Here is a 56,104-nt window from a genome sequence, read left to right on the forward strand (position 1 = left end):
TAGAGTGCAGTCGCGAGGGTGTCTATCTCGGTCGTCACACACTGAGAGTGGACACCCTCGCCTTATCTCGTGGCCGAACCCTTGGAATCGATCATCTAGCCGGCGCCGCCGCCCCCGCCCGCGTACTTCGCCAGGAAGTCCGTGACGGTGGCCCAGTTGGCGTCGTCGGTGAGCATGCCCACCCCGTGCATGGGACCGTTGACGATCTCCAGCCGGTTCTCGGGGGCCTTCTTCGTCGCCTTGTGCAGGGCCTTGCCCGCCTCCGCGAACCGGGTGTCGCCGGCCGCGGCCATGTAGAGCACCGGCGCCGTCAGGCGGGGCACCGCCGAACCGGCGTCCGTCACCCCGTAGTACTCGGGGGCGGACAGCGAGACCACGGCGTCCACCGGCGGGCTCACCTCCACGGCCCCCGCCAGGACTCCCGTGCCGCCCTTGGACGCGCCCATGAGCAGCACGTGCCGGGCGCCCTTGGCGCGCAGCAGCTTCACCCCGGCGACGACCTCCGGCACCTCGCTCCCGTTGGAGTCGACGACCAGGACGCGGTAGCCGTCCTCGACCAGCAGGTCCGCCTGCGGCATCCACTGGCACAGGTCGCCGTCCGACTGGTGCATCAGCAGCACGGCGGCGGCGCCCTTGCCCCCGAGCCAGGCGTCCACCGGGTTGCCCTCGGTGTCGTCGTAGGACGTGCTCCCCGCCTTCGCCTGGGCCTCGGTGAGGCACCCGAAGTCCTCCGGTGGCGTGGCCTCGGCAGCGGCCTTCCCGTCGCCTCCGCCCCCGCACCCCGCGAGCAGCAGGACGGCGGCCAACGGGGCGCACACACGGACTCGGACCATGAATGACATGGCCCCGAGCGTGGAGGTTGGACTAGACCAACGTCAAGATATCCGCAGCCCGTCGAACGCCAACCGCACCACGGCGTCCACGACCGCCGCGTCCTCCTGCTCGGGCGCTTCCGCCGGAGCCCCGGCGTCCGCCGCGCCCCCGGTGCCGGGCACATGGGGCCGGTACCACTCGACCAGGGAGTTGATCATTCCGAAGAGCAGCCTGGTGGCGAGCCTCGGCGCCACGTCCGCCCGCAGGTCGCCCTCCGCCACCGCGGCCTTCAGCAGGGCGGCGACCCGGTGGTCGAACTCCCTGCGGCGCTCCATGGCCCAGCGCTCGGTCTTGGTGTTGCCGCGCACCCGCAGCAGCAGGGTGACGTAGGGCAGTTCCGCCATCAGCACCTCGGTGGTGCGCCGCGTGACGTACTCCAGCCGCTCGACAGCGCGCCCGCGCCGCGCCTCCGGCTCCTCCAGGATGCCGAACAGCCCGTCCAGGGCACGCCCGACGGCCCGCTGCAAGAGCTCCTCCTTGCCCCGCACATGGTGGTAGATGGAGGACTTGGAGATGCCGGCGGCCTGCGACAGATGCTCCATGGACGTGCCGTCGTAGCCGCGCTCATTGAAGACCCGCACGGCGACGGCCAGCAGCGAGTCCGGAGTGTAGGTGTCCCGCTTGGGGGCGGGGGTGTCGCGCTGTGCCATGGTCATGATTAGAGCAGTCTCCCCTCGGCGGCCGCTCGGCGGATCAGCAGGCGGGACGGCGCGTAACGGCCGGTGGGGCAGGCCTCGTCCAGACTGCGCAGCACATCGACGACCCACGCCGGACCCAGTTCGTCCCCCCACGCCAGCGGACCGCGCGGGTAGTTCACACCCATCCGCATCGCGGCGTCGATGTCCTGCGGCGACGCCACGCCGCGGGCCACCGCGTCCGCGGCGAAGTCCACGAGCATCGCCACGGTGCGCGCGACGATCATGCCCGGTGCGTCGTCGATGACGCTGACCTTCTTGCCCAGCGCCTGGAAGAGCCCGATCGCGGCCCGGACCGTCTCCGGGCGGCCGGTGTCGGCCGGGGCGAGGGCGACGCGGGTGGCGGCACGGTAGTCCAGCGCCAGGTCGAACTGCACCCAGTCGCCCGGCCGGTCCCTCTCGGTGGGGTCCGGCGTGGCCGCGACCCCGTTGGCCAGGTACAGCTGCCCGCCCCCGGGCAGTTCCACCCAGGCGTCGAAGGGGTCGGAGAAGTCGCCGGCCACCACCTCGATGCCCGCCTCGGCGATCAGCTCGGGCAGCACTGCGGCCGGCCCGAAAGCGCTCATGCGCACGGTCACCTTGGAAGGCGGCTTCTCAGGCCCGGCCGTGTGCGGCTCGGGCAGGGGCGCGCCCGGCGTGTGGTCGTACCACCCGTGCCCCGCCTTGCGGCCCAGCCGCCCGGACTCCACCAGGCGGCGCTGCGCGAGGGAGGGGGTGAACTTCGGGTCCTGGAAGTAGGAATCCCACACCGACCGCGTGACGGCCTCGTTCACGTCCTGGCCGATCAGGTCCGTCAGCTCGAAGGGCCCCATACGGAAGCCGCCGCTCTCCCGCAGCACGGCGTCGATGGTGGCCGGGTCCGCGACCCGCTCCTCGTACAGCCGGAACGCCTCGGCGTAGAAGGGGCGCGCGACGCGGTTGACGATGAAGCCGGGGGTGTCGGTGCAGCGCACCGGCGTCTTGCCCCAGGCGGCGGCGGTGTCGTACGCGACCTGGGCGGCCGCCTCGTCGGTGGCGGCGCCGGAGACCACCTCCACCAGAGGGAGCAGCGGCGCGGGGTTGAAGAAGTGCAGGCCCACGAAACGGCCCGGAAGGCGCAGGGCGCCGCCCACGGCGGTGACCGACAGGGACGAGGTGTTGGTGGCCAGCAGGCAGTCCTCGGGAACCACGCTCTCCAGCGCGGTGAAGAGCTGCTGCTTGGCGCCGAGCTCCTCCAGGATCGCCTCGACGACCAGCGACACGCCCGCCAGGTCCTCGATCGCCTGCGCGGCCGCCAGCCGGCCGCGTGCCGCGTCGCGCTCCGCGGCGGTCATGCGGCCCTTCTCCACCAGCCGGTCCAGCCGCTCCGCTATGGCCCGCTCGGCCTGCTCGGCGCGGCCCGGCCCGGCGTCGTAGAGCCGTACCGAGTGGCCCGCGACCAGTGCGACCTGGGCGATTCCCTGGCCCATGATGCCCGTGCCGACAACCGCGATCGTGCTGGATCGGTCAAGAGCACTCATCGTCGCCTCTGCTCCTCGCCACTTGTCCACAGCTTCGGCAGGCCCCCTTGTCCCGACCGAACATTCGGTTAATCTAGCCGTGTTGCCAGCACCCTGCCCACCCGTAGCACCAGCTCGACGAGGAGTTGGCCCCCATGGCTGCCGTTCTCACCGCTGTCCCGCTGATCGAAAAGCATCGCGAGACACTCGACAAGGCCCTCGAGGCAATCCGTACTCGCGAGTACTGGTCTCCGTACCCCGAGCACCCCAAGGCATACGCCGACGCCGAGACCGGCAGGACCGCGTTCGACGCCCTCCACGGCACCCGCTTCGACCTGGACCAGCCCGGCACCGACGGCTGGACCGGCGGCGAGGTCTCCCCGTACGGCATCGAGCTCGGCGTGGAGTACCCGCATCCCGACGTGGACGTGCTGCTCCCCGCGATGCGGGCGGCGATGCCGGCCTGGCGCGAGGCCGGGCCCGAGACGCGCGCCCTGGTCTGCCTGGAGATCCTGGCGCGGATCAACGCGCGCACCACGGAGCTGGCCCACGCGGTCATGCACACCTCCGGCCAGGCCTTCATGATGGCCTTCCAGGCCGGTGGCCCCCACGCCCAGGACCGCGGCCTGGAAGCCGTCGCGTACGCCTACGCGGAGCAGGTGCGCACCCCGGGCGCGGCCGAGTGGACCAAGCCGCAGGGCAAGCGGGACCCGCTGGTCCTGCGCAAGGAGTTCACCGCGGTGCCGCGCGGCGTCGCCCTGGTGATCGGCTGCAACACCTTCCCGACGTGGAACGGCTACCCGGGCCTGTTCGCCTCGCTGGCCACCGGCAATCCGGTGCTGGTCAAGCCGCACCCGCGGGCCGTGCTGCCGCTGGCGCTGACCGTGCGCATCGCGCGCGAGGTGCTCGCCGAGGCCGGCTTCGACCCGAACCTGGTGTGCCTGGCCGCCGAGCGCCCGGGCGAGGGCCTGGCCAAGACGCTGGCCCTGCGGCCGGAGATCCGCATCATCGACTACACCGGTTCCACCGCCTTCGGCGACTGGCTGGAGGCCAACGCCCGCCAGGCGCAGGTCTACACCGAGAAGGCCGGCGTCAACACCGTCCTGATCGACTCCACGGACGACTACAAGGGCCTGCTCTCCAACCTGGCCTTCTCGCTGTCGCTCTACAGCGGTCAGATGTGCACCACCCCGCAGAACTTCCTCATCCCCCGTGACGGCGTGGCGACCGACGCCGGGCACAAGAGCTTCGACGAGGTGACGGCCGACCTCGCGGCGGCCGTGAGCGGCCTGCTCGGCGACGACGCCCGCGCCAACGCCCTGCTCGGCGCCCTGGTCAACCCCGACGTCAAGGCCCGGCTGGAGGCCGCCGCCTCCCTCGGCGAGGTCTCCCTCGCCTCGCGCGAGGTCGCGCACCCCGAGTTCCCCGGCGCCGTGGTCCGCACCCCGCTGATGGTCAAGCTGGACGGCGCCAAGCCGGACGACGAGGCGGCCTACATGTCGGAGTGCTTCGGCCCGGTGTCCTTCGCCGTGGCCGTGGACTCCACGGACGACGCGCTGGAGCTCCTGCGCCGCACGGTGCGCGAGAAGGGCGCGATGACGGTCGGCGCGTACACGACCTCCCCCGAGGTGGAGCGGAAGGCCGAGGAGGTCTGCCTGGAGGAGGCCGCCCAGCTCTCCCTCAACCTGACCGGCGGGGTGTACGTGAACCAGACGGCCGCGTTCTCCGACTTCCACGGCTCCGGCGGCAACCCGGCCGCCAACGCCGCGCTGTGCGACGGCGCCTTCGTCGCGAACCGCTTCCGGGTCATCGAGGTCCGCCGCCCGGCCTGATCCGCGAGCCCACACCAGCGCCCCGTCCGGAGTAGCCCTGTCACTCCGGACGGGGCTCCTTTGTGCGCGCGTGATGGCGCGACGCCTTGGCGCGGTTGCCGCACACCGCCATGGAGCACCAGCGGCGCCTGCGGTTCTGCGACGTGTCGAAGAAGTGCAGGATGCACCGGTCGTGGGCGCAGGCCCGGATCCGCGCCGGATCGGCGGCCAGCAGCCCCAGGTAGTCGTCGACGGCGATCCACGCTGCCCGCCAGGCCGGGAGGTCGGTCTCGACCTCCTCCGCCGGACGTCCGTCCGGGCCGACGAAGCGCTGTACCCGCCCATGGGCGAGTACGGCGTTGAGCCCGTCCAGGGCCTCCCGCGACGGCGCCCCGGGGTCGCGCACCGCCACCGCGAGCGCCTCGCGAGCGGCCAGCACGGCCTCCAGCGCCGCCGCGTCGTCCGGGCAGCGTCCCGCCAGCCCGTTCGCCTCCAGCCAGACCGTCAGGCCGTCGGGCCCGGTCAGCAGGTCCCGTACCTCGTCACCCGCCATCCACCGGGTGTTGAGGAGGTCGAGCGAGACGGGTTCCCCGAGCAGCGGACGCGGGTCGATCACGGGCGGCATGGACCTCACCCTAACCCTTTCGACGACTGACACTGGTTGACTCCACCCAGACTAACCCTTACGTTCGTAAAGAACGGTTAGCCTGGACGGGCCGGGCGACCACGACCGAGGGAGCCACCGCCTCATGTCCACCGCCGCCGCACCCGCCTCCCTGCACACGGGCCACGTCGGACTCAACGTCACCGACCTCGACCGCTCCGTCGCCTTCTACCAGCGGGTCTTCGGATTCGAGGCCGCCGAGGGCGCCGACGGGGAGCGCCGCTGGGCGTTCCTGTCCCTGGGCGGGACCCTCGTTCTGACCCTGTGGCAGCAGAGCGAGGGCGACTTCGCCGTCTCCCGGCCGGGCCTGCACCACCTGTCCTTCCGGGTCGACTCGGTCGAGGAGGTCCGCGCCGCCGAGGACGTACTGCGCGGGCTCGGCGCCTCCTTCGCCCACGACGGTGTGGTCCCCCACCGGGAGGGCGGCTCGTCCGGCGGCATCTTCTTCGCCGACCCGGACGGCATCCGGCTGGAGATCTTCACCGACTCCGGCGCCGGCACCGCCCCCGCGCCACACGAGGCCGCCCCCACCTGCGGATTCTTCTGAGCACGCGACCGCACCGCCGCACCACCGCGCGAAGGACCCACGCGCACGTCCCGATCCGACCCGCCCCACCCAGGAAGGACCCGGCATGACGACAGCCCCGTCGAGCACGTACCACCCCGGCGAACGGGCCGTACAGGCCCGCGCCGGCGTCCTCGTCCGCGCCGACCACGTCGGGCGCGGCATCCGTGACGACGTGCCGGCCGTCGCCGCGGCTTTCCTGGAACAGCGCCGGATGATCGTCGTCGGCGCCGCCGACGAGCGGGGACGGCTGTGGGCCTCGCTGCTGACCGGGCCGCCCGGCTTCGTGCGCTCCCCCGACGTGCGCACGCTCACCGTCGCCGCCCGGCCGCACCCCGACGACCCGCTGGCCGCGACCCTCGACGGCCCGGCCCGCGTCGGGCTCATCGCCGTCGAGCCGGAGGCCCGGCGGCGCATGCGGGTCAACGGCAGCGCGCGCCCGGACGGCGACGGCCTGCTGATCCGCGCCGAGCAGGTGTACGCCAACTGCCCCAAGTACATCCAGCGACGGGAGCTGACGGCCGCGGGGCTGCCCCCGGCGACCGGCGGCAGGGTCACGCGCGGCACCGGGCTGACCGCGGACCAGCAGGACCGGATCCGCGCCGCGGACACCTTCTTCGTCGCGACGGCCGGCCCCGACGGCGCCGCCGACGCCTCGCATCGCGGCGGCAACCCCGGCTTCGTGACGGTGACGGACGCCCACCGGCTGCGCTGGCCGGACTACAGCGGCAACTCCATGTTCATGACGCTCGGCAACATCACCACCAGGCCCGCCGCCGGGCTGCTCTTCCCCGACTGGCGGACCGGCGGCGTCCTCATGCTGACCGGCACGGCGCGTGTCGCATGGGACCGCGACCCGGACGGCGAGGACGGGCGCGGCGTGGACTTCACGGTCACCGAGGCCGTCGAGCTGCCCGGCATCAGCACCCTGCGCTGGGGCGCCCCCGAGTTCTCCCCCGCCAATCCGCCCGTCCGGGAGGCCTGAGCACTACCCCTAGGCTGAGGCCATGAGCACGGACGACACCCGGCGGATCACCCGGGAATGGCGGGAGGCCGCCCCCGGGGCCGTCCTGCTGGACGGCTTCCACGCGCTGAAGCACGCGCTGCGCTTCGGGGCCCGGATCCACTCCGTGCTCACGTCCGACAAGGCCGCGGTCCTGGCCCTGGCGGCCGATCTGGCCGAGGACGTCGCCGCGGCCGTCGATGCCCTGGCCGTCGAGGTCCCGGCCGCCACCCTGCGCGAACTGGTGCCCCGGATCCACCCGACCGGCATCGCCGCGCTCGCCTCCCGCCCGGACCGGGAGGCGAATCTGCGCGTCCTGTCCGAGCGGCCCCGCCGGGCTCCTGTTGTCGTCCTCGACGGCCCGCGCAACCTCGGCAACGTCGGCGCCGTCATCCGTCTCGCGGCCGGTTTCGGCGCCACCGGCGTCGTCACGGTCGGCGGCCCCGACGACCTGGACCCCTGGCACCCGAACGTCGTCCGGGCCGGGGCCGGCCTGCACTACGCGACCGCCGTGGAGCGCCTGCCGCTCGACGCGCTGCCCCCGGGCCCGCTCTACGCGCTGGACCCCGAGGGTGAGGACATCCGCCGCGTCGCCCTCCCCGACGACGCGCTGCTCGTCTTCGGCTCGGAGCGGCACGGGATCTCTCCCCGCCTGCGGGATCGCGCCACCCGGCTGCTGGCCGTGCCCATGCGCCCCCAGGTCTCCAGCTTCAACCTCGCGACCACGGTCGGCATGGCCCTGTTCCACTGGCTGCCGGACCCGGCCTCCGGGGCCGCGGGCGTCACACCGGCAGGTCCGTAGGCGCGGGCTCCGTACCCGGCTCCGCCCGCCCGCGTCCGGGACCCGGCACCACGGCACGCTCGCCGGTGCCGGCGCGGCCTGCCGGGCCGCGGCGCGTTGGCCGGCCCAGGCGGTCGCCCGCCCAGCGCAGGAAGCCCGTGGGCAGGAAGACCGCGTCGGCCGCGATCATCGCCATCGAGAAGAACGGCAGGCCGAGGAGGAAGGCGATCGAGGCGTGCTCGACGATCATGAGCGCGAGCAGCGCGTTCTTCACCCGGCGGTTGAAGAGGGTGAAGGGGAAGGCGACCTGGACGATCACCGTCCCGTACGTGATCGCCATGACCACCAGACCGCTGCTCGCCATGGCGTGCGACAGCTCCGGCCACGGGCTGAAGTCGTCCAGGTGGAGCGGGTAGTACAGGGCGGTGCCGTCCTGCCAGCGCGACCCCTGGATCTTGTACCAGCCCGCGGTCGCGTAGATCAGGCACACCTCGACGACGACGACCAGCATCGCCGCGTTGTGCGTGATGTTGGCGAACACGTCAAGGAGAGTGCGGGGCTCGCCGGGCGCGTAGCGGCGCACGGCCCACCACACCGCCTGCAGCAACAGGACGCCCCACAGGAGCGGCGTCCAGCCGAGCCACGGCAGCAGGCCGTCGGTCCAGCTCAGACCGGTACGGCCGAGCAGTTGGGCGATCAGGAGGAACATCCCCAGGACGGCCCACAGGGCGATTCCGGCGGCGTCGCCGTCCCGCTCGTCCCCGCTCCGCGCGCGACGGCGGGCGTCGAGCGACCACACCTGGCCGCAGCGGGTGAAGACCAGGTAGATCGCCATCAGGTGGATGACGTTGTCGCCGCCGTCACCCATGAACACGCTGCGGTTCTGCAGCGACAGCACGCCGGCCATGAACAGCAGCGACGCGGTCCTGGTGCGCCAGCCCAGCAGCAGCATGGCGCTCGCGGCGATGGAGGCGGCGTAGACGAACTCGAACCAGACCCTGCCGTCGCCCCACAGCAGGACGGTGAAGGCGTGGTTGTCCGCGATCAGCCGGCTCGCCTGGGCGTAGCCCCACACGCCGTCGGGTCCGTAGAGCTCGTGGCGGTGCGGGAACTCGCGGAGCAGGAACAGCAGCCAGGTCAGCGCCATACCGATCCGGACGACGGCGCTCTGGTACGGGCCGATGGCGGTGCCGGTGACGCGGACGAGGGCGCGGGTCAGACCGCGGTCGGCCGCGGTGGCCAGGCCCGTGAAGGGCGAGGGCACCGCGGACGGGTCCTGAGCGGGTGCCGGGGCCGGGACGGGCGCGGGGGAGACGGCGGCGGAGTGGTCCGGGGAGTGCACGGGCTCGCTCACGACGCGTCCCCCTGCCCCGCGGCAGCGGCCTGGTCCCGCGGAGTGACGTTCCACCACGGGAGCACCTGGAAGCTGGTGCGCGTGTCGGTGTTCTCGGGGCTCCAGACCGGTGCCGCGACCGCCGTCGTACCGGTGCGCACCTGGACCCGTTCCAGGTCGTCGCTGCCCAGCCGGTGGCCGAGCCGTCGCTCGACGATCCGCTGCAGGTACTCCTTGCTGAGGTCGCCGCGCAGACCGATCGGCTTGTTCTGGTCACCGTGCGTGGTGCTGTAGAAGGTCCAGGCCCGCCGGAGCTCGTTCTGCTCGGTGTGGCTCGGGGCGATGCTGTGGCGGATCGCGACGATGTCCATGGCCGTGAGGTCGATCCAGCCGGTGGTCCGCACGGTGACGTGGGGCCCGCGGACGTCGGCGCGGGCCCAGACGTGGACGTTCTGCTGGAGCGGGTTGGGCGCGAAGAGCTTCCAGTTCTGCTCGAACTCGGGGTAGACGTAGTCGCCGACCAGGTCGCCGTGCTGCTTGGAGAGCGTGTTCTGCGGGGCGACGTGCAGGAACACCATGAGGAGGTGCACGGCCACCCCGACCACCGCCGCGGCCAGCGCCAGCGCGACCGCGACCCGGGAGGCCCGCGACAGCGCGAATATCCCGGTCGCTCCCCCGGGCCCTTCGGGTGGCTCCATGGTGGCTCCCGCTCCTGTTCCGCGTGTTCCCGGCGTATTCGATGTCTCCGGCGCATCCGGTGCATCCAGTGCATCCGGCGCGTCCGGCGTACCGCTGGGTCCACTCAGCACGGAACGGTACTCATGCCACGCGTCGGCGGTACAGCCATCCCGGTCTTCGCCGGCCGATCGACGCCTCCCGCCGGCGCCTGGGGAGGGCTGCGCGCGCACCGCGACGGAGGCCGGGGGAACCTGCCGCGCGGTTTTCCACAGGCCCCGCCCGGCCTTGACACTCTCACGGGCACCCCCGACCATTGAACCGAACGATCGGTCGGTCGGGAGGGAAGGGGCCTCGCATGACGACAGCGGCCACGGCCGGGGAGAGCACGGAGACCGCGGAAACGGAATCCGGACTTCTCTCCGCCTTCGACGCGGCGGTCGCCGCCGAAGCGAGGATCGAGCCTCGCGACTGGATGCCGGACGCCTACCGGGCCACGCTGGTCCGGCAGATGGCACAGCACGCCCACTCCGAGATCATCGGCATGCAGCCGGAGGCCAACTGGATCACCCGCGCGCCCTCCCTGCGGCGCAAGGCCATCCTCATGGCCAAGGTCCAGGACGAGGCCGGCCACGGGCTCTACCTCTACAGCGCCACCGAGACCCTCGGCGTCAGCCGCGACGAGCTGCTGGACAAGCTCCACGCCGGCCGCCAGCGCTACTCCTCGATCTTCAACTACCCCACGCTGACCTGGGCCGACGTCGGCGCCATCGGCTGGCTCGTGGACGGCGCCGCGATCACCAACCAGGTGCCGCTGTGCCGCTGCTCCTACGGCCCGTACGCGCGCGCCATGATCCGCATCTGCAAGGAGGAGTCCTTCCACCAGCGCCAGGGGTACGAGCTGCTGCTCGCCCTCAGCAAGGGCACCGCCGAGCAGCACGCCATGGCGCAGGACGCCGTCGACCGCTGGTGGTGGCCCTCGCTGATGATGTTCGGCCCTCCGGACGGCGAGTCCGCCCACTCCGCCCAGTCCACGACCTGGAAGATCAAGCGGCACTCCAACGACGAGCTGCGCCAGCGCTTCGTGGACATCTGCGTCCCCCAGGCCGAGATCCTCGGCCTCACCCTCCCCGACCCCGACCTGCGGTGGAACGAGGAGCGCGGCGCCCATGACTACGGAGCCATCGACTGGACCGAGTTCCAGGAAGTCCTGCGCGGCAACGGTCCGTGCAACGAACAGCGCCTGACCCAGCGGCGCACCGCCCACGAAGAGGGCGCCTGGGTGCGTGAGGCGGCGACCGCCCACGCGGCCAAGCAGCGAGCGGCCGGTCGCACGGCCGGGCACGAAGGGGGAGAGCGATGACGACCAGCGCCCAGGAGTGGCCGCTGTGGGAGGTCTTCGTCCGCAGCCGACGCGGACTGAGCCACACCCACGCCGGCAGCCTGCACGCCCCGGACGCCGCCATGGCGCTGCGGCAGGCCCGGGACCTGTACACCCGGCGCAGCGAGGGCGTGTCCATCTGGGTGGTCCCGTCCACCGAGATCACCGCCTCGTCGCCCGACGAGAAGGACCCCTTCTTCGCCCCGTCCGCCGACAAGCCCTACCGGCACCCGACCTTCTACGAGATCCCCGAGGGGGTGCAGCACCTGTGAAGGCCGCGATCGCACTGGGGGACGACGCGCTGGTGCTCGCCCAGCGCCTGGGGGAGTGGGCGGGGCACGCCCCCGTCCTGGAGGAAGAGGTCGCCCTCGCCAACATCGCCCTCGACCTGCTGGGCCAGGCCCGCGTCCTGCTCTCCCTCGCCGGTGACGAGGACGAGCTCGCCTACCTGCGCGAGGAGCGGGAGTTCCGCAACCTCCAGCTCGTCGAGCAGCCCAACGGCGACTTCGCCCACACCATCGCCCGCCAGCTCTACTTCTCCGTCCACCAGGAGCTGATGTACGGCGAACTGGCCCGCGCCAAGGGCGGCCCCGAGGTGGCCGACCTGGCCGCGCTCGCCGGCAAGGCCGTCAAGGAGGTCGCCTACCACCGCGACCACGCCGTCCAGTGGACGCTGCGTCTCGGCGACGGCACCGACGAGAGCCACACGCGGATGCAGCGCGCCCTGGACACCCTGTGGCGCTACACCGGCGAGATGTTCCAGCCCGTCGAGGGCCTGCCGGTCTCCCTCCCGGAGCTGCGCGAACCCTGGCTCGCCGCCCTCTCCGACGTCCTCGGGCGGGCCACGCTGACCCTCCCCGAGGGCCCCAGCGTGACCCCCTGGTCCGCCGGGGCCGGCCGGCAGGGCATCCACACCGAGCCGTTCGGCCGGATGCTCGCGGAGATGCAGCATCTCCACCGCGCACACCCGGGGGCGACATGGTGACCACCGGCCTCAGCGCGCTGGAGGCGGAGCTGCGCGCCGCCGTCGGCGCAGTGCCCGACCCCGAGCTGCCCGTCCTCACCCTGGAGGACCTCGGCATCCTGCGGGACGTGCACCTCACCGGCCCCGTCAGCGTCGAGGTCGAGCTCACCCCCACCTACACCGCCTGTCCCGCCCTGGACACCATGGCCGCGGACGTGACGCAGGTGCTGCGCGAGCACGGCATGACCGAGGTGTCGGTCCGCACGGTGCTGTCACCGCCCTGGTCCACCGACGCGATCACCGACGAGGGCCGCCGCAAGCTCACCGAGTACGGCATCGCTCCCCCGCGGACGACCGCGCCCGGCGGCGGGCCGATACCCCTGGAGCTCGCGGTGCGCTGCCCGCACTGCGGCTCCCTCGACACCGTCCTGCTCAACCGCTTCTCCTCCACCTCGTGCAAGTCACTGCGCCGCTGCGAGAGCTGCCGCGAGCCGTTCGACCACTTCAAGGAGCTGTAGATGGCACCCGTCCCCGGGGCGCATGGCGCCTTCCACCCGCTGCGGGTGGCGGAGGTCGACCGGCTCACGGACGACGCAGTGGCCGTCACCCTCGAAGTGCCCGAGGAACTGGGCGAGATCTACCGCTTCGCCCCCGGCCAGCACATCGCGCTGCGCCTCAGGGCCGACGGCCGCGAGATCCGGCGGACGTACTCGCTGTGCGACCCGGCACCGCACGGAACCGCGCCGCGCACTCTGCGGGTGGGCGTGCGGCTCGTGGAGGAGGGCGAGTTCTCGACCTTCGCCCACAAGGAACTGGCGGTGGGCGACCTGCTGGAGGCGATGAGCCCGGCCGGGCGCTTCGTCCTCCATCCGCGCCCGGGGCACTTCGCGGCGGTCGTCGGCGGCAGCGGGATCACTCCCGTGCTGTCGATCGTCTCCACCCTGCTGGCCCGTCAGCGGGAGGCCCGGTTCTGCCTGATACGCAGCGACAGGACCGCCGCGTCCACGATGTTCCTCGAAGAGGTCGCCGACCTGAAGGACCGTTACCCGGACCGTTTCCAGCTGGTCACCGTGCTCTCCCGCGAGGAGCAGCAGGCGGGGCTGCCGTCCGGGCGGCTCGACGAGGAGCGGCTGACCGGTCTGCTGCCGGCGCTGCTGCCGGTCGGGCGGATCGACGGCTGGTTCCTGTGCGGCCCCTACGGGCTGGTGCAGGGTGCCGAGCGGGCGCTGCGCGGCCTGGGGGTGGCCCGCGGCCGCATCCACGAGGAGATCTTCCACGTGGACGCCGCACCGGTGGCCACCCCGGTCGCCGGAGTCCGCGAGGGCGCCACCGTGCGGGCGACCCTCGACGGGCGCGCCGGCAGCTGGCCCTCGCAGGGCGGTGAGTCGGTGCTGGAGACGGTGCTGCGCAACCGGGCCGACGCTCCGTACGCCTGCAAGGGCGGGGTGTGCGGGACCTGCCGGTCCCGGCTGGTCTCCGGAGAGGTGCGGATGGACCGCAACTTCGCGCTGGAGCCCGAGGAGATCGAGGCGGGATACGTGCTGGCCTGCCAGTCGCACCCGGTCACCTCCTCGGTGGAGGTGGACTTCGACGCCTGACCTCGCGGCCGGGCGGGCCCGGCCGCCGGCTCAGAGCACGTACGCCTGGTCGCCGCCGTCCGCCACCAGCGGGCGGCCCGCGGCCTCCCAGCCGAGCATGCCGCCGTCGACGTTCACCGCGTCGATCCCCTGCGCGAGCAGGTACTGCGCGACCTGCGCCGAACGGCCGCCGACGCGGCACACCACGTGCACGCGACGGTCCTCCGGCAGCTCCCCGAGGCGGGCCACGACCTCACCCATGGGGATGTGGACCGCGCGCTCGGCGTGGCCGGCGTTCCACTCGTCGTGCTCCCGGACGTCCAGCAGGTAGCCGTCGGCCGGCACCTGGGCGGGGTCCACCGCGGGCAGCTGGGCGTTGAACATGGAAAGGACTCCTTCGATAGGGCGTGCGGTCCGACCGTACCCCGGACGCTACGCGGGGCCCTTCTGGGACCTGACAAGCTCCGCGAGCCGCGCCTCACGGTTGGCGACCTGGTTGAGCAGGCTCTCGGCGATCTCGTTCAGCAGGCTGTCCGGATCGTCCGGGGAGAGCTTCATCATCTGCGCGATCGCGCTCTCCTCCAGCTCCGCCGCCGAGGCGGCGAGCTGCTCCTTGCGCTGCGCCAGCCACTCCAGCCGGGCGTAGAGGACCTCGCCCTCGCTGGGCTGCTGCTCCTCCGGCACCGGACCGGCCTCCCACTCGGCCGCCAGCTCGCGCAGTCGCTCCTCGTCGGCGTACGCGTACGCCTCGTTGACCCGGGCGATGAACTCACTGCGGCGTTCCTGCTCCGCCTCGTCCTGCGCCAGGTCCGGGTGCGCCTTGCGGGCCAGCTCGCGGTAGAGGCGCTGAGCCTCCTTGCCGGGCCGGACCCGGCGCGGCGGGCTGGGGTCCTCGCTGGGACGGACGCCGTCGGAACCGAGCAGCCCCCCGAACAGTTCCTCGACCCCCGGCATGGGCATCACCAGGGCCCGGGCCTCCCAGGCACGGCGGATGTCGTCCCGGTCGCCGCTCTTGGCCGCGACCGCCTCGGCGATCAGCGCGTCGAGCTCGTCGAGCCGGGCGTACATGGGTCCGAGTTTCTGGTGGTGCAGCCGGGAGAAGTTCTCGACCTCCACCCGGAAGGTCTCCACCGCGATCTCGAACTCGATCAGTGCGCGCTCGGCGGCCCGCACGGCCTGTGCCAGCCGGTCCTGCGGATCGGGGGAGGCGTCGGCGGTCGCTTCAGTGCCGGAGGTTTTCTTCACCGGTCCAGCCTACGAGGCCGAACGGGTGCCGGTCACAAGGTCCGTGAGCCTGCTCGCGCCCCGCCCGCCCCCTGAGCGCGCTCCTGTGCGCTCCGGCGCGCGCCCCGCGCACGCACGTTCGCCCCACCGCCCCGGCGGCGTCCCGTGGACTCCGTGCCCATCGGAGCGCTCCCAGGCCGCCGCATCCGCGCCCCCAACCGCCCCTGCACCGCTGCCTCAGACCGCCCCCGCACCGCCGCCCTCGCACCGCAGCCCTCGCACCGCCGCCTCAGATCCCCGTCTCCGCCGCGATCCGCCCCGCCCGTACCCCCGCCAGCAGCTCCGCGTGGTCGGCCTCCGTCCGGTCCGCGTACGCGACCGCGAACGACGCCACCGCCTCGTCCAGCTGCTCCCCCTTGCCGCAGTACGCGGCGATCAGCCGCGGGTCGGCGTTGTGCGCGTGCGCACGGGCCAGCAGCGCCCCGGTCATCCGGGCGTAGTCATCGATCAGCCCGGCCCGCAGCGAGGCGGGGTCGACGCTGCCCTTGCGGTTGCGGAACTGCCGCACCTGGTACGGCCGGCCCTCCACGTCGGCCCACCCCAGCAGGCTGTCGCTGACGACCTGCATGCGCTTCTGCCCCAGCACCACGCGCCGCCCCTCGTGCCCGGCCGCGGGCGCCCCGAAGCCGGCCCGCCCCAGGTGCGGCACGAGCGCCGACGGCCGCGCCTCCTTCACCTGGAGCACCAGCGGCTCACCGTGGTGGTCCAGGAGCAGCACCACGTACGAGCGGGTGCCCACGCTCCCCGTCCCGACCACGCGGAACGCCACGTCGTGCACCGCGTACCGGGACAGCAGCGGCCACCGGTCCTCGCCGACCGTGGCCAGATAGCCCTCGACGGACAGGGCGCCCGCGACGGCCACCGCCTCCGCGTCCGGCACCCGGCGCAGCACCGGCGGCGCGTCGACGAAGCGCCGTCCGCCGCCCCCGTCCGGCTCGGTCGCCCGGGCGGCGAACTTGGCGCTGGTGTTGCGCCGCGCCTTGTCGCCGACCCGGCGCAGCGTGCCGGCCAGGTCGCGGGCGTCGGCGTGGGTCACCAGCTCCTCGTCGGCGACGGCGTGCCAGCCCTCCATCACCGGCAGTTTCGCCAGCAGCCGCATGGTGCGCCGGTAGGCGCCGACCGCGTCGAAGGCCGCGCCGCGGCAGACGTCCTCGCCCGCGCCGGCCTCGCGTCCGGCGAGCACCAGCGAGACGGCGAGCCGTTTGACGTCCCATTCCCAGGGTCCGTGCACGGTCTCGTCGAAGTCGTTGATGTCCATCACCAGGCTGCCGCGGTGGTCGCCGTACAGGCCGAAGTTGGCGGCGTGGGCGTCGCCGCAGATCTGGGTGCCGATGCCGGTGACCGGGGTGCCGGCCAGGTCGCCGGCCATGCGCCCGGCCGAGCCGCGCAGGAACGCGAAGGGGCTCGCGGCCATCCGCCCCACCCGCAGCGGCACGAGCCCGGGGATGCGCCCCTCGCTGGAGGCGAGCACCGATTCCACGGCCCCCTGGCGGCCGTCCTCGGACGCGAGCTCGGCGTGCGACTCCCGCGGCACCCTCTGGCGCAGGGCCCGGCCCTCCTGCCGGGGCGCACCGTCGTGCGGCCACCGCGCGAACCCCGGGATGTGCGGAATTCTGTGCTCCACCTGCTGCACCTGCTCCACGCGCCTCTCCACCCCTTCGGGCCATGCCCGGTTGGTCACTCCTGGGGGCAATCTAGCCATTTACCTGACCGCGTCCGTTGTTTCATGCTTGCCTGAACACGAACGAACCGACCCTGATTGCCCCTTCAGCCTTCCGCGCCGAACCGCAGCCGAACCGCAGGTACCCGACGTTGGATGAGATGACCAGGCTCCCTGCCACCGCCACCACCACCGCGCTCGCGGCCACGGGCGTCTCCGCCCTGCTGCGCCTCGCCGTCGTGTGCGTCGACCCCGACGGGGACATCTCGTACTGGAACCGCGGTGCCGAAGAGCTCTTCGGACACCGCTGGGAGGGCGTTTTCGGCCGCCCGTCGGCCGGTCTGCTGCTGCATGCCCCGAGCGCGGCCGGACCGCCAGGACCGGCGGCACCGCCCGGCCGGTCCACGGCCACCGGGCAGGACGTGCTGGAGCTGCTGGACGACCTCACGGAGCCCGCGTGGGCGGGCAGCCTGCCCGCCACCGACCGTGACGGCGCCGTCAAGGACGCGATGTGGTGGTCGTACCGGATCATGGAGCCGGCCGGCCGCAGCCTCCTGCTGATCGCCGCCAACGCCCGGCCGCTGCGCGACACCGGGCCGCGTCTGGCGCTCGGCGACCGCCTCCTGCCGTACACCGCCGACACCTCGGCGGTGCGCGGGGGCGTGCGCGTCGCCGCCCGTCTCGCCCCGGTCCCCGATCCCGGGCACGCCGGGCTGCTGGCCGGCCGGCTCGGCTCGGTGCTGCCCCGGGTGAGCGCCGGCCGGCTGGAGCGGATCATGCAGCAGATCGTTCCGCTGGGGTACCCGGCGGTGGAGGTCGACGGCGCGCTGCCGCTGCCCGTCCTGCCCGAGGAGTACGAGGCGGGCGCGGTGCGGGCGGCGCCCGCCAATCCCGGCACCGGCCGTACGGCCCGGACGACCCGCCCGGCGTATCGCGAGCTGCTCCCCGGCCCGCGCGGCGACGGGACGCCGCCGTCGCTCGCTCCTGCGCCCGCGCCCGGGCACGTGCTGGACGAGCAGTTGGCGCTGCTCCGCGAGACGGGCGCCAAGGTCGGTTCCACCCTCGACCTGGAGACGACGGCGCGGGAGCTGTGCGCGGTGACGGTGCCGCGGTTCGCCGACTTCGCGGCGGTGCTCGTCGTGGACCAGTTGTTCTCCGACACGGAGCTGCCCAAGGACGACCGGGCCGGGGACACGATCGTCGCCCGCCGGGTGGCCGTCGCGCACACCGCGGCCACCCCCGGCGCGTGGGCCGCCGCCCTGCCGGAGGGCGAGCTGATCCCGTTGCCCACCGACAGCACCCCGCGGATCGGGGAACCCCTGGTCGTCCCGGTGATAGACCCCGCGATCGCCCAGGACATCGCCCTGGACCTGGGGGTGCCGGGGCTCGGGCCGCTGCTGCCGGAGCGCTCGATGATCGTGGTGCCGCTGACGGCGCGCGGCACGGTGCTGGGCCGCATGTGCTTCCTGCGGCATCCGGGCCGGCGCCCCTTCGACGCCAAGGACGCCGCGACGGCCTCCGAGGTGGCCGCGCGCGGCGCCGTCCACCTGGACAACGCGCGGCTGCACCGGATGGAGTCGCGGGCCGCGGCGACGCTGCAGCGCAGCATGATGCCGACCCGGCCGCCGCGGCTGCCCGGGGTGCGGATCGCCCACCGCTACATGCCCGGCGACCGCCAGGCCCAGGTGGGCGGCGACTGGTTCGACGCCATCCAGCTGCCGGGCGGCCGGGTCGCGCTGATCGTCGGCGACGTGATGGGGCACGGTCTGCTGTCGGCCGCCGTGATGGGCCAGTTCCGGACCTCGGTGATCACCATGGCCGCCCTCGACCTGCCGCCCGCCCAGCTGCTGCGCCACCTGGACAACCTCGCCCACCGTCTCGGCGCCGAGCACCTGGCGACCTGCGTGTACGCGGTCTACGACCCGATCCACCGCACCCTGACCCTCGCCAACGCCGGTCACATCCCGCCGGTGCTGTCCCGGCACGACGGCCGCAGCGAGCTGCTGCAGATCCCCAAGGGCGCCCCGATCGGTGTGGGCGGCGTGCCCTTCGAGACGGTGGAGATCCCCGTCCCGGACGGCAGCTGGCTGGTGCTGTGCACGGACGGCCTGGTGGAGGTGCGCGGGCAGGGCATAGACGCCGGCCTGGCGGCCCTCTGCGCCAATGTCATCGAGCCGCAGCAGACGCCGGAGGACGTCTGCGAGCAGATCCTCAGCCGCGTCCACTCCGACGACCGGCGCGACGACGTGGCACTGCTGGTCGCCAACTTCCAGGGCATCCCGTCGCAGGACGTCGCCGAGTGGCGGTTGTCGATGGACCCCTCCGACGTCCGCAGGGCGCGGGCGCTCACCCGTGCGCAGCTGGCGGAGTGGGGGCTGGAGGGGCTCGGCGAGCTGACGGAGCTGCTGGTCAGCGAGCTGGTGACCAACGCGCTGCGGGCCGCCTCGCACGAGGTGTCGTTGCGGTTGATGCGGGTCGGCAAACTGCTGGTCGAGGTGAGCGACGACGACCACAACCTGCCGCAGCTGCGGCGCGCGGACGCCGACGACGAAGAGGGCCGTGGGCTCGCCCTGGTGAGCAACCTCTCACGGCGCTGGGGCACCAGCCGCCAGGCCGTCGGCAAGGTCGTCTGGTTCGAGTTGCCGCTGCCCTCCTGAGCGTGGCGCCGGCGGGAACCGGGGCGGCGGTGGTCAGCAGGCGTCGGATCCGATCCCGCCGCAGGGGTTCTCGCCGGGCAGGTGGTTCTCAGCCCAGCGGCCGAGTTCGCCCAGGGCAGGGCCGAGCGCCTCGCCCGCCCCGGTCAGCCGGTAGCTGACCCGCAGCGGAGGCCCGGAATCCACCTCGCGGACCACCAGCCCGGCCTCGGCCAGCTCCGTGAGCCGGTCGGAGAGCATGCGCTCGCTGATGCCGGGGATGGCCCGGCGCAGTTCGGCGAAGTAGGCCGGCCGCTGTGTGAGGACCGCCACGACGAGGCCCGTCCAGCGCTTGCCGAGGAGCCCGAAGACGCGCGTCAGCCCGCCGTCGACGCGCGCGCACTGCTCCGGCGGATGGTCCGCCTGCTCGATCTCCTGTGCCATGCCCCCACGATACCGCCCTTGTCACTAGCGGCTGCAGAAAAGTAAGCTCCTGTGATAGCAATAGCTCCGCATGAAGTCATAGCTGCGAATCTTTCGTTCTATGCAAAGTAAAAGGAAGCGAGCACCCCCATGCCCACGCTGCTGCACATCGACTCGTCCATCTGGCCCGCCGAGAGCTCCACCTCCCGCGACGTCGCCGCCACCTTCCGCAAGGAGTGGGAGGCCCAGCACCCGGGCGGCGAGGTGATCTACCGGGACCTTTCCGCCGAACCCGTGCCGCACCTCGACGCCGCCGCCTACACCGCGGGGGCCGAGCACCCGGTCCGGGGCGAGCTCGTCGACGAGCTGGAGCGCGCCGACGCCGTGCTGATCAGCGCGCCGATGTACAACTACACAATCCCGTCGACGCTGAAGGCCTGGCTGGACCAGGTGATCATCCTGGGCCGCACCGCGGGCGAGCACCCCTCCGCGGCCGACACCCCGGTGGTCGTCGTCGCCAGCCGCGGCGGCGGCTACGGCCCGGGCACCCCGCGCGCCGACTTCGAGTTCGTCACCACCTACATGGAGAAGGTGCTCTCGGCCGGCCTCGGGATCAAGGACCTGTCCTTCATCGTCCCGGAGCTGACCCTGGCCCGCGTCGTACCCGCGATGGCCGACCTGATCGACCTCTCCGACGCCTCCAGGGCCGGCGCCCACGAGCAGGCCGGCGCCAAGGCCAAGGAACTCGCCGCCCGCATCGCCGCCTGACCGCCGGGCGCCGCCCGGCCGCGGCGCCCGGACCGGCCGCGGCACCCCCGAGCCGCGGCACCCCCGACACGGCGAAGGGCCGCGCGGCAGATGCCACGCGGCCCTTCGTCCGTACGTGCGCCCGTGAAGGCGCGCGGCGTCAGAGGTTGACGCCGAAGTCCTGCGCGATGCCGCGCAGGCCGGAGGCGTACCCCTGGCCGACGGCGCGGAACTTCCACTCCGCACCGTTGCGGTACAGCTCGCCGAAGACCATCGCCGTCTCGGTGGAGGCGTCCTCCGAGAGGTCGTAGCGAGCGAGCTCGTTGTTGTCGGCCTGGTTCACCACGCGGATGAACGCGTTGCGGACCTGCCCGAAGGACTGCTGGCGGCTCTCGGCGTCGTAGATCGACACCGGGAAGACGATCTTCTCGACCTCGGCGGGGACGGTCGACAGGTTCACCTTGACCTGCTCGTCGTCGCCCTCGCCCTCACCCGTGAGGTTGTCGCCGGTGTGCTCCACCGAGCCCTCGGGGCTCTTGAGGTTGTTGAAGAAGATGAAGTGCTTGTCCGAGACGACCTTGCTGTCGGCGTTGACCAGCAGCGCGCTCGCGTCGAGGTCGAAGTCGGTGCCGGTGGTCGTGCGCACGTCCCAGCCGAGACCGACGGTGACTGCGGTCAGTCCCGGCGCCTCCTTGGTCAGCGAGACATTGCCGCCCTTGGAAAGGCTGACACCCATGGGATCTCCCTGCTCAATCCGGCGCGGGCCGCGCCCCTTGACGATTCCTTTGCCCATCGCCTACAACGGGCCGCCCCGCGCGCGGGTTCCCGGTGCCACGCCGCTTCACCTGAGTGCCGCAGCAGGGCTCGTCACAGCGACCGTACGCTCTCCAGCTCCGCCGCGAACAGCACCGCGGGATCGAAACCCATGCCCGTGAAGTGGCCCGCGAGTTCGAGGGAGAGCACCCCGTGCAGCCGCGTCCACACCGCCAGCGCGCGGCGCAGGCCCGCGGCCGGGGCGGGGTGGTCGCCGGCCCAGTCGCGGTGGGCGGCCAGGTGCTCCGCCAGGGCGGAGGCCGCGGGGACGGGGGAGCCCGGGGGTGGTCCGGCGGGCGGTTCGGCGCAGGCGTCGAGCAGCGTCGCCATGATCTCCCGCGCGATCCCGGTGATGTCGTCGGGCGCCTGGTAGCCGGGCACGGGTGTGCCGTACACGAGGAAGTAGCGCTGCGGGTCCTCCAGGGCCCAGCGGCGCAGGGCGTGCGCCGGGCCGGACAGCCCGGGCTCCGCCCGGGCGGCGGCCGTGAAGGCGTCGGCGAGACTGCGGTAGGCGTCCCGGATCAGCTCGGTGATCAGGTCGTCGCGGCCGGCGAAGTAGCGGTAGAGGGCGGGACCGCTCATGCCCATCTGCTTGGCGATCGCGTTGAGCGAGAGCGCCGAGGCCCCCGCCGCGGCGATCTGCTTCCAGGCGCGTTCCTTGATCTCCGCGCGGACCTGGCTGCGGTACCGCTCCCGCGGGGTCGTCGTTCCCGGGTCCGCCATGATCCGCCGCCTTCCGTATCACCCGCCGGGCGCCGCTCAGGCGGCGTCCGTGCGCAGGGCGTCCAGGGCCAGCGTCAGGTCCACCAGGTCCCGGGGGTGGGTGAGCCGCCGGCCCGTGAGCAGTTCCAGGCGGCGCAGCCGGTTGAGGACGGTGTTGCGGTGGCAGTCCATGCGCTCCGCCGCGGCGCGCGGCGATCCGTCGCAGTCCATCCAGGCCGCGAACGTGCCCAGCAGACAGTCCCGTTCCTCCTCCGGCAGGTCCCGCAGCGGCCCGAGCACCCGGCCGGCCAGCTCCCCGGCGAACGGCCGGTCCGAGGCGACCAGGGCGTCCGGGATGCGCTCCTCCCAGAGCGCCACCTCTCCCTCGGCCGCGCAGGCGGGCAGCGCCAGTTCGGCCAGCGTCCGGGACCGGTGCAGCTCCGACAGGCCCGTCACCACCGGCCCGACCCCGGCCCGCAGCCCCGGCACCGTCCGCAGGTACGACGTGAACGCCTCCGGCGGACGGTCCCCCAGCAGCACGACGAGGAACTCGCCCGACTCGTCCCGCGGCACCCGCAGCAGCCGGCCGCCGGTGCCGGCCGCGGTCGCGGGAACCGCCGCGCGGACGGCGGTCCCGGTCGTGGTCGCGGCGACCGCGAAGCGGCCGTCCGCGGGAACGCCGAGGGCCTGGGCCGCGGCCCGCACGGCCATGGCGTCCGAGCGGCCGTCCAGGAGCGCCACCAGCGCCGTCGCGGCGGGCGGCCCGCCGGCGACCGTGTCGTCGTCCGGCGTCTCGCGGTAGGCCTCGGCCAGGATCGCGGCGTTGCGTTCCCGGAACCCCCACATCCGCGGGGCGACGCGGACCATGAGGGTCAACCGGCCGGGGTCGTGGGCGGCGACGGTGTCCACGAGTTCCTGCCACAGGACCGCGCCGCCCACGGACAGGACGTGCTGCAGCAGTTCCGGCGGCATCCCGAGGGCGGCCTGCCGACGGCCCACCATGCCCATGTGCAGGGCGGCGGCGACGTCGCAGCCCGGGTCCACGAGCCGGTCCAGGTGCATCCTGATGATCGTCGCGAAGCCCTCGGGCGAGCAGTCGGGGTTGCCGGCGTGCTCCATGAACCCGGGGACCTCGGTGCGCAGCCGCTCCGTGACCCGGGCCGCCAGCTCGTCCACCCGCCCCCGCATCCGCAGCGCCGCCGCCCGCAGCAGCGCGCTGGCGGCGGCCTCGTCCCGGGCGCCGGCCGCGTCCTCGGTGCGGACGCTCACCGGGCCTGCCCCCCGGAGACCGGGGCGATGCGCTCGGCGTCCAGGGCGAGCGCCAGGTGGACGACGTCGTGCGGCCGGGACGGCGAGCGGCCGGTGAGCTGCTCCAGCCGGTGCAACCGCCGCCGCAAAGTGTTGGCGTGGCAGAACAGGGCGGCCGCGGCCCGCTCCACGGAGCCGCCGGAGTCCAGCCAGGTCTCCAGGGTCTCCAGCAGGAGGGTCCGCTCGCCGGGGTCGACCGCCCGCAGCCCGCCCAGCACGCCGGAGGCGACCTCGGCGGCCACCTCCGGACGGCGGGCGAGCAGGGCGGCCGGCCACCGCCGGTCGAGGAGCGCCACCTCCCCGTCACGGGTGCAGGTGCGCAGGGCCAGTTCGGCGAGGTCCCGGGCGTGCCCGGCGTCGGCGAGCCGCGCCACCTGGGGGCTCAGGCCGGCCCGCGCCCCGTCCGGCACGCCGAGCGACCTCGCGAAGTCGCCGATCGGCAGGTCGCCCAGTTCGGCCAGGAGCACCTCGCCGCCCAGCGGGAAGGTGCGGCGCACCCGGACCCCGGCGGGGGTGCCGCTGCGCGCCGGTCCCGGCCGCGGACGGCGCGAGGTGTTGCGCACGACGGCGACCGCGAAGCGGCCGGTCTCCGGGAGGTCCAGCGCCCGCGCGGTCTCCGCGACGTCCTGCGGGCCCACCCGGCCGGCCAGCAGCGCCTCCAGTGCCCGGCGCCCGCGCTGGCGGTGGTGGGTCGCCTCGGCGCGGGCCCGCCCGTAGGCGTCCGCCATCAGCCGGCTGTCCCGTTCGAACAGGTCCCAGACCTCCGCCGCGGCGCGGGCCATCAGCTTCGTGCCGTCCGGCCCGCGGTCCTCACCGGCGCGCACCAGGGACAGCCACAGTTCGTCGCCGCCGGTCCGGTAGGCGCCGATCATCGACCGCAGCGGGAAGTCCTGCCAGGCCCTGCGCTCGCCCACCCACGACTGGTACTCGGCGGACACCGTGGAGCGCCCCGGGTCGGCGAGCGAGTCCAGCACCGCAGCGACGGCGCCGCCCGCCTCCTCGCGGAAGCCGGGCGGTACGAGCCCCGGCTCCCGGTAGGCCGGGTGCCGCTCGCGTATCCGGTCCACGATCCGGTCCGCCAGCGGCACGACCCGCTTGCGGACCTCGCGCGCGGCGGCCCGCAACAGGTCGGCGTGCTCGTACCCGTCCGCGGCGGCGATGGGGCGCGTCGGCGCTGGGGCGGTCATCCGGTCCTCCTCCCGGTGCCCGGAGAGCGGCAGTCCGGGGACGTCACGCGTTTCTACCCGCCGCGCGACCCGCCCCGGAAGGCAGCCGACGCAACCCTTACCCATTCCGACGGGGATCTCCGCAGGTCACCAGGGATCTCCGCAGGTCTGCGAACACGCTGTCGACCCCGGGCGGCCCGGCCGGCCGCCGCGCCCGGCCCGCCGGTGCCCGGCCGCCGAGGTGGCGCTGCACAGTCCGGCACCCCCGCGGTTGGGAACCGCCACCAGAAACGGTGCCGCCCCTCGCCCGGCCGCCCGGGATCTCTTCCCATGGAGGCTCCGGTCGAGCGGCTCGTCCCGAGCTCTCCCGGCGGCGTCGGCGCCGACGCCCGTCCCCCTCAAGGAGCACCCCCCGTGACCCGGAAACCCCTCGGTTCCGCCGTTGCCCTCGTGGCAGCACTCGTCACCCTGCTGGCCGGCTGCGGCAGCCTGGCGGCCGCCTCGAAACCCGACGACGGTCCGGTCGACAGGACCGGGATGACCATCGGTCCCGGTATCACCCCGAACTCCATCCAGCTCGGCGTCCTCACCGACCTGTCCGGCCCGTACGCCCCGCTGGGCCGCTCGGTGCTGCAGGCCGAGCGGCTGTACGTGGACCAGGTGAACGCCTCGGGCGGCGTGTGCGGCCGCAAGCTCAAGCTGCTTGTCCGCGACCACGGGTACAGCGTGGACAAGGCCGTCGTGCAGTACATGGACATGGAGCCGTCGATCGCGGCCATGCCCGGACTGCTCGGCTCGTCGATCATCAACGCCCTGATGTCCAGCATCGGGACCGACGAGGTCATGACGATGGCGCTGGGCTACTCCTCGACGCTCCTGGGCCAGCCCACCCTGCAGACCATCAGCGCCACCTACGACATCGACATGATCAACGGCCTGGACTGGGCGGCGGCCACGTACGGCCTGAAGCGCGGGGACAAGGTCGGCTACATCTACCTGAAGGGCGACTACGGGCACAACGCCCTGCGCGGGGCGAAGTTCGTCGCCCACGAGAAGCGGCTGAAGCTCGTTTCCCACGAGATCTCCGAGGACCAGGACGACGTGAGCGCACAGGTGCACGACCTGGCCGCCGCGGGCGTCAAGGCCGTCCTGATCACCGCGAGTCCCGAGCAGACCGCCTCGGCCGTCGGGAACGCCGCCGCGCAGGGCCTGCTGGTCCCGTTCCTGTCCAGCGCCGCCGGCTTCCACCCGCAGATGCTCAAGAGCCCCGCGGCCCCGGCGGTGCTCAGCATGCTGCACCTGGTCGCCCCCACGCCCGCCCTGACCGACAAAGCCCCGCAGATCGAGAAGCTGGTCGAGGAGTACCAGAAGCACTACCCCGGCCAGCCGCTGGACCAGGGCGTGGAGAACGGCCACAACACCATGGCGGTCGCCGTCCAGGACCTGAAGGAGGCCTGCGCCGACAAGGACCTCAGCCGGGAGGGCATCATCGCCGCGCACCGCAAGCTGACCGGGTTCGACCCCGGCATGGGCCCGGCGCTGGACTTCTCCGACCCGTGGCGGCCGAGCGCGACCCAGAGCTACATCCTGAAGCCGCAGAAGGACGTCCCCGGCGGCCTCGTCGACGTGAAGGGCCCCTTCAAGGTGGCCGCGGTGGAGAAGTACCTCTCCATGATCTGACTCCCGGCCGCCCGGCGGCACCGGTTCAGCCCGGTCCCGCGCGGCCCCCGCCGGCCGCCGGTGGCGATCCACCGCGTGGTGACCGGAGCGGGGCGCCGGTCCCCCGTCCGCTACCCGGTACGTCACTGCCGGGTGCCGCGCCGGGGGACCCGGCGGACCCGGCGGACCCGGCGGACTCGGCGGACCCGGCGGACCCGGCGGGTGAGAGTGCGGCGAGCAGCCGGAGTTTCTCGTCGCTGTCGCTGCCCTTGTCGGGGTAGTAGACGACGAGGATGACGTCGTCGATGGCGAGTTTGTCGCGGTGGAGGCGGAGTTCACCGACGACGGGGTGGTTCACCGTGGTCGTCCCTCCGTCCAGACCGCGGACGTCGTGCCGGGCCCACAGGGTGCGGAACCGCTGACTGGACAGGGCGAGCTCCCCGACGAGTTCGACGAACCGGGGGTCGTCGGTGTCGTCCCCGATGGTGGTGCGCAGGGCGGCCACGAAATCGGCGGTGGATCTCGTCCAGTCCTGCTGGAAGGCCTGCTCCTCGGGGTCCAGGAGCAGGGAACGCAGCCGGTTCTCGCCGGGCCGCAGGCGGGGGGAGAGCGCGACCGCCATGGGGTTGGAGGCCAGGACGTCGAACGCGCGCCCTTCGACGAACGCGGGGATCTGCAGGTGCGCCAGCAGCTCGTACACCCTCTGCGGCACCTGCTCGGGCCTGCGGCGGCGCGGTGCCCTCGGGCGGGCCGCCGAGAGGCCGAGCAGATACGTCCGCTCGATGTCGTCGAGCTGCAGGACGCGTGCGAGTGCTTCGAGCACCTGCGGCGAGGGGTTCTTGTCCCGGCCGCGCTCCAGGCGCAGGTAGTAGTCGGGACTTATCCCGGCGAGCAGGGCGACCTCCTCGCGGCGCAGGCCCGGCACACGCCGGTTGCCGCCGGGCGGCAGTCCCGCCTGCGCCGGGGAGACCAGCTCACGCCGGGCGCGCAGGTAGCCGCCCAGCCGGTTGCCGGAGTCCTCGTCCCTCATACCGCCACCGTAATGCGGTCCGCGGGCCGCAGAGGGGGCCCTGGCAGGACCAGGGAGGACGGGGGTCCTGCCGCGTCCGGCGGACGCCGCCGAGACTTCGGTACGACCGACCGCGCCGCGGCTTCGAACGCCATCGGCGCCCTGATCCGAAGGAAGACACCATGGATCTCTCCAACCGCACCGTCCTCGTCGTCGGCGGCACCTCGGGAATCGGGCGGGAGCTGGCCCGCCGGTTCGCCGCCGCGGGCAGCACCGTGGCGATCGCCGGCCGCAGCCCGCAGGCGCTCTCCGAACTCGCCGGAGAAGGCTTCGGCACGTTCGGTGCCGACGTCACCGACACTTCCTCCGTCGCGTCCCTGCGTGACGCGGTACTCGCCCGCCACCCCGGGCTGGACACCGTGGTGACGATGTCGGGCGTCATGCTCCTGGAGGACCTGCGCGACCCCGCGCACTTCGAGGCGACGAGGACGACGATCGAGACCAACCTGCTCGGCACCGTGAGGGTCGTCGACGCCTTCACCCCGCACCTGCTCCAGCGGGGCGCCGGCACCTTCGTCACGGTCACTTCCGGCATCGCCTTCCTGCCGTTCCCGCCCATGCCGGGCTACGCCGCCTCGAAGGCCGCGGTGCACGCCTACTCCGAGGCGCTGCGCGCGCAGCTGGACGGCACAGGTGTCGACGTCGTGGAGCTCGTTCCCCCGGCCGTCGCCACAGCGGGCCAGGAAAAGGCGAACCCGCACGCGCTGCCGCTCGACGCATTCGCCACCGAGGTCATGGAGCTGCTCTCGGAGGACCCCACCCCCCGCGAAATCCTCGTGAAGGGCGTCCTCATGCACCGCTGGTCCGAGCGCGACGGCACCTACGACGACCTGGTCGCACAGCGCTCCAAGGCCCTGGCGATGCTCCCCGGCCGCCAGGGCTGACACGCTTCCAGCGGCCCGAGCAGCGGCGGACCGTCCCAGCCGCGGCCGGCGCCGTTCCCGCCAGGGGTGGCGTCGAGCCGGGCACCGCGTCAGGGGCGACCCGGGACGTGGTCACTCACGCAAGGCGCGGGAAACCCTTCGGGCCGCCGCGCGAACGGCGGGAGCGAGCGTCTGAGGGGACTGGCTGCCCGCTCTGAAGGCGATCGACAGGGCCGCCACCACCGAGCCGCCCGCGCCGTGGATCGGCGCTCCGACGCAGTGGACGTCCGGCCCCACCATCCTGTCGCTGCTGGCGTACCCCTCCCTGCGGACGTCGGCCAGCAGGGAGCGGAGCCGGGCGGGGGAGGTGATCGTGTAACTGGTGTAGCGACGCGGTGGGGTGCTCAGATACTCCTCTTGGACCTTGTCGGGCGCGTGGGCGAGCAGGACGAGTCCCGCTCCCGTGGCGAACGCACCGAAGCGGCCTCCCACCCGGCTGTCGGCCTGCGGGGCGCCCGGCGCGCTGAGACGCTCCAGGACGACGACGTCCAGGTGGTCCCGCACGGAGAGATGGATGTGCTGTTCCTTCGTGACGTCGTACAGGTCCTGCAGGATCGGCAGGGCCGCATCGCGCAACGGGAAACCGCGAGGCGCGAGGGTGGCCACCTCCCACAGCCGCAGACCCACCCGGTAGCGCCGGTCGGGCCCACGTTCCAGGGCTCCCCACGCGACGAGTTCGGCGGCACGGCGATGAACCGTCGGCAGCGACAGGCCCGTTCGCCGGGACAACTCGGTGAGGGTGAGCGCGCGGTTTTCGTGGGAGAAGGCCCCGAGCAACGCAAGGACCTTGTCGGTCACCGACATGCCGTGCTCATCGGACATGTCCGTGCTTCCTTCCTTCATGGGCGGGTCCCTCTTCGCACCGTTCGCCGGGCACGCCTGCCGCGGCCCCTCCCCGCACGACGACCTGGGCCGTCGTGCGGGGTCGGCCGGGCCGCCGGGCGAGGCCGGGGCAGCCCGCCTGGGGTCAGTGGACGGTTCCGGCGGCCTTCTTGATGAGGTCGGTGACGATGCCGGGGTCGGTCACCTGCGCGGCGTGCGGGGTGTCGGCCTCGACGGTGTGGGAGTGGGCGCGGTTCGCCATGAAGCGCTCGGTGGCGGGCGGGATCACGTGGTCGTCCTTGGAGACGAGGTACCAGGACTCGATGGTCTTCCAGGCGGGGTCGCCGGAGCCTTCACCGAGCGCCTCGGGGGCGGCGGGGCTCTGGGTGGCGGCGAGTTCGGCGGCGGTCTTGCCGCTGACGCGGTTGCTGAGGAAGAGGTTGCGGTACTGGTCAGGCTTGGCGTAGAGGTCGACGCCGGTGCTGCCGTCAGCCTTGGTGAAGGGGACGGGGAACAGGGCGGTGGGGATCTGAACGTTGGGGTCGTTGCTGATCTGGGAGCCCGGGAACTTCCTGGTCAGGCCGTCGACGGTCTCGTCCTTGTCCGGTGCGAAGGCGGAGATGTAGACGAGCGCCTTGACGTTCTTGTTTCCGGTGGCGGCGTTGGTGATGACCGTGCCGCCGTAGGACTGGCCGACCAGGACGACGGGGCCCTGGATGGTCTTGAGGTAGGAGGCCAGGTAGGAGGAGTCGGCGGACACGCCGCGCAGACCGGTGGGCGGCGCGACGACCGGGTAGCCGTCGGCCTGCAGGCGGTTGATGACGCCCTTCCAGCTCGCGGCGTCGGACCAGGCGCCGTTGACCAGGACGACGGTCGGCTTGGGGGCGGCAGGGGTGTGGTGGGCGGGCGCGGCCGACGCGAACGCGGTCACGCCGCCGGCGAGGGCAACACCGGTCGCGCCGAGAACGGCTGTACGGAACGTACGACGGCGAAGCATGGAGGTCTCCTGAGGTGATGGTGTTGTTGCGGCGGGCACATACGCCCGCGCGGGCGGGGCACGCGACGATCGCGTCCCCGGGAGGCCGGCGGATCAGGGCCGGCGGTCAGCGGGTCCCGCGGTCGGGTCCCACGCGGGTGAGCGAGTGGCCCGCGGCCCAGTCGAGCGCGAAGTCGGCCACTTCCTGCCACCCGTCCTGGCCGATGATGAAGTGCGAGCGGCCGGGGAACTCCCGGTAGTCCGTGACGGCCGAGGACTTGCGGTAGAGCTTCCAGTTCGCCTTGTTGACCTTGGGCGGGACGATGTGGTCGGCCTGGCCCGCGATGAACAGGAGCGGGGACCGGCGGTCGTTCCGGAAGTCGACCCGGGTGGCGGCCCGCGGATTGAAGTTGGCGAACGCCCCCTGGAAGAGCACGCGGGCCGGTCCCGGGACCTGGTAGCGCTCCCAGCGGGCCGCCGATTCGTCCTCGCTCAGCGTGTTGGTGATGGCGTAGTGGAACTGGCGTGCCGTCAGGGAGACCGCCTTGTTCTTGTTGGCGGGGTTCTTCAGGACCGGCCAGGCCGACTTGAGGGTGGACAGCGGAAGGGGCAGCACGCCCTTGACCGCTGCGGAGTCGATGACGACCCCGGCACTGCCCAGGCCCCGGTCGAGCAGGATCTGCACGACGGTGCCGCCGAAGGAGTGGCCCATGAGGATGGGCGGACGAGGCAGGTCACGGATGACCTTCTCGTAGTGGTCGACCACCTCGAGCAGGCCGGTTCCCGCGATTCCCGAGGGGTCGCGCCGCAGCTCCTCCACCTCGCGGTCGAGCCCGGGCCAGGCGGGAGCCATGACGTTGTACCCCCGCGCCTCGTAGTGCTGCTTCCACCCCTCCCAGCTGCGCGGGTTCACCCACAGGCCGTGGATGAGCACGATCGTGCCTGCCTCGACGGCATGGGGCTCACTCATACGGACCTCCGAAATGGATAGAACGTTCTATTCACTTAAGCTAGTCGAACCGATGCCCGCAGGCAAGCGGTGCCGCGAAGGCACGGGGGCGAACCCGGACCGCGCCGGGCCGGCAGCATGCGCCGGCTTCCCGCGGCGCCCCCAGACTGTCGCCGCAGGCCCCGCACCCACATCCGTCGAACGCCTGGGGGAAAACGGGTCACCGAGCCGTGCCGGGCAGTCGTTTCGACAGCGCACCAGGTGTCCGCCCGGTCGCCGGGCGGCAGCGCCGGGCGCACGGACCGCGCACGGCCCGGATTCCTCAGGCGAAAGGTCCAGGGCTCGCGTACCGGGGCCCGGGCGACCGGATCCGGCCGCCGCCCGGCGACCGGGGCCGGCCATGAGCCCCAGTCGTCGGCACTGTCGGATGACTTATGCGGGCCGGTCCCACCGGTACCGATACTGAGCGGGTGCCCGTGCGGTCACCCGCCGGTGCCGGCCCTGTCGTGGCCCGTCGTCGGCCAGGACTCCGGCCGCCTCACCGCTCCCACCATGCGCCGAGGAGCATGATGCCGAAGATCATCCTTGTCACCGGGGCGTCCAGCGGCCTCGGGGCAGCGACTGCCCAGGCCCTGGCCGAAGCCGGTCACATCGCCTACGCCGGAACGGGCGCGGCCTCAGGCCGTCCACCGGTCGCCTTCGCACCGGACGGGGACCCGGGCCTCCAGGTCGCTCGGCCGCGTCCGATCGCCCTCGACGTCGCCGATCAGCGCTCGGTCAACGCCGCGGTGACCGCCATCACGGCGGAAGCCGGGCGGATCGACTGCGTGGTCCACACCATGGGACCCGTGCCCAGGGGGCCCGTCGAGTCCTTCACTCCCTACCAGTTGGCGCAGATCTACGACGCGAACGTGCTGTCCACCCAGCGGGTCAACCGTGCTGTGCTGCCGCAGATGCGCGAACGCCGGGACGGTCTGCTGGTCTGGGTGGTGTCCCGCGGCGACCTCGCGGACGAGGCCCCCTTCCTCGCCCTGCACTCGGAAAGTGTGGCGGTGATCGACCATCTCGCGGCGAGCTACGCGAAAGAGCTGGCCGGCTTCGGCGTGGAGGCCACCGTCGTCGTGGCCGGCCTGAGCGTGCCCGAAACCGGCCGGCGACTACGGCTGGTCCTTCCCGACGACCTCGGTACGGCGCAGGCGTACGAGGGCCGTTATCCCGGTCTGGTCGATCGGGTCGACGCGCACCTGGCCGGTCAGGCCGTCACCGCGGCGCGTCTCGCCGGCGCGGCACAGGCCGTCGCGGGCCTGGTGGAGAGCCCGAAGGGCGCTCGCCCGCCGCGGGTCACCGCCGGTGCGCCCGGTGACCGGCTGCCGGGGACCGGGGACGACGGTTAGGCGCACGCGGAAGGGTGCGGCCGGGGCCTGGACGCGGGTCTCACTCCTCCAAGGCCCCGAGCGCGTCGCGGAGCGCCGCCCGGGACGAAATGCCCAGCTTGGGAAAGATCTGGTAGAGGTGCGCTCCGACCGTCCGGTGCGAGAGATAGAGCCGTTCGGCGATCTGCTTGTTGCTCAGCCCCGATGCCGCCAGGTCCGCGATCTCCCGCTCCTGCGGCGTGAGCACCTTCCCACCCGCCTCGGTCCGCGGCGCGACCCAACCGGCGGCCCGCAGCTGCTTGGCCGCACGATCCGTCCAGGGACCGGCTCGGAGCTCGGCGAAGGCTTCGTGGGCCAGCATCAGCTGTCCTCTGGCCTCGGCGTTCGCCCTGGCGCGTCGGAGCCGTTCGCCGTGGGCCAGCCGTACCCGGGCCAGGTCGAACGGCCATTGCTCGACTTCCGGCAGGGCCAACGCCTCGCCGAACAGACGCACCGACTCCTCGTCGTCCGTGGCGCACAGAGCGGCCGAGGCGCCGGCGAGGAGTGCGAGCCGCGTGGAGAGCGCGGCGATGCCGTTGTCCCGGATGGCGCGCACATGAGCGGCCGCTTCCTCCGGGCGGTCGGTGCGGACCGCGGCCTCGACGAGATCCATCATCACCCACAGGGCGTGCGGCACATGGGAGGCGAAGGTGCCCGCGGGGCTGATCGCCGTCGCGTGCCGATAGGCGCCGGTGAAGTCGCCGCGTCCGAGATCGGCCACGGTGCGTATGTGCCGGGCGTAGTGCAGTGCCGTCCCGACGCCCCGCGGTGCGGCCCATTGGGCGATCCGGCCGGTGAGCAGCCCGGCCGTCGCGTCCTCCCCGCGAGGGGCGGCGACGACGGCCCGGCAGTACCAGAAGTACCAGGTGAAGAACCGGTATCCGGACTCCTCGCAGAGCTGGGCTCCTTCCTCGGCCAGTTCGACGCACTCGTCCCACCTGCCGGTCAGGTAGTCGTTCAGGCACAGGTGCATCAAGGCGCCGATGTGGCGGCGCACCGGCCCGCCGTCCCGTCCCTGGCGGACGACCTTCCAGGAGGGCTCGCGGAGGGCCGGCAGCCGATCGAGGTAGAGCGCCGCGGTGCCGACCCTGACGATGCGGCCGGGGTCGGTCTCCTCGGGGAGTCCGCCGAGGATGTCCTCCATGTGTTCCAGCGCGGCCGCTCCCGAACGCGCAGGGTCGGAGAAGGTCCTGCCGGCCGCCGACAGCAGTGCGGGCGGCTCCGGCCGCATTCGGGAGAGCGCGGTGTAGAAGGGGTCCCACAACTCCGCACGGCCGCTGAAGAAACACAGGAGCAGCAGCAGGTGCACGGCGTCGACGACGGCGTTGTCCTCGGCGTCGTACTGGTGGGTGCCGGACTCGATGGCGCCCACCAGCAGGCGGTGAGCCGTGTCGATGTCCCCGTCGCCGTTGATGACCAGATAGACGGCGGCAGCGGCGGAGCGCAGGGACCCGGCCAGGTCCGGGTCGGCGCGGCGGGCGTCCTCGAGCAGCTCCGAGACGCCGCGCAGCTCCCCCGTCGCGTCGGCGCCGATGTAGGCGGCCTCCGCCAGGCGGCGAGCCCGGTCCGATCCGTGGGGACTCAAGTCGGCCGCCCGTATCAGTGCCGCGACCGCCCCCAGGGCGTCGCCGCGCGCCGTGATGCGGTGGGCAGCCTGCTCCAGCAGGGTGGCGACCTGCTCATCCGGCTCGACGGACGCTTCTCCGAGATGCCATGCGCGGCGCTCGGGCTGATGCGCCAGAGCCTGGGCCAGAGCCCGGTGCGCCGCGCGGCGCTCGGCGCTGGAGCAGGCGTCGACGACGGCCGAGCGGATCAGGGGGTGGCGGAAGACGAGCCGCCGGGTGCCCTCGTCGACGGTGACCAGCTGGTCCTGCTCGGCCGGGGCGAGATCTTCGAGGTCGGCGCCGCAGCCGGCCTGCCGCGCCGCCGCGTGCAGGACCCCGAGATCGCCGGTCCCGTCCATCGTGGCGAGCAGCAGCAGACGGCGGGCCGCAGCCGGGAGGCCGGAGACCCGGGAGAGGAACAGCGCCTGGAGCCGCTGGCTCAGCGGAAGGACCGCGGGAAGGTTCTCCAGCGCCATGCGCTGCTGCCCGCTGAGCACCGTGGGCAGTTCGAGCAGGGCCAGCGGGTTCCCTTCGGCCGCGGACAGCAGCCGGCGCCGCACTCGTTCGGCAAGGTTCGGGAAGCGCGCGTCGAGCAGGGCTCGCGACGACACTTCGTCCAGCGGCGGCACCTCGTACTCGGGTAGTCCACCGCGGTTGAAGAAGGTCTCGCTCCCTTGGCGCACGGCGCCGAGGAAGCGGACCCGGCTGCCGCCGAGCCTGCGTGCGACGAAGGCGAACACGGCGGCGCTGGCGCGGTCCACCCACTGCAGGTCGTCGATGACGAGCAGCAGCGAGTCGGGCGCGGCCACCTGGTGAAGCAGCATGAGGGTCGCGCTGGACACCACGAGCCGGTTCGGCGACGCTCCGCTGCCGAAGCCCAGCGCGACACGCAGGGCCTCCTGATGGGTGCTGTCCAGATCACCGAACGTCTCGGAGAGCGGGAAGAGGAGCTGGTTCAGGCCCGAGTAGCTCACGTCGGCCTCGAACTCGACGCCGGCCGCGCGCAGGACCCGCGTCCCGGTCGCGGACGCCGCCTCCGCCACGGCGTCGAGCAGAACCGTCTTGCCCACCCCCGCCTGTCCCGACAGCAGGAGCGCCCCGCCGCGGTCGCCGGCGCCGAGGAAGTCGCGTATGCGCTCGAGTTCCTCGGCACGCCCCACCAGACCGCCAGCGGCTCCGTCGTCAAAGGGGTCGCCGTAGCCCACCCGTCCACGCTCCCGTCAGCCGTCCCACGTCCGCCCCGGTTCCCCTCGGGCGGATATTCCCTGAATTCATTGGCAAGGGGGTTCTCATGCTACCGCGCAAACCTCCGGAATCATCTTGCCGAGCCGCATTTCCACTCACCCCTTCGGCATGCCCGTAAAACTCTGGGAAGAATTCTTTCACTGAGTGAAAGGGGTAACCCGACGGACCTCTGCGGGGGGTAGTGTGCCGTCCGGACAGGGGTTCCTTCGACGGAACCCTCCCTCGCCGCGAGGTTCCTCGCGCAGGTGGACGACCGCCAGGTGCCCATCGAGCGGCACGGGCGGCACGGCGGGAAATACCGGGGACGCGCGCGACACGGGAGCGGAAAAGGCGCCCCGCCGACCCCTGATCGCCGTGCACCCATTCCGGCGGGCAAAGGCCGTTCCTTTCCTCAGAACCATTTCCGGCCCTCCTGCCGGAGAACGGCCCGTACCCCCGGCCCGCATATTGGCCTTTCGTCTCTTGCGTGCCGGTCCGCGCATCCGTCCGCACCGCCCCGGCGGAAATATCGGACGGCCCCCGGGGACATGCGAGCGGCCCTTGGGCGGCCCCCGTGCCGGTGGCGATGCCGCCGGGGCGCCGAGTCTCGCCCTTGCCCCGGATTGTGGAAGGAACGTTCTATATAATGTCTCCATGACCGAGACGACGAGCGGGCCCGCCACGACCGGCCGCAAGTCAGCGGCGCGGGAGCGACTGCTGACCACGGCGAGCAGGCTCTTCTACACCGAAGGGATTCGCGCTGTCGGTGTCGACCGGGTGATGGCGGAGGCCGACGTCGCGCGCGGCACCTTCTACCGGCACTTCGAGGGCAAGGACGACCTGGTGCGCGGCTACCTGGACGCCACCGATCACGACATCCGGGCCCGGGTGGCCGTGGCGGCCGAGAAGACGGGCGGCGGCGCGGCGTTGCTCGATGTCGTCGCGCACAGCATCGGCGAGGAGATCTGCGGTCCGGGGTTTCGGGGCTGCCCCTTCATCAACGCGGCCGCGGAGTACCCGGATCGGGGGTGTCCGATCCACCAAGCCGTGCTGAGGCACCGCGAGTGGTTCCACCAGGTGCTGGAGGACACCCTCGCGACCATGGGCGTCACGGATCCCCGGCACTCCGCCGACATGGTGGTCGCCCTGCGTGACGGAGCGATGGTCGCGGGCTACCTCGGCGACTCCACATCCGCGGCGCGCACCCTGGCCCAGGGTGTCGCTCTGGTCGTCGCGGCGGGCTGACGGAAGGACGGGCCGGCGTCAGGAGGCGCCGGCCTCTGAGCCCGGCCGCCGCCAGGCGGCGGCTCCCGCGCCGGGAATCCCCGCGGGGGCGGGGGCAGGTGGACGATGCGGCGTCGGAGGGGCCGTACTTGGAGCGTCCCGGGTACAACGGTTTAAAAACGATCTCCAGGCGCCAGGAGCGGGGTCACACGCCCGGCCACCTCGCCGGGGACCGTGAGCAAGGTGACGGGGGAGTACTGCAGAAGGCCGCGGCCTGGAGAACGCGGCCTTCTGCTCCGGTGCGGGGCGATCAGCAGCGGGGACCGCCTACGGGGCTCACAGATCGACGCCGTGTGACCCCGCGCCGTGCGTCACGGCGGCGACTGTGCCGTCGGCGAGGACTCCGGTGATACGGAAGTAGGTCGTATCGCGCTGGGGCATCGGCACGTAGGACTTGTAAAGGGTGCTGCTCGCCGAGCTCGGGACGGTACGGAACCGTTCGTAGGCGCGGGTGGAGGGGTTCCACTTGTCCAGCTGGTATTCGGTGATGCCGGCGCAGAGGGCCGCGTCGTCACAGGTCCACTGTACGTATCCCAGCTCACTCACTGTGGTGGGGTTCACGATGGTGAGCGGGCCGGTGTCCTCGCCGCGGGCGTCGTCGGGCCTGTTGTCGGGTTCGGTGATGGTGACGGTGGGCGCGGACGCCCAGGCGATGTGGTTGTCCCAACGGTCCATCGCGGCAACAAAGAAGGTCACCGTTTCGCCGTCCGGGGGTCCCACGCAGAGCAGTGCGTTCGGCACATCCCTGCCGGGAAGCGTGAGCCCCGGTGTTGCGTCGTAGCACCCGGTGTTGTCGTAGTGGATGCTGCCGTCGGCCCGCCGGACGACGCGGGCGGCGACATAGCGCAGGCCGCTCTCGGCCGGGGTGTCCCAGCTCAGTACGACGCCGTCGGCACGAGGCGAGGCGGTCAGGCCGGTGAGCGCGGGCGGGGGAACGCGGTCGGGGGTCACCGTGACCGGAAGCGACATCGGGGACACGTTGCCCGCGGCATCGGAGACCACGGCGCCGTAGGTGTAGCTGGTTCCGTCGAACGCGGGCAGATCGTCCACGTGCCATGAGACCGACGGCGAGGCCGCCGACACCGTGGTGACGAGTTCGGGGTCGTCGCCGAGGGTGTCGCCGGTGGAGCGGTAGAGCTTGAGGGTGCCGCCGCCGCGCACCTCGTCGTCGCTCCCGCCAAGAGCCCAGTTGATCCGGAGGGAACTGGCGGTGCCCGATTCGTGGGTCACGGAGAGGACCGGCGCCGCCGGGGCGACGGTGTCGACCGGGGTGACCGTCAGGACGGGTGTGCCCTCCGACACGTTCCCGGCACGGTCGGTGACGCGGACCATGAAGTTGACCGGCTCGCCGTCTCGAAGCAGTCCGGTGCTGGTCCAGGTCGTCTTGTCCGTCACGACCCTGGGAGCGCCCCAGTCACCCCAAGCGGTCTGCCGGTAGACCCAGTAGTAGGCCCGGTCCATCTCCTTGCTGGGCGCCCAGGTGAGGGTGGCGGAGTCGGCACTCTCGTTGTAGACGACCTTGGACCCGGTGGGCGCGAGGGGGGCGACGTGGTCCACAGACGCCGATGTCAGGGGCGCGTAGGCGAACTTGACGGCGGCGTTCCCGGTCCAGTTGACGTAGTCGACGCGCAGGGTGTGCGTGCCCTTGGGAATCGTCAGGTTGACCGTCTTGGAGACGGTGGAGGTCCCGTTCTTCCACAGGTCGATCTTCCGCACACCGTCGAGGTAGACGCGGATGCCGTCCTGGCCGGACGCGGAGAACGCGAAGGGACCCCCGGAGCCGAAGTCGCGGGTGATCTGCCAGCGCACGCCGAAGTTGTCCTTGCCGACGCCGGACACGGCGGGCGCGTTCCCGCCCCAGTTCTCGCTGATCGCGGTATCGGTGTCGGTGTACTTCGGGGTACCGGTGAGGCTGGTGTTGGCGAAGTACTGACGCAAGTACGCCGGGTTGCCGGCGACCGAGACGTCGGCCGTTCCCGCCGAGACGTTGCCCGACCTGTCGACCGCACGGACCTCGTACAGGTGGGTGGTCGTGCCGGCGGTGGTGTCGGTGAAGCCCGTACTGGTGACCGTGGCAATGGGGTTGCCGAAGGAGGCCTGGTCGGGCGTGCGGCGGTAGACGCGGTAACCGGCCACGTCCATCTCCTTGTTCGCCGACCAGCGCAGCACGTTCCGCTTCGTGTCGGCATTCCGGGCGATCGACGGCCCGGTCGGCGTGAGCGGCGCGACCCGGTCCACGGTTGCCCCGTTGCGCGGGGTGTAGGCGAACTTGACGGCGGCCGAGCCGGTCCAGTTGACGTAGTCGACCCGCAAGGTGTGCGTGCCCTTGGGGATCGTCAGGTTCACCGTCTTCGAGACGGTGGAGGTGCCGTTCTTCCACAGGTCGACCTTGCGTGCACCGTCGAGGTAGACGCGGATGCCGTCCTGACCGGACGCGGAGAACGCGAAGGGACCGCCCGAGCCGAAGTCGCGCTTCACGCTCCACCGGACACCGAAGTTGTCCTTGCCGACACCGGAGACCCCGGGCGAGTTGCCGCCCCAGTTCTCGTTGATCGCGGTGTCGCAGTCCGTACGTTTCACCGCACCCGAGAATCCGGTGTTCGCGAAGAATTGCCGGGTGTAGGCGTTCGTCGCACACGACGTCGCCGCCCCCGCCTGGGAGGTGGCCACCGCGACGAGACCGCCCGTCAGCGCGACCACCACCGCGGTCCCCGCTGCCAGACGGGATCTACCGACACTGCTCACTGAGTCCCCTTTTGGACACATGACCGCCCCGCGGACAGTCGTACGGGGTATGTGATCAACGAGAGCCGCATGGGGTTGTACGGCCAAGGGATTTTTTTTGCTTTCGATAGCGGGGCGACAGGTGGCTGCGCCATTCACACCCTGTCGGAACAACACAGTAAATAGAACGTGTCTTTTCAGCGTCTCGGTGATGAATGAAAAGTGTCCGTCCATTGAGCTGGATCAGCGGCGAGTCGGTCAGCGCGGTGCGCGGTGACCGTCACGTGATCTTCCCGTCCTCGGCTCCGCCAGCCCTGCTGCGGCGGGGGCGGCAACTCGGGCTGCTCTGCTGCGAGGTGAGCAGTGACGGGCAGCCGCACGGCAGCGAAGGACCGCCACGCGCGGCTGGCGGGTATGCGTATCCAGCGCAACCACCTCCCGGACGCGGACGTTGAACCCGCGATCGAAGAAGTCGACAGCAGCGGGCTCGTCCCGCTGCTCGAAGAGTTCGCCCATCTCCCCCGTGGGCGTCATCGCAGACTCCGCCTCCGCACGCTTCTGGTCGGTCTCCACCTGTGCTGCCAGATCACCGGCGGAAAGATCGTCCTGGAACGGACCACAGACCTTCTCTACTTCCGCCTCAGCCCAGCCGTGCGCGCACAACTCGACATCCCCGAGTACGTCGTAGCACACCAGCGCGATCTGTTTGAGTCAGACACGAACACGCCCAGGTCTATCCACTTGTCGCGGCGGGTGCGGATTGTGGTGGCCGAGCACGTCGTGTCGGCGATCGCCTCGTAAGAACAGCCGAATCGCAACATTTGCAGCAACTTGTCGAAGACGATCCGGTCGCCGACACGCCGACGATGACAGCCCAGAGGATGGCCCGGGTGATACCCCGGCCGCACGGGAAGCAGCGCCACGAACTGCTCCCACCACGGTTCGATCGGCCATGACGGCAGCACGGGCATGGATCCCCCAACGATCACAAAGCGTGTGGACTCCATGATCGCTACGCCCTGCACTCTGTCCCGCAGCGGAAGCCCCTAAGAAGCAGTCCACCGATGCGAGATGGCCCGTCGTCGCCAGGCCGGTACGGGCGAGAGGTACACGGAAGCTCTGCAGTACGTGCGGTTAGAGGTGCCCGAGCCCGATGAATTCGGCTGCTGTGAGGCGCTCAAGCACGTTGCCTTGGTGGTCCAGGAGCGGTTTGAGCAGGGAGGGATGCCGGCGCTACTGGCGGAGCTGGAGGAGCTGCGCGAGTGGAGATCCAGAACTGACCCCCTGCGGTTCCACGGGGGAGTCGGTTTCTGGATCTCCGTTGACATCAGTCAGCCGCCGGCGCGCGGTCGGCCCCGGTCTACCGGTGCTTGTCGGGGCCGTGGATGCCGAGGTGGGTGACGATGAAACTGTGGTCGTACTTGACCCCGTACTTGAGGACGCGGTCGAAGCCGAGATGGAACAGGCCGATGGCGCCGGTCACGATCAGTGAGTTGTGTTCCCAAGTGGTGCCCGCGACGATCAGGGCGAGAGGCAGCGGTGCGGTGTGCATGAGGTTGTAGATCCAGGCGCCGACTTTCGGGCCGGCGAGGTAGGCGAACCAGGACAGGTCCGGGACGAGGAACAGCGCGGGAACCAGCCACCATGGTTCGTCGGTCGTAGCGAAGAGCACCAGTGCGGCGATGGCCCCGGCAAGACCTTCGACGCGCAGCCAGACCGCGGGCCGGCCGGTGACCACGCCGTGGAAGTCCCGGTCGTCGGCGTTCGGCCTGTGCGGGTTGTCCACGGTGGTTGCGGCCGGGACGTCAGTGACCTCAGGCACGGGTGTTCTCCTGCAGGAACGAGGCGATCAGAGCCACCGTCTGCTCGGGAAACTGGTCGTGCGGGTAGTGACCGGCGCCGTCGACCATCGCGAGCCGGCCGATGCCGGCGGGCAGCGCCGCGACGATGGCCTCGCCCTCGGCCCGCGGGTCGGTCCAGTCGGGGTCGAGGGAGCCTTCGACGATCAGCACCGGGCAGCGCACATCGGCGAGCTTCGCCCCAGCGTCGGCCGGTGAGGTCTTGAGCATCGACTGGAGTGCCTTCATCCGGCCGGGCTCTCGCAGTTCGGCCGCTATGCGGGCCTGCCGCTCGGTCCAGTCGGCGGGCTTGCGGCCCGGGTAGGCGTGGTCGAGGTAGCCGAGCCACTGCGTCACGCTGCCCAGCATCGCGCCGGCCATCCGGTAGGCGCCCCGGCGGTACGACCTGTTGCCGAGGTCGCCGAGCTTCATCGCCTGGGCACGGGTGAACGGCGCGATCTCGACGACTCCGGTGATCAGGCCGGGCTCCCGAGCGGCAGCGATGGTGGCGGCGCCCCCGGCGATGGAGTGACCGATGAGCACGGCCGGGCCGCCGAGGTGACGGATCAGGGCGAGCAGGTCGCCGGCGATGTCGGTGCGGGAGTACGACGGCCACGCCGCGGCCGACTCGCCGCAGCCGCGCAGGTCGGCCGCGGCGACCCGGTATCCGGCCGCAACCAGCTGCGGCGCGACGAACCGGTAGGCCGCGCGGCTCTGCCCCATGCCGTGGGCGAGCACCACCAGCGGACCGTCACCGGCCACCTCGTATGCGATGCGACCGCCGTCGACGGTCAGGTAGTGGGTCTGCTGGCTGAGGGGCATGATCATGGTCGTCTCCTGGCGCGTTGCGATGAATCCGGATGCAAGATTGTTCCCCGGCCCAAAATTGCTTCCGGGTTCAACTCTGTACTCAGGTACAGTTACGGACTGGAGTACACTTGTCAAGTCGGAAGAGAGCAGATATCGATCATGAAGAACGGAACTTCAGCAACCCCCGAGTCGCCGCCGCAGGATCGCCGCGCACGTCAGCGGGAGCGGCGCCGCGCCGAGTTGTACGACGTCGCCCTGGCACTGTTCGTCGAGAAGACGTATGAGGGAACGACGATGGAGGACATCGCCGAGCGGGCAGACGTCGCCCGGACCACGGTCTTCAACCACTTCCCCCGCAAGGTCGCCTTCTTGCAGGAATGGGCCGTCCGCCGCCGCGAGAAGGCCATCGAAGCCGCCTACGCCGCAGGCCCGGACTCGTCCGCCCGGGAGATCCTGGTGCGGTACTTCACCGAGATGGGCCGGCTCAGCGACGCGTCCCGGCCGGAGAGCGTGGCCGTGATCCTCGGGTCGGTGCACTCGACGAACATCTGGCAGCGCTCGCCACTCGCCGTCGAGTTCGCCGGCATCATCAGCGGGGCACAGCAGAAAGGTGAGATCGACCCGGCCGTCAACGCGGACCGGGTGGGCCTGCTCCTGTCCTCGTCGTACTACGTCATCCTCACCGCATGGGCCGCCGAAGAGCCGGCGCCCTTCGACCTCACCGCGGAGATGATCGGCACCGTCGACCTCATCCTCAACGGAGTCCTGCCCCGACGAGACAGAACCTCCAGCGGCTGAACGACTCGATCTCGGTGGTGATACCGCCGACGGAGGTTTCACCGGTGAGCACGGGCAGACCGCGTTCGTCTGAGCGGCTTGGAAGAAGTGCTCAGCGCGGTGGTCAAGGAAGAGTGGCGCGACTGACGGGAACGCAGTCGCACAGGTGGGAGAGGTGCGACCGCTGACGCTTGTCGGCCGATCTGGAACGCGCCGGGTGGCCCGCCACGTTGCTCGCCATGCGTCTGACGGTGCATCCGCGCACGATCGCCGAAATCCGCTTCGCCCGCCGCACACGGATCCATCCCGACCTCGACGTCCGTGTCCGCGAGCTCCATCGGCACCTGATCCCGCTCGACCCGGTCCGCGGGGGCGTACGTGCCATCGACGCCGCTCGCGTGCGCACTCTGGCGCAGCGCCGGGTCGCGTAGGCCGGAGCACTCCGGGTCCGGTTCGACCTCGTCGACGACGTTCGAGGCTGACCGCGGCGGCGGTGGCACAGTTGGGGGTAGAGGTACGGTGCCGGCGGCCCCGTGTGGAGGCCGCCGAACACCCAGACCATCAAGGCGACGTGGTGACCAACGGGTGAGCCGTCGGCGAGACCACCCACCGTCAGGGCTTTGGTCAAAGCCTGAGCCCTGACGGTGGCGCAGCATGCGCGCAGGTCTCACCACCACGGAACCGGACGGCGGCCCGCATACAACGGTTTGAAAACGATCTCCCGTCTCCAGGACCGGGGCTGCACGCCCAGCTACCGCGCGTACAACAACTCCGAACCCGCCGACTGGCAGCTGCCTGTGAGAGCCCTGGGCTACAAGCCGGTCTACGACTACCGCGTCGACCAACTCGGCAACCAGGGCGGAACACAAGGCGCTGCCCTCGTCGAAGGCACCTGGTACTGCCCCTCCATGCCTCAGGCCCTCGTCGACGCCACCGGCGACCTGCACGCCGGGCGTATCGACCGCGAGACCTGGACCACACGCATCGCCGCCCGCAAGCCCTACCGCCTCATGGCCAAAGAACGGGAAGACGCCGAAGGCCACCAGCGCATGATGTGCCCTGCCGAGGCCGGCAAGGTCCAATGCCCCCTCAAGCCCCGCTCACTCGGCCGCGGCATCCAGCTCCCGCTCGTCGACCCCGAGCCCAGCCCCACCGGCCCCGTCAAGGTCTGCCGCCAACGCGTCATCACACTCACCCCAGAAGAAGGGGCCAAGCACTGGCAAGCCCTGGACTACGGCGATGAACAGTGGCAGAAGATCTACTTCCGCCTGCGCAACAGCGTCGAAGGCTTCAACGGCTTCGCCAAGAGCCCGCTCGCCGAGGCCAACGAATCCTCACGATCCCGCCCCATCCGCGGCCTCGCCGCCCAGACCATCCTTCTTGTGTTCCAGATCGCCCACGCCAACAGATCACACGATGGCTGGACAGCCTGGCCCTCAACGGAGAACGACCCGTCAGGCGCACCAACCGCAGACGCAAGACCAAGCCCCTGGGCACCTGGACTCCGATCGGCCACTTGGCGTCCGCTATCTGAGTGACACGCATCACATACAGGACGCAGCCACGCAACAGAGCCCCCTCGTCGGCCACTGACGGCCGACGAGGGGGCTCTCGACGTGTGAGAGACGCAACGATCGGGCGGGCCGACCGGCCGATCCCTTGATCAACGCGAGAAACGGGCCCCGGTAGCGACTTTCGTCACTACCGGAGGCCCGTTTCGTCGGTACCTCAACTGTACTGTGCGCGAGGGGGGAGTTGAACCCCCACGCCCTTTCGGGCACTGGAACCTGAATCCAGCGCGTCTGCCTATTCCGCCACCCGCGCATGGGTGCTGCCGTGAGATTCTGTCACACTCTGCGGGGCTTCCCGTTCGGTGCGTCAGCGCCTTCCGACACCGAGAACACTAGCACGCTGTTCAGGGTGGCTTCACATCCGTTTCCGGGCACCCCCACGGGGCGGGAACCGTCCGCTGTTGCGGGACACTGGCTTGAGGCGCCTCTACCATCCCTGTGGGGAAGCGGCAGCGGCCCCTGTGAGCGTTGACACCGGTCCCGCGGGGCCGATCGGGGAACCACCGGTTTTCCCGGTGCGTGGATACGATCAGTAAGCAGTACCGGAAGGATCGAAGGGGAAGGATCGCGGCGTGAGCCCGCGACAACCGCAGGGCCTTGAGGAAGGAGGTGCATCGTGGGAGTACTCAAGAAGTTCGAGCAGCGTCTCGAGGGCTTCGTGAACGGCACCTTCGCCAAGGTGTTCAAGTCCGAGGTCCAGCCCGTGGAGATCGCGGGCGCGCTGCAGCGCGAGTGCGACAACAACGCCACCATCTGGAACCGGGACCGCACGGTGGTCCCCAACGACTTCATCGTCGAACTCAGCACCTCGGACTACGAGCGGCTGAGCCCGTACGCCATCCAGCTCGGCGACGAGCTGGCCGGCATGGTGCGCGACTACGCCAAGCAGCAGCGCTACACGTTCATGGGCCAGATCAAGGTCCATCTGGAGAAGGCCGACGACCTCGACACCGGTCTGTACCGGGTCCGCAGTCGCACGCTGGCCTCCAGCGAGTCCCAGCAGCAGTTCCAGCAGTCCCCCGCACCGGACCGGAACGCGCCCCAGGGCCGCGGTGGCTACGGCTACCCCCCGCAGGCCCCGCAGCGCCCCGCGGGGGCGCCCCCGATGCCCGCCGCACCGCCGCCCGGCGCGGCCGCCCCCGTGACCCGGCTCCCGGGCACCGGTACGGCCCCCGGTCACGGCGCCGGTGTGAACGTACGCCGCTGGATCGAGATCAACGGCAGCCGCCACCAGATCTCCCGGCCCACGCTCGTCCTCGGGCGCAGCACCGAGGCCGACGTGCGGGTCGACGACCCGGGTGTGTCCCGCCGGCACTGCGAGATCAGGGTCGGCACGCCCTCGACGGTCGTGGACCTCGGGTCCACGAACGGCATCGTGGTGGACGGGCAGCACACCCAGCGCGCTACGCTCCGCGACGGTTCACGGATCGTCGTGGGCAGTACCACCATCGTGTACCGGCAAGCCGAAGGGTGAAGCGGGGGCAATGTCAGAGCTGACCCTGACGGTCATGCGGTTGGGTTTCCTCGCCGTGCTGTGGCTGTTCGTCATCGTGGCCGTGCAGGTCATCCGGAGCGACCTGTTCGGAACCCGGGTGACGCAGCGCGCGGCCGGGCGCCGCGGCGACCAGACGCGACCGCCGCAGCAGCGGCAACAGCAGCCACAGGCGGCGGCCCAGCGGCAGCAGCCGCAGAACAACCGGGCCCGTCGCGGGGCACCGACCAAGCTCGTGGTCGCCGAGGGCTCGCTGGCGGGAACCACCGTCGCGCTCCAGGGCCAGACCATCACGCTCGGCCGGGCCCACGACTCCACGATCGTGCTCGACGACGACTACGCGTCCAGCCGGCATGCCAGGATCTACCCGGACCGGGACGGCAACTGGATCGTCGAGGACCTGGGATCCACCAACGGGACCTACCTGGAACGGAACCGGCTGACCACGCCGACCCCGATTCCGCTCGGTGCCCCGATCCGCATCGGCAAGACCGTCATCGAGCTGCGGAAGTAGTCGCACAATGGGCGAGCACAGCCAGCGAGCGCGAGCGAGAGGGTGGGCAGCGTGCGGATGTACCCGGAGCCGACGGGCGAGGTGCGCATGACTCTGTCGCTGCGCTTCGCCGCCGGCTCGCACAAGGGAATGATCCGGGAGGGCAACGAGGACTCCGGCTACGCCGGCCCGCGGCTGCTCGCCATTGCCGACGGCATGGGCGGCCAGGCAGCCGGTGAAGTCGCCTCGTCCGAGGTGATCTCCACCCTCGTCACGCTCGACGACGACGTCCCCGGCTCGGACATCCTCACCTCGCTCGCCACCGCCGTGCAGCGGGCCAACGACCAGCTGCGCGTCATGGTCGAGGAGGACCCCCAGCTGGAGGGCATGGGCACCACGCTCACCGCCCTGCTCTGGACCGGCCAGCGGCTCGGCCTGGTGCACGTCGGCGACTCGCGCGCGTATCTGCTGCGCGACGGCGTGCTCACCCAGATCACCCAGGACCACACCTGGGTGCAGCGGCTGGTCGACGAGGGCCGGATCACCGAGGAGGAGGCCGGCACGCACCCGCAGCGCTCGCTGCTGATGCGCGCGCTCGACGGCCGCGGCCAGGTCGAGCCCGACCTGTCGATCCGCGAGGTCCGGGCCGGCGACCGGTACCTGATCTGCTCGGACGGCCTGTCCGGCGTCGTCAGCCACCAGACGCTGGAGGACACCCTCGCCGGCTACCAGGCGCCCGCCGAGACCGTGCAGGAGCTGATCCAGCTCGCCCTGCGCGGCGGCGGCCCCGACAACATCACCTGCATCGTCGCCGACGTCCTGGACATCGACGACGGCGACACCCTGGCCGTGCAGCTGCACGACACCCCGGTCGTCGTGGGCGCCGTCGCCGACAGCCGGCACCACATCCCGGTGACCGACCCGCGCCACCTGCAGACCCCGGCCGGCCGCGCCTCAGAGCTCGGCCGCCCGCCGGCCCCGGAGGGCTCCTTCGGCCCGCCCGGCAGCGCCGACCCCGCGGCCGGGGCGCCCATGGGCAGCTTCGGCGCCTTCGAGGGCGAGGAACTCGACAAGCCGGTGAAGTCGCGCCGGTGGCTCAAGCGGTCCCTCGTGCTGCTGGTCGCCCTCGGCGTCGTCGGCGGTGGCCTGTACGGCGCGTACCGTTGGACCCAGACGCAGTACTACGTCGGGGTCAAGGACGATCACGCGGCGATCTACCAGGGCATCGAGCAGAAGCTGGCCTGGGTCAACCTGTCGAAGGTCCACGAGGACCGCCCTGGCATCGAACTCAAGTACCTACCGCAGAACCAGCGGAAGTACGTGACGGCCACCATCGCCGCCGGCGACCTGGCCGACGCCCGCAAGACCGCCGACGAGCTGGAGCACCAGGCCAAGGTCTGCCAGACCAAGGAGTCCCTGGACAAGGCCCGCGTCAACGCGGCCGACGCCGCCAGGAAGAACCAGCAGAAGGGCGCGGGCACCGCCTCCGGAAAGGCCACGGGCAACCCCTCGGGCTCCCCGACCCCCGGCCGCACCACCGCGACCCCGCCCCCCAGCAGCCCGTCCCCGGGCGCGACCACCAGTCCGTCGACCAGCCCCACCCTCACCGCCGAGGACCAGGCGCTGGCCGAGCAGTGCCCCACGGGCAGCTAGCAGTCTGCAGGAGGGCCGTCAGTCCAGCATGAGCGTTGTCACGAACACCACGACCATCACATCCGTCGGCGCGCCGAGCCGTCGCAACACAGAGCTGGCGCTTCTCGCCTTCGCGGTGCTGATCCCGGTCTTCGCGTACGCGAACGTGGGCCTGGCGAAGAACGGCTCGCTGCCCGCGGGCATGCTCGCCTACGGGCTCGGTCTGGGTGCGATCGCCGTTGTCGCGCACCTTGTGGTGCGCAAGTTCGCCCCGTACGCCGACCCCCTGATGCTGCCGATCGCCACGCTGCTCAACGGTCTGGGCCTGGTCTTCATCTGGCGCCTGGACCAGGAGCCGTCGCTGCCCGGCGGTTCCTCGGCGCCCACGCAGCTGATGTGGTCGACGCTGGGGGTCGCGTTCTTCCTGGGCGTGCTGATCTTCCTCAAGGACCACCGCATCCTGCAGCGCTACACCTACATCTCGATGGTGGTCGCGCTCGTCCTGCTGATCCTCCCGGTCTTCTTCAAGCCCGTCTACGGCGCCCGGATCTGGATCACCGTCGGCGGCATGTCGATCCAGCCGGGTGAGTTCGTGAAGATCATCATCGCGGTGTTCTTCGCCGGCTACCTGATGGTCAAGCGGGACGCGCTCGCGCTCGCCAGCCGCCGCTTCATGGGCATGTACCTGCCGCGCGGTCGGGACCTCGGCCCGATCCTGGTGATCTGGGCGCTCAGCATCCTGATCCTGGTCTTCGAGACCGACCTGGGCACCTCGCTGCTCTTCTTCGGCCTCTTCGTGATCATGCTGTACGTCGCCACCGAGCGCACCAGCTGGATCGTGTTCGGTCTGCTGCTGTCCGTGGGCGGCGCCGTGGTGGTCGCCAGCTTCGAACCGCACGTCCACAGCCGTGTGCAGGACTGGCTCAACCCGTTCCGCACGCTCGAGGCCGGCCAGGGCGCCAGCCAGCCCGCCCAGGCCATGTGGGCCTTCGGCTCCGGCGGCCTGTTCGGTTCCGGTCTCGGCCAGGGGTACTCACGGCTCATCGGCTTCGCGGCCAAGAGCGACTACATCTTCGCCACCGTCGGCGAGGAACTGGGCCTGGCGGGCCTGATGGCGATACTGCTGCTCTACGCACTCCTGGTGGAGCGCGGCGCCCGCACCGCCCTCGCCGCCCGCGACCCCTTCGGCAAGCTGCTGGCGATCGGCCTGTCCGGCGCCTTCGCGCTCCAGGTGTTCGTGGTGGCCGGCGGTGTCACCGGTCTCATCCCGCTGACCGGTATGACCATGCCGTTCCTGGCCCAGGGTGGTTCCTCCGTGATCGCCAACTGGGCGCTGGTGGCCATCCTGCTGAGAATCAGCGACACCGCGCGCCGCCCGGCGCCGACCCCCGCCTCGTCCCCCGATGCCGAGCCGACCCAGGTGGTGCGCGTCCAGTGAACAAGCCCCTGCGACGAGTGGCCATCTTCTGCGGACTGCTCGTACTCGCCCTCCTGATCAGGGTGAACTACGTCCAGTTCGTGAAGGCCGACGAACTCAGGACCGACACCAACAACCGCCGGGTGGCGATCAACCAGTACGCCACCCCGCGCGGCGACATACTCGTCGACGGCAAGGCCGTGACCGGTCACGCCGAGACCAACGGCAGCGACTTCCAGTACAAGGCGACCTTCAAGGACGGCCCGCTGTGGGCGCCGGTCACCGGCTACGCGTCCCAGGCCTTCGGTTCCACCCAGCTGGAGTCGATCTACGACTCGATCCTCACCGGCGACGACGACCGGCTCTTCTTCAAGCGCACCGTCGACATCCTGTCCGGCAAGCAGAAGCAGGGCGGCGACGTCGTCACGACGCTGAACGCCAAGGCGCAGAAGGCCGCTTTCGAGGGCCTGGGCAAGAAGAAGGGCGCGGTCGCCGCGATCGACCCGAGGACCGGCGCCATCCTGGCGCTGGCCAGCACGCCGTCGTACGACCCGTCCTCCTTCGCCGGCAACTCGAAGAAGGACGCCAAGGCCTGGAGTTCGCTGCTGAAGGCGAACAACCCGGACGAGCCGATGCTGAACCGGGCGCTGCGCCAGACGTACCCGCCGGGCTCGACCTTCAAGGTGGTCACGGCGGCCGCGGCGTTGGAGAACGGCCTGTACAGCAACATCGACGACCCGACGGACTCGCCGGTCCCCTACATCCTCCCGGACACCAACCACCAGGAGCTGAAGAACGAGGGGCCCATCCCCTGCAAGAACGCCACGCTCCGGGTGGCCCTGCAGGTCTCGTGCAACTCGGTCTTCGGCAAGATCGGCGCCGACCTCGGCCGCGACAAGATGGTCGACGAGGCCCAGAAGTTCGGCTTCAACCAGGAGATCTTCATCCCGGTCCGCACCGCGGCGAGCAACATCTCCAAGACCATGGACAAGCCGCAGACCGCGCTGTCGTCCATCGGCCAGTTCGAGACCGCCGCCACGCCTCTGCAGATGGCGATGGTGGCCTCCGCGATCGCGAACGACGGCACGCTGATGCAGCCCTACATGGTGAGCAAGCTGCAGGCTCCGAACAACGCCGTGATCGAGCAGACCAAGCCCAAGGAGTTCTCCCAGCCGCTGAGCGCGGAGAACGCCCAGAAGCTCCAGCAGATGATGGAGACCGTCGTCAGCGACGGCACGGGCAAGAACGCACAGATCCCCGGCGTCACCGTGGGTGGCAAGACCGGTACCGCCCAGCACGGCGTCGACAACAGCGAGAGTCCCTACGCGTGGTTCATCTCATACGCCAAGACGGACTCCGGTTCGCCGGTGGCGGTCGCCGTCGTCGTCGAGGACGCGAGCGCGAACCGCGGCGACATCTCCGGTGGAGGTTTCGCGGCCCCGATCGCCAAGAGCGTCATGGAGGCCGTGCTGAACAAGTGATGCCGGTCACGCCGTATCTCTGTATGTGCGCTAAAACGCACGTCGCGATACCGGTCGTATATCGGCTACCGGCCAGGGCCGGGATCGGTACGCGGCGGCGGGTACGGTATGCCCGAGCAGCCACACGGACGGTTTAGGAAGGGCAAGCGCTATGGAAGAGCCGCGTCGCCTCGGCGGCCGGTACGAGCTGGGCTCGGTGCTCGGCCGCGGTGGCATGGCCGAGGTGTACATCGCCCATGACACCCGGCTCGGCCGCACCGTCGCCGTGAAGACGCTCCGGGTGGATCTCGCCCGCGACCCGTCCTTCCAAGCCCGGTTCCGCCGTGAGGCCCAATCGGCCGCCTCGCTGAACCACCCGTCGATCGTCGCGGTGTACGACACCGGCGAGGACTACGTCGACGGGGTCTCCATCCCGTACATCGTCATGGAGTACGTGGACGGGTCCACCCTGCGCGAGCTGCTGCACTCCGGCCGCAAGCTGCTGCCCGAGCGCTCGCTCGAGATGACGGTCGGCATCCTGCAGGCGCTGGAGTACAGCCACCGCTCCGGCATCGTGCACCGCGACATCAAGCCCGCGAACGTCATGCTGACGCGGCAGGGCCAGGTCAAGGTCATGGACTTCGGCATCGCCCGCGCCATGGGCGACTCCGGCATGACGATGACGCAGACCGCGGCCGTCATCGGCACCGCGCAGTACCTCTCACCGGAGCAGGCCAAGGGCGAGACCGTCGACGCCCGTTCCGACCTGTACTCCGCCGGCTGCCTGCTGTACGAGCTGCTGACCGTGCGGCCGCCCTTCGTGGGCGACTCCCCGGTCGCGGTGGCGTACCAGCACGTCCGGGAGGAGCCGCAGCCGCCGAGCGTGTACGACCCCGAGGTCAGCCCCGAGATGGACGCCATCGTCCTCAAGGCGCTCACCAAGGACCCGGACTACCGCTACCAGTCCGCCGACGAGATGCGCGCCGACATCGAGGCCTGCCTCGACGGCCAGCCCGTCGGCGCCACGGTCGCCCTCGGCGCCGTGGGCTACGGCGGCGGTTACGGCGGCTACGGGCACGACGCCGCCACCACGGCCATGCCCCCTCAGCACGACGCCGGCACCTCGATGCTGCCGCCCATGCGCGACGACGACGGCGGCTTCGGCTACGACCAGCAGCAGCCCGGCGGCGGTGGCCGGCGCAAGCCCAAGAAGAGCAACACCTCGACCATCCTGCTCGTCGTCGCGGCCGTCCTGGTCCTCATCGGCGCGATCTTCATGGGCAAGGCGCTCTTCTCCGGGAACGGCAGCGGGGGCGACACGGTCTCCGTTCCGGCGTTCGTCGGCGTGACCAAGGCCGAGGCCGAGACCAAGGCGAAGAACGCGAACCTCACGATCGCCTTCGGCGAGACCGTCTTCTGCGACGACCAGCCCAAGGGCAAGGTCTGCAAGCAGTCGGACGCGCCCAACACGGAGATCCCCAAGGATCAGACGGTCACCCTGAACCTCTCCAAGGGCGCCGCGAAGATCGACGTCCCTGACGTCACCGGGGACAAGTTCGAGGACGCCGAGCAGGAGCTCAAGCAGGCGGGCTTCGAGGTCGACAAGCAGTCCCAGACCTCCGACAAGGAGGAGGGGACCGTCCTCAAGCAGGACCCGGACGGCGGTGAGAAGCGCGCCAAGGGCGCGACGATCACGCTTACGGTCGCGGTGGCCCCGCAAGAGGTCACGATCAAGGACGTGAGCAACAAGACCGAGGCGGAGGCCAAGCAGATCCTCGAGGCCGACGGCCTTGTGGTGAGCCGCACGGAGCAGGAGTCCCCCGACCACACGGCGGGCACCGTCATCTCGACCAACCCGACAGCCGGAAGCACGGTCAAGGCTGGGGAGACGGTGACCCTGATCATCGCCAAGCCGCCGTCCACGAACGCGATCGACGACCTGACGGGCAAGTCTCTCGGCGAGGTCAAGGGCATCGCCAGCGAGCTGGGACTGAAGCTGGTGGTCTTCCCGCCCAACCTGGCGGGGAACGACAACGCCACCGTCCAGAACCAGAACCCGCAGCCCGGTTCTCAGATGAAGCCGGGTGACACGCTGACGGTCGGAGTCCAGGACCCGAACGCCGGCGGGAACAACGGCGGCGGAGGCTTCTTCAACGGAGGCAACGGCGGCTGACGCGGCCGGCGCCGACCAGGCGGACAGACGAAGGGGCCCCGGACATCGTGTCCGGGGCCCCTTCGCCGTTCCGCGAGGTAGGTGGGATCGGGCGGATCAGCCGCCCAGCTCCGCCGGGGGCGTCCGCTTCGCGTCGACCTTCTGGGTGCGGACGAGTTCGGCCCAGACGATGTAGCGGTAGCGGGAGGTGTAGACGGGGGTGCAGGTCGTGAGCGTGATGTAGCGACCGGCCTTCGTCCTGCCGCTCTCACGGGGGATCTGGTCGATGACCTTGACGTTGTACTTCGAGGTCTGGGGGAGGACGGCGAAGACCTTGTAGACGAACCAGGTGTCGCGGTCCTCGAAGACGACCGGGTCGCCCTTCTCGATCTTGTCGATGTTGTGGAACTTGGCGCCGTGGCCGTCGCGGTGGGCCGCGAGTGTGAAGTTGCCCTGCTTGTCCCAGGGCATGGCCGACTTCACCGGGTCGGTGTAGTAGCCCGCGACGCCCTCGTTGAGGACGTCGGTGCCGGTGCCCTTGCGGACCAGGACCTCGAAGTCCTTGCCCATGGCGGGGACGTGGAGGAAGCCGATGCCGTTCTTGGTGTCGAGCTTGCCCGGCTGCTCGACGGCCCACTGGCGGCGGACGGCGTCGCCGTCGTGCCTGGCCTGGCGGTCGGCCAGGACGTTCGTCCACCACAGGGAGTAGGCGACGAAGAGGCCGAGCACCAGGCCCGCGGTGATCAGGAGTTCACCGATCAGGCTGACGACTGCGGCGACGCCGTCGCGGGTGCGCCGCGGGTACGGCGGGGTCTCCCGGTGGTGGTCCTGCTGGGTGGTCGTCACCGCTGCCCCGATCTGTGCGTACGTACCCGGCCTACTCGACCAACGCGTCCGGCTTGCCCTTGTCACGCGGCCGTTCCTCGACCATCTTGCCCCAGACGATCAACCGGTACTTGCTCGTGAACTCCGGTGTGCAGGTGGTCAGGGTGATGTAGCGGCCCGGCCTGGTGAAGCCCGATCCGTTGGGGACCGGCTTGATCACGGAGGTGTTGGACGGCGGGGTCGAGGCCAGCATGCTCGTGACCTCGTACGTGTAGTACGTCGACTCCGTCTCGACGACGACCTTGTCGCCGTCCACCAGCTTGTTGATGTAGCGGAACGGTTCGCCGTGGGTGTTGCGGTGGGCGGCGAGCGCGAAGTTGCCCTGCTTGTCCCAGGGCATCGCCGTCTCCAACTGGCCGTCGTAGTGGCCGATCATCCCCTTGTCGAGCACCTTGTGCTTGTCGGTGCCCTCGGCGATGGGGGCCTTCACGTCCAGCTTGGGGATGTACATGATCGCGAAGCCCTGGCCGGGTGAGAACGCGCCGGGGTCGCGGGGGGTCGCCTTCTCGCCCTCCCACTGCTTCTGGAGGTTGTTGGCGGCCCCGCCGGCCTGCTGGTGGGCGAGGACGTTGGTCCACCACAGCTGGTAGGTGACGAACAGCAGCATCAGCACGCCGAAGGTGATGAAGACCTCGCCGACGACGCGGCTGGCGATCACTCCTGGGCTGTCCTTGGCCGCGCGGGCCGCGCGCCGCGCCTCCAGGCGGGAGCGGGGGGCCGAGGCCATCGCCGGGGTGGACGCGTCCGGGGCCGTGAGCGCCCCTGTGGCGTCCTGGGAGACCAGGTTGGCTCCAGAGCGCCTGCGTCCCCTGCCGCCGCGGCGTGCGGCCTCCTGGGCGGCCTTGCGGCGGGCGGCGCGCCCGCCCACCGCGGGGATGCCGTCCTCCTCGCGCTCCGGGCGCGGCGGTTCGGGTCTCTCCCCCGGCTCGCCCCCGGCGCCGGCACCGCTCCACGGGCCCGGGCCCGGGCCCGTGGAGCGGCGCGGGGCGATGCCGGGGTCGTCCACGACGGGCATCGCCATCGTGTCGCCCGGGGCGCCGGCCGCCCTGCGCCGGGCGGTGGCCCGTTCCTCCTCGGTGGGCCTGCGGCGCACGACACGGGGGCCTTCGGGCGCTTGCGGCGCCGGGTCCTCCCGCGGCGGCACGGACACCGGAGCGGACGGAGCCTGGGGGGACGGGGCTTGAGCCTGGGCCTGGGCCGCCGGCTCGTACTCGGAGGGCTGCGCGTGCCGCGGGCCCGGGGGCGGGGGCGGGTACGGTCCCGGCGCGAACCCGGGGGTCTCCTCCGCTGTCCGTCGCGGCTCCCGGGCAGGCGGCTCCTGCTCCTGGTCCGGGGACTCCCCGGACCGCTCCGCACGCCGCGAGGCGCTCGGCAGCGGGTCGTTGAGCGGATCGGCCAACTGCTCCACCACGGCGGCGAATTCGGCGGTGTCACCGAAGTGCCGATGCGCGGTCACGCAATCACGCCCTGGTTCCGACCACAGGCGCGAGGCCCGCGGAACGCTCGACGGCGTCCTGGTCGCCGCACTCGACCAGCCAGTTGGCGAGCATGCGGTGTCCCCATTCGGTGAGCACCGACTCCGGGTGGAACTGGACGCCCTCCACCCGGGCGGTGCGGTGCCGCAGGCCCATCACGATGCCGTTCTCCGTCCAGGAGGTGACGTCCAACTCCTCCGGCAGGGTGTCACGTTCGACCGCCAGGGAGTGGTACCGGGTGGCGGTGAAGGGCGAGGGAAGCCCGGCGAAGACGCCGCGCCCCTCGTGGAACACCGGGGAGGTCTTGCCGTGCAGCAGCTCGGGGGCCCGGTCCACGACCCCGCCGTAGGCGACCGCCATGGACTGCAGGCCGAGGCACACACCGAAGACCGGGACGTCGGTGGCGGCGCAGTGCCGCACCATGTCGACGCAGATCCCGGCTTCCTCGGGGGTGCCGGGCCCCGGCGACAGCAGGACGCCGTCGAAGCCGTCCTGCGCGTGGGCGAGGGCGACCTGGTCGTTGCGGAGCACCTCGCACTCGGCACCCAGCTGGTAGAGGTACTGGACGAGGTTGAAGACGAAGCTGTCGTAGTTGTCCACGACGAGGATGCGGGCGCTCACTTTACGGCCGCCATCCCCTGGTCGACGGTCACGTCGTTGAAGGGGAGCAGTGGCTCCGCCCAAGGGAAGACGTACTGGAAGAGGACGTACACGACGGCGAGGACGAGGACGAGCGAGATCGCCGCCTTCACCCACGCGTTGCCCGGCAGGTGCCTCCAGATGAAGCCGTACATGCGCTGCCTTCCTGCTCCCTGCTCCCCGTGCCACGCCAAGATTAGCCCGCCGATCCCTCCGGCATGGCGTCCTCCACAGGCTGTGTGGATTCCAGGTGCCCCCAGGTGACGAGGCGGTGGCTGTGG

Annotated in this window: 51 protein-coding genes, 1 tRNA gene and 1 pseudogene (1 of these 53 cut by a window edge); 24 read left to right on the plus strand and 29 right to left on the minus strand. The window is 71.5% G+C overall.

All coding sequences use genetic code 11. The annotated features are described in order from the left end of the window. Window positions 1-95: 95 nt before the first annotated feature. Genes PV364_RS28630 through PV364_RS28640 form a run of 3 tightly spaced genes read right to left on the minus strand, consistent with a single transcriptional unit; the run spans window position 96 to window position 3,067 of the window. Window positions 96-842: a hypothetical protein gene (locus PV364_RS28630; RefSeq protein ID WP_319663279.1), complete on the minus strand. Its 747-nt coding sequence runs from the start codon at window positions 840-842 to the stop codon at window positions 96-98. A gap of 33 nt (window positions 843-875) precedes the next feature. Then, entirely contained in the window at window positions 876-1,529 is a 654-nt protein-coding gene (locus PV364_RS28635) for a TetR/AcrR family transcriptional regulator (RefSeq protein ID WP_319663280.1), read from the minus strand. Between the two features lie 2 nt (window positions 1,530-1,531). Next, complete coding sequence (locus PV364_RS28640; RefSeq protein WP_319663281.1) at window positions 1,532-3,067, minus strand: 3-hydroxyacyl-CoA dehydrogenase; 1,536 nt, start codon at window positions 3,065-3,067, stop codon at window positions 1,532-1,534. 134 nt (window positions 3,068-3,201) lie between these two features. Between PV364_RS28640 and paaN the strand changes: the two genes are divergently transcribed. After that, window positions 3,202-4,878, plus strand: a complete 1,677-nt coding sequence (paaN, locus tag PV364_RS28645) for a phenylacetic acid degradation protein PaaN (RefSeq protein WP_319663282.1) — start codon at window positions 3,202-3,204, stop codon at window positions 4,876-4,878. A gap of 40 nt (window positions 4,879-4,918) precedes the next feature. On the opposite strand, the gene PV364_RS28650 is transcribed toward paaN, so the two are convergent. After that, the gene (locus PV364_RS28650) at window positions 4,919-5,482 is read right to left on the minus strand and encodes a CGNR zinc finger domain-containing protein (protein WP_319663283.1); all 564 of its coding nucleotides are present in this window, start codon (window positions 5,480-5,482) and stop codon (window positions 4,919-4,921) included. Between the two features lie 124 nt (window positions 5,483-5,606). Between PV364_RS28650 and PV364_RS28655 the strand changes: the two genes are divergently transcribed. From PV364_RS28655 to PV364_RS28665, 3 genes are all read left to right on the plus strand, one after another. Further along, window positions 5,607-6,068, plus strand: coding sequence for a VOC family protein (locus PV364_RS28655; RefSeq protein WP_319663284.1), 462 nt, complete (start codon window positions 5,607-5,609; stop codon window positions 6,066-6,068). Window positions 6,069-6,153: 85 nt separating this feature from the next. After that, window positions 6,154-7,071 (plus strand): pyridoxamine 5'-phosphate oxidase family protein, encoded by a 918-nt coding sequence (locus PV364_RS28660; RefSeq protein ID WP_319663285.1) that lies wholly within the window; start codon window positions 6,154-6,156, stop codon window positions 7,069-7,071. Between the two features lie 22 nt (window positions 7,072-7,093). Then, the gene (locus tag PV364_RS28665; RefSeq protein ID WP_319663286.1) at window positions 7,094-7,891 is read left to right on the plus strand and encodes a TrmH family RNA methyltransferase; all 798 of its coding nucleotides are present in this window, start codon (window positions 7,094-7,096) and stop codon (window positions 7,889-7,891) included. Here the strand turns inward: PV364_RS28665 and PV364_RS28670 are convergent. Continuing rightward, the gene (locus PV364_RS28670; protein WP_415924619.1) at window positions 7,872-9,224 is read right to left on the minus strand and encodes an HTTM domain-containing protein; all 1,353 of its coding nucleotides are present in this window, start codon (window positions 9,222-9,224) and stop codon (window positions 7,872-7,874) included. The two genes, PV364_RS28665 and PV364_RS28670, sit on opposite strands and share 20 nt — an antisense overlap. After that, the gene (locus PV364_RS28675) at window positions 9,221-9,901 is read right to left on the minus strand and encodes a DUF5819 family protein (RefSeq protein WP_319663287.1); all 681 of its coding nucleotides are present in this window, start codon (window positions 9,899-9,901) and stop codon (window positions 9,221-9,223) included. The genes PV364_RS28670 and PV364_RS28675 overlap by 4 nt, the downstream gene beginning before the upstream one ends. A 335-nt stretch (window positions 9,902-10,236) precedes the next feature. Between PV364_RS28675 and paaA the strand changes: the two genes are divergently transcribed. From paaA to PV364_RS28700, 5 genes are read left to right on the plus strand one after another with little or no spacing between them, the layout of a single operon-like run. Then, complete coding sequence (gene paaA, locus PV364_RS28680) at window positions 10,237-11,241, plus strand: 1,2-phenylacetyl-CoA epoxidase subunit PaaA (protein ID WP_319663288.1); 1,005 nt, start codon at window positions 10,237-10,239, stop codon at window positions 11,239-11,241. Continuing rightward, complete coding sequence (paaB, locus tag PV364_RS28685) at window positions 11,238-11,531, plus strand: 1,2-phenylacetyl-CoA epoxidase subunit PaaB (RefSeq protein WP_319663289.1); 294 nt, start codon at window positions 11,238-11,240, stop codon at window positions 11,529-11,531. The genes paaA and paaB overlap by 4 nt, the downstream gene beginning before the upstream one ends. Beyond that, window positions 11,528-12,244: a 1,2-phenylacetyl-CoA epoxidase subunit PaaC gene (gene paaC / locus PV364_RS28690; RefSeq protein ID WP_319663290.1), complete on the plus strand. Its 717-nt coding sequence runs from the start codon at window positions 11,528-11,530 to the stop codon at window positions 12,242-12,244. Before paaB ends, paaC begins: the two co-directional genes overlap by 4 nt. After that, window positions 12,238-12,741, plus strand: a complete 504-nt coding sequence (gene paaD, locus PV364_RS28695) for a 1,2-phenylacetyl-CoA epoxidase subunit PaaD (RefSeq protein ID WP_319663291.1) — start codon at window positions 12,238-12,240, stop codon at window positions 12,739-12,741. Before paaC ends, paaD begins: the two co-directional genes overlap by 7 nt. Then, window positions 12,742-13,821, plus strand: a complete 1,080-nt coding sequence (locus PV364_RS28700; RefSeq protein WP_319663292.1) for a 2Fe-2S iron-sulfur cluster-binding protein — start codon at window positions 12,742-12,744, stop codon at window positions 13,819-13,821. 30 nt (window positions 13,822-13,851) lie between these two features. Here PV364_RS28700 and PV364_RS28705 read toward each other — a convergent pair whose 3' ends face one another. The 3 genes from PV364_RS28705 to PV364_RS28715 form a co-directional block, all read right to left on the minus strand. Next, a complete protein-coding gene (locus PV364_RS28705; RefSeq protein WP_319663293.1) occupies window positions 13,852-14,184 on the minus strand; it encodes a rhodanese-like domain-containing protein in 333 nt (110 codons plus the stop codon). A gap of 48 nt (window positions 14,185-14,232) precedes the next feature. Beyond that, a complete protein-coding gene (locus tag PV364_RS28710) occupies window positions 14,233-15,045 on the minus strand; it encodes a hypothetical protein (RefSeq protein WP_319663294.1) in 813 nt (270 codons plus the stop codon). 268 nt (window positions 15,046-15,313) lie between these two features. Next, window positions 15,314-16,726 (minus strand): DUF2252 domain-containing protein, encoded by a 1,413-nt coding sequence (locus PV364_RS28715; RefSeq protein ID WP_319663295.1) that lies wholly within the window; start codon window positions 16,724-16,726, stop codon window positions 15,314-15,316. A 179-nt stretch (window positions 16,727-16,905) separates the two neighbouring features. Between PV364_RS28715 and PV364_RS28720 the strand changes: the two genes are divergently transcribed. Then, complete coding sequence (locus PV364_RS28720; RefSeq protein WP_319663296.1) at window positions 16,906-19,401, plus strand: SpoIIE family protein phosphatase; 2,496 nt, start codon at window positions 16,906-16,908, stop codon at window positions 19,399-19,401. A gap of 33 nt (window positions 19,402-19,434) precedes the next feature. On the opposite strand, the gene PV364_RS28725 is transcribed toward PV364_RS28720, so the two are convergent. After that, a complete protein-coding gene (locus PV364_RS28725) occupies window positions 19,435-19,821 on the minus strand; it encodes a helix-turn-helix domain-containing protein (protein ID WP_319663297.1) in 387 nt (128 codons plus the stop codon). A 129-nt stretch (window positions 19,822-19,950) separates the two neighbouring features. Between PV364_RS28725 and PV364_RS28730 the strand changes: the two genes are divergently transcribed. After that, window positions 19,951-20,568: an FMN-dependent NADH-azoreductase gene (locus tag PV364_RS28730; RefSeq protein WP_319663298.1), complete on the plus strand. Its 618-nt coding sequence runs from the start codon at window positions 19,951-19,953 to the stop codon at window positions 20,566-20,568. A gap of 139 nt (window positions 20,569-20,707) precedes the next feature. Here PV364_RS28730 and PV364_RS28735 read toward each other — a convergent pair whose 3' ends face one another. The 4 genes from PV364_RS28735 to PV364_RS28750 form a co-directional block, all read right to left on the minus strand. After that, a complete protein-coding gene (locus tag PV364_RS28735; protein WP_319663299.1) occupies window positions 20,708-21,283 on the minus strand; it encodes a TerD family protein in 576 nt (191 codons plus the stop codon). A 131-nt stretch (window positions 21,284-21,414) separates the two neighbouring features. Continuing rightward, a complete protein-coding gene (locus tag PV364_RS28740; protein WP_319663300.1) occupies window positions 21,415-22,083 on the minus strand; it encodes a TetR/AcrR family transcriptional regulator in 669 nt (222 codons plus the stop codon). 36 nt (window positions 22,084-22,119) lie between these two features. Continuing rightward, window positions 22,120-23,331: a helix-turn-helix domain-containing protein gene (locus PV364_RS28745; protein WP_319663301.1), complete on the minus strand. Its 1,212-nt coding sequence runs from the start codon at window positions 23,329-23,331 to the stop codon at window positions 22,120-22,122. Further along, window positions 23,328-24,557 (minus strand): helix-turn-helix domain-containing protein, encoded by a 1,230-nt coding sequence (locus PV364_RS28750; RefSeq protein ID WP_319663302.1) that lies wholly within the window; start codon window positions 24,555-24,557, stop codon window positions 23,328-23,330. The genes PV364_RS28745 and PV364_RS28750 overlap by 4 nt, the downstream gene beginning before the upstream one ends. A gap of 393 nt (window positions 24,558-24,950) precedes the next feature. On the opposite strand from PV364_RS28750, the gene PV364_RS28755 reads away from it, so the two are divergent. After that, complete coding sequence (locus tag PV364_RS28755; RefSeq protein WP_319663303.1) at window positions 24,951-26,216, plus strand: ABC transporter substrate-binding protein; 1,266 nt, start codon at window positions 24,951-24,953, stop codon at window positions 26,214-26,216. A gap of 25 nt (window positions 26,217-26,241) precedes the next feature. Here PV364_RS28755 and PV364_RS28760 read toward each other — a convergent pair whose 3' ends face one another. After that, complete coding sequence (locus PV364_RS28760; RefSeq protein WP_319663304.1) at window positions 26,242-27,225, minus strand: helix-turn-helix transcriptional regulator; 984 nt, start codon at window positions 27,223-27,225, stop codon at window positions 26,242-26,244. 161 nt (window positions 27,226-27,386) lie between these two features. Here PV364_RS28760 and PV364_RS28765 point away from each other — a divergent pair, with 161 nt between their 5' ends. Beyond that, a complete protein-coding gene (locus tag PV364_RS28765) occupies window positions 27,387-28,148 on the plus strand; it encodes an SDR family oxidoreductase (RefSeq protein WP_319663305.1) in 762 nt (253 codons plus the stop codon). Window positions 28,149-28,259: 111 nt separating this feature from the next. On the opposite strand, the gene PV364_RS28770 is transcribed toward PV364_RS28765, so the two are convergent. From PV364_RS28770 to PV364_RS28780, 3 genes are all read right to left on the minus strand, one after another. Then, window positions 28,260-29,009 carry an IclR family transcriptional regulator gene (locus PV364_RS28770; RefSeq protein WP_319663306.1) on the minus strand — a complete coding sequence of 250 codons (750 nt, stop codon included), beginning with the start codon at window positions 29,007-29,009 and terminating at the stop codon, window positions 28,260-28,262. Window positions 29,010-29,154: 145 nt separating this feature from the next. Beyond that, window positions 29,155-30,006 (minus strand): alpha/beta hydrolase, encoded by an 852-nt coding sequence (locus PV364_RS28775; protein WP_319663307.1) that lies wholly within the window; start codon window positions 30,004-30,006, stop codon window positions 29,155-29,157. Window positions 30,007-30,112: 106 nt separating this feature from the next. Next, window positions 30,113-30,955, minus strand: coding sequence for an alpha/beta hydrolase (locus PV364_RS28780; protein WP_319663308.1), 843 nt, complete (start codon window positions 30,953-30,955; stop codon window positions 30,113-30,115). 545 nt (window positions 30,956-31,500) lie between these two features. Between PV364_RS28780 and PV364_RS28785 the strand changes: the two genes are divergently transcribed. Next, the gene (locus PV364_RS28785; RefSeq protein ID WP_319663309.1) at window positions 31,501-32,328 is read left to right on the plus strand and encodes an SDR family NAD(P)-dependent oxidoreductase; all 828 of its coding nucleotides are present in this window, start codon (window positions 31,501-31,503) and stop codon (window positions 32,326-32,328) included. Window positions 32,329-32,368: 40 nt separating this feature from the next. Here the strand turns inward: PV364_RS28785 and PV364_RS28790 are convergent, their stop codons facing one another. Further along, on the minus strand, window positions 32,369-35,155 hold the full coding sequence (locus PV364_RS28790; protein ID WP_319663310.1) for a helix-turn-helix transcriptional regulator: 2,787 nt from the start codon (window positions 35,153-35,155) through the stop codon (window positions 32,369-32,371). Window positions 35,156-35,828: 673 nt separating this feature from the next. On the opposite strand from PV364_RS28790, the gene PV364_RS28795 reads away from it, so the two are divergent. Then, window positions 35,829-36,419, plus strand: coding sequence for a TetR/AcrR family transcriptional regulator (locus PV364_RS28795; protein WP_319663311.1), 591 nt, complete (start codon window positions 35,829-35,831; stop codon window positions 36,417-36,419). Between the two features lie 315 nt (window positions 36,420-36,734). Here the strand turns inward: PV364_RS28795 and PV364_RS28800 are convergent, their stop codons facing one another. From PV364_RS28800 to PV364_RS28815, 4 genes and pseudogenes are all read right to left on the minus strand, one after another. Further along, a complete protein-coding gene (locus tag PV364_RS28800; RefSeq protein ID WP_319663312.1) occupies window positions 36,735-39,203 on the minus strand; it encodes a PA14 domain-containing protein in 2,469 nt (822 codons plus the stop codon). 660 nt (window positions 39,204-39,863) lie between these two features. Continuing rightward, a pseudogene (locus tag PV364_RS28805) lies at window positions 39,864-40,153 on the minus strand (transposase); the annotation flags it as partial. 389 nt (window positions 40,154-40,542) lie between these two features. Further along, the gene (locus PV364_RS28810) at window positions 40,543-41,004 is read right to left on the minus strand and encodes a DUF4260 domain-containing protein (protein ID WP_319663313.1); all 462 of its coding nucleotides are present in this window, start codon (window positions 41,002-41,004) and stop codon (window positions 40,543-40,545) included. Next, a complete protein-coding gene (locus PV364_RS28815; protein ID WP_319663314.1) occupies window positions 40,997-41,848 on the minus strand; it encodes an alpha/beta hydrolase in 852 nt (283 codons plus the stop codon). Before PV364_RS28815 ends, PV364_RS28810 begins: the two co-directional genes overlap by 8 nt. A 141-nt stretch (window positions 41,849-41,989) precedes the next feature. Here PV364_RS28815 and PV364_RS28820 point away from each other — a divergent pair, with 141 nt between their 5' ends. The 3 genes from PV364_RS28820 (at window position 41,990) to PV364_RS28830 (ending at window position 44,145) form a co-directional block, all read left to right on the plus strand. Then, entirely contained in the window at window positions 41,990-42,628 is a 639-nt protein-coding gene (locus PV364_RS28820; RefSeq protein ID WP_319663315.1) for a TetR/AcrR family transcriptional regulator, read from the plus strand. Between the two features lie 170 nt (window positions 42,629-42,798). Then, complete coding sequence (locus PV364_RS28825; protein ID WP_319663316.1) at window positions 42,799-43,038, plus strand: hypothetical protein; 240 nt, start codon at window positions 42,799-42,801, stop codon at window positions 43,036-43,038. A gap of 213 nt (window positions 43,039-43,251) precedes the next feature. Further along, a complete protein-coding gene (locus PV364_RS28830; RefSeq protein ID WP_319663317.1) occupies window positions 43,252-44,145 on the plus strand; it encodes a hypothetical protein in 894 nt (297 codons plus the stop codon). A 202-nt stretch (window positions 44,146-44,347) separates the two neighbouring features. Here PV364_RS28830 and PV364_RS28835 read toward each other — a convergent pair. After that, window positions 44,348-44,431: transfer RNA gene (locus PV364_RS28835), tRNA-Leu, on the minus strand. Between the two features lie 363 nt (window positions 44,432-44,794). On the opposite strand from PV364_RS28835, the gene PV364_RS28840 reads away from it, so the two are divergent. The 6 genes from PV364_RS28840 (at window position 44,795) to pknB (ending at window position 52,845) form a co-directional block, all read left to right on the plus strand. After that, window positions 44,795-45,652, plus strand: a complete 858-nt coding sequence (locus PV364_RS28840) for a DUF3662 and FHA domain-containing protein (RefSeq protein WP_319663318.1) — start codon at window positions 44,795-44,797, stop codon at window positions 45,650-45,652. Between the two features lie 10 nt (window positions 45,653-45,662). Continuing rightward, a complete protein-coding gene (locus PV364_RS28845) occupies window positions 45,663-46,184 on the plus strand; it encodes an FHA domain-containing protein (protein ID WP_319663319.1) in 522 nt (173 codons plus the stop codon). A gap of 57 nt (window positions 46,185-46,241) precedes the next feature. Next, window positions 46,242-47,816: a PP2C family serine/threonine-protein phosphatase gene (locus PV364_RS28850; RefSeq protein WP_319663438.1), complete on the plus strand. Its 1,575-nt coding sequence runs from the start codon at window positions 46,242-46,244 to the stop codon at window positions 47,814-47,816. 28 nt (window positions 47,817-47,844) lie between these two features. After that, window positions 47,845-49,233: an FtsW/RodA/SpoVE family cell cycle protein gene (locus tag PV364_RS28855; RefSeq protein WP_319663320.1), complete on the plus strand. Its 1,389-nt coding sequence runs from the start codon at window positions 47,845-47,847 to the stop codon at window positions 49,231-49,233. After that, complete coding sequence (locus PV364_RS28860; RefSeq protein ID WP_319663321.1) at window positions 49,230-50,693, plus strand: penicillin-binding protein 2; 1,464 nt, start codon at window positions 49,230-49,232, stop codon at window positions 50,691-50,693. The genes PV364_RS28855 and PV364_RS28860 overlap by 4 nt, the downstream gene beginning before the upstream one ends. Window positions 50,694-50,844: 151 nt before the next feature. Continuing rightward, on the plus strand, window positions 50,845-52,845 hold the full coding sequence (pknB, locus tag PV364_RS28865; protein WP_319663322.1) for a Stk1 family PASTA domain-containing Ser/Thr kinase: 2,001 nt from the start codon (window positions 50,845-50,847) through the stop codon (window positions 52,843-52,845). A 96-nt stretch (window positions 52,846-52,941) separates the two neighbouring features. Here the strand turns inward: pknB and PV364_RS28870 are convergent, their stop codons facing one another. The 5 genes in view from PV364_RS28870 to PV364_RS28890 are tightly spaced (at most 41 nt apart) and all read right to left on the minus strand, a layout consistent with a single transcriptional unit that may run on beyond the window. Further along, the gene (locus tag PV364_RS28870) at window positions 52,942-53,670 is read right to left on the minus strand and encodes a class E sortase (protein ID WP_401972989.1); all 729 of its coding nucleotides are present in this window, start codon (window positions 53,668-53,670) and stop codon (window positions 52,942-52,944) included. Between the two features lie 31 nt (window positions 53,671-53,701). Next, entirely contained in the window at window positions 53,702-55,165 is a 1,464-nt protein-coding gene (locus tag PV364_RS28875; protein WP_319663323.1) for a class E sortase, read from the minus strand. A gap of 4 nt (window positions 55,166-55,169) precedes the next feature. Beyond that, entirely contained in the window at window positions 55,170-55,805 is a 636-nt protein-coding gene (locus PV364_RS28880; RefSeq protein WP_319663324.1) for an aminodeoxychorismate/anthranilate synthase component II, read from the minus strand. Beyond that, window positions 55,802-55,978, minus strand: a complete 177-nt coding sequence (locus PV364_RS28885) for a hypothetical protein (protein ID WP_319663325.1) — start codon at window positions 55,976-55,978, stop codon at window positions 55,802-55,804. The genes PV364_RS28880 and PV364_RS28885 overlap by 4 nt, the downstream gene beginning before the upstream one ends. A gap of 41 nt (window positions 55,979-56,019) precedes the next feature. Beyond that, window positions 56,020-56,104, minus strand: the final stretch of a protein-coding gene (locus PV364_RS28890; protein WP_319663441.1) for a class E sortase. The gene runs 626 nt beyond the window's last position; the window shows 85 of its 711 coding nt (coding positions 627-711); its start codon lies beyond the right edge, outside the window; its stop codon occupies window positions 56,020-56,022.

The sequence above is a fragment of the Streptomyces sp. MI02-7b genome (assembly GCF_033793585.1).
GTDB lineage: Bacteria > Actinomycetota > Actinomycetes > Streptomycetales > Streptomycetaceae > Actinacidiphila.

What these genes read in the sequence shown, in the direction of transcription:
- paaA (WP_319663288.1), top strand. Translation starts at nt 10,237, where the DNA reads ATGACGACAGCGGCCACGGCCGGGGAGAGCACGGAGACCGCGGAAACG.
- PV364_RS28795 (WP_319663311.1), top strand. Translation starts at nt 35,829, where the DNA reads ATGACCGAGACGACGAGCGGGCCCGCCACGACCGGCCGCAAGTCAGCG.
- PV364_RS28640 (WP_319663281.1), bottom strand. Translation starts at nt 3,067, where the DNA reads ATGAGTGCTCTTGACCGATCCAGCACGATCGCGGTTGTCGGCACGGGC.
- PV364_RS28845 (WP_319663319.1), top strand. Translation starts at nt 45,663, where the DNA reads ATGTCAGAGCTGACCCTGACGGTCATGCGGTTGGGTTTCCTCGCCGTG.
- PV364_RS28665 (WP_319663286.1), top strand. Translation starts at nt 7,094, where the DNA reads ATGAGCACGGACGACACCCGGCGGATCACCCGGGAATGGCGGGAGGCC.
- PV364_RS28815 (WP_319663314.1), bottom strand. Translation starts at nt 41,848, where the DNA reads ATGATCATGCCCCTCAGCCAGCAGACCCACTACCTGACCGTCGACGGC.
- PV364_RS28725 (WP_319663297.1), bottom strand. Translation starts at nt 19,821, where the DNA reads ATGGCACAGGAGATCGAGCAGGCGGACCATCCGCCGGAGCAGTGCGCG.
- paaD (WP_319663291.1), top strand. Translation starts at nt 12,238, where the DNA reads ATGGTGACCACCGGCCTCAGCGCGCTGGAGGCGGAGCTGCGCGCCGCC.
- PV364_RS28785 (WP_319663309.1), top strand. Translation starts at nt 31,501, where the DNA reads ATGATGCCGAAGATCATCCTTGTCACCGGGGCGTCCAGCGGCCTCGGG.
- PV364_RS28780 (WP_319663308.1), bottom strand. Translation starts at nt 30,955, where the DNA reads ATGAGTGAGCCCCATGCCGTCGAGGCAGGCACGATCGTGCTCATCCAC.
- PV364_RS28720 (WP_319663296.1), top strand. Translation starts at nt 16,906, where the DNA reads ATGACCAGGCTCCCTGCCACCGCCACCACCACCGCGCTCGCGGCCACG.
- PV364_RS28735 (WP_319663299.1), bottom strand. Translation starts at nt 21,283, where the DNA reads ATGGGTGTCAGCCTTTCCAAGGGCGGCAATGTCTCGCTGACCAAGGAG.
- PV364_RS28655 (WP_319663284.1), top strand. Translation starts at nt 5,607, where the DNA reads ATGTCCACCGCCGCCGCACCCGCCTCCCTGCACACGGGCCACGTCGGA.
- paaN (WP_319663282.1), top strand. Translation starts at nt 3,202, where the DNA reads ATGGCTGCCGTTCTCACCGCTGTCCCGCTGATCGAAAAGCATCGCGAG.
- PV364_RS28660 (WP_319663285.1), top strand. Translation starts at nt 6,154, where the DNA reads ATGACGACAGCCCCGTCGAGCACGTACCACCCCGGCGAACGGGCCGTA.
- PV364_RS28675 (WP_319663287.1), bottom strand. Translation starts at nt 9,901, where the DNA reads ATGGAGCCACCCGAAGGGCCCGGGGGAGCGACCGGGATATTCGCGCTG.
- PV364_RS28765 (WP_319663305.1), top strand. Translation starts at nt 27,387, where the DNA reads ATGGATCTCTCCAACCGCACCGTCCTCGTCGTCGGCGGCACCTCGGGA.
- PV364_RS28855 (WP_319663320.1), top strand. Translation starts at nt 47,845, where the DNA reads ATGAGCGTTGTCACGAACACCACGACCATCACATCCGTCGGCGCGCCG.
- PV364_RS28700 (WP_319663292.1), top strand. Translation starts at nt 12,742, where the DNA reads ATGGCACCCGTCCCCGGGGCGCATGGCGCCTTCCACCCGCTGCGGGTG.
- PV364_RS28885 (WP_319663325.1), bottom strand. Translation starts at nt 55,978, where the DNA reads ATGTACGGCTTCATCTGGAGGCACCTGCCGGGCAACGCGTGGGTGAAG.
- PV364_RS28730 (WP_319663298.1), top strand. Translation starts at nt 19,951, where the DNA reads ATGCCCACGCTGCTGCACATCGACTCGTCCATCTGGCCCGCCGAGAGC.
- PV364_RS28760 (WP_319663304.1), bottom strand. Translation starts at nt 27,225, where the DNA reads ATGAGGGACGAGGACTCCGGCAACCGGCTGGGCGGCTACCTGCGCGCC.
- PV364_RS28740 (WP_319663300.1), bottom strand. Translation starts at nt 22,083, where the DNA reads ATGGCGGACCCGGGAACGACGACCCCGCGGGAGCGGTACCGCAGCCAG.
- PV364_RS28750 (WP_319663302.1), bottom strand. Translation starts at nt 24,557, where the DNA reads ATGACCGCCCCAGCGCCGACGCGCCCCATCGCCGCCGCGGACGGGTAC.
- PV364_RS28630 (WP_319663279.1), bottom strand. Translation starts at nt 842, where the DNA reads ATGTCATTCATGGTCCGAGTCCGTGTGTGCGCCCCGTTGGCCGCCGTC.
- PV364_RS28770 (WP_319663306.1), bottom strand. Translation starts at nt 29,009, where the DNA reads ATGTCCGATGAGCACGGCATGTCGGTGACCGACAAGGTCCTTGCGTTG.
- paaB (WP_319663289.1), top strand. Translation starts at nt 11,238, where the DNA reads ATGACGACCAGCGCCCAGGAGTGGCCGCTGTGGGAGGTCTTCGTCCGC.
- PV364_RS28650 (WP_319663283.1), bottom strand. Translation starts at nt 5,482, where the DNA reads ATGCCGCCCGTGATCGACCCGCGTCCGCTGCTCGGGGAACCCGTCTCG.
- PV364_RS28820 (WP_319663315.1), top strand. Translation starts at nt 41,990, where the DNA reads ATGAAGAACGGAACTTCAGCAACCCCCGAGTCGCCGCCGCAGGATCGC.
- PV364_RS28635 (WP_319663280.1), bottom strand. Translation starts at nt 1,529, where the DNA reads ATGACCATGGCACAGCGCGACACCCCCGCCCCCAAGCGGGACACCTAC.
- PV364_RS28705 (WP_319663293.1), bottom strand. Translation starts at nt 14,184, where the DNA reads ATGTTCAACGCCCAGCTGCCCGCGGTGGACCCCGCCCAGGTGCCGGCC.
- PV364_RS28850 (WP_319663438.1), top strand. Translation starts at nt 46,242, where the DNA reads ATGTACCCGGAGCCGACGGGCGAGGTGCGCATGACTCTGTCGCTGCGC.
- PV364_RS28775 (WP_319663307.1), bottom strand. Translation starts at nt 30,006, where the DNA reads ATGCTTCGCCGTCGTACGTTCCGTACAGCCGTTCTCGGCGCGACCGGT.
- pknB (WP_319663322.1), top strand. Translation starts at nt 50,845, where the DNA reads ATGGAAGAGCCGCGTCGCCTCGGCGGCCGGTACGAGCTGGGCTCGGTG.